We start from the raw sequence: 49265 nt of genomic DNA, 5'->3' as shown, positions 1-49265 counted from the left end.
CCGTAAATCCTGGGTCGGTCGTGGTCTCCGCTCTTGCTTAGCGCAGTTGTCCAAGTACAATCTGATGTAGAGCACTGATTTGATTTCGCCCCTTTGTCGAAATTATACGATAACACCTGTTTATAGGAAGCCAACGGTCAATGGCCAAGACCATTTGGGCTTCAGAAGCCGTCGTTGAACGCATCGCAAACGAAGCCTGGGCCGAGGTTCAACTTACCTGTCCGGAAACGGCAGCAATTGAGGATGTCGTAACGGCCGCGATCAAGTTCTTTCGGTCGCCACAGGCCATAAAGGACAGCTGCCAGATTGCTTCAAGCCTCGGGTATCGCCCGTATGGCATCGAATATTCCCGGGCGTCCGATCGCCCCGATGACATGGAGACCTTCTCGGTAACTGCGGCCTCATCGACGCACATCTTCGATGATCCGATGGCCAACGATCTCAATCGCGCCTGTGCCGGGGCGTTTGCGCAGCTCGAGCGGGTTGCAGAAACCTTGATTGTATCGCTCGCCCGCCACGTTACCCAACGGTCCTTCGAGCAGGTTCTGACCGGTGGCCTGCACCGGTGGTCGACGCTGCAGATCAACTACTCCCGCCCAAGCGAGGTCCGGTCCTCATTCATCAATGAAGAGCATGAAGACGGCCATTTCCTCACGCTCGGCTACGCGACCGCGTCCGGCTTGGAGGTTCGGTTGCCGAGCGGCGATTATCTCGCCGTGGCGCCAGCGCGCGACTGCGCAATAGCGATGCTGGGGAGCGCAGCCGCGTTGATGACAGACGGCAGGTTGCGGCCGCTGTTCCACCAGGTCCGACCACCCACAGACTGTCAAGAACGGGTTAGCGTGCTGTTTTTCGCCGACCTCGCGCCTGATCTCTGCCGCGCGTGGATTGTCGGTGACACCAATCGCCATGTCGATATCGGAGGATATGTCAGAGCAAATCCGGTCCGGTTCGGATTGGAAGGATAAGGACCCGAGTATCATGTCCGAATGGGTCCTTGGCCTCGGTGGTTCCGACCACGACTTCTCTGCGGCATTAATGCGCGACGGCGATATCCGTGTTGCCATCGAACAGGAGCGGCTTTCGCGACGGAAGTACGGGATGACGCATTGGTTCGAAAGTCCCGTACAGCTGGCAATCGAGTATTGTTTGGCCGCTGAGGGGATCGCGTTGTCCGACGTGGCGGCGATCGTTTCGAGCGATACTTTGCCGACCAAGGTGCGTACGGAGTTTCGGGGCAGGAACCTTCGGCTTTTCCCCCACCATCTGTGTCATGCAGCTTCGGCCTACATGATGCTACCCCCCGGTTCAAAGGCCGGAGTACTGGTCTATGACGGTTTTGGATCGATCGTTGGTCCGATCGAAGACCAGGTCCGCGCTAAGCGTGAAACCTTCTCGTTCTTTCTCTTTGGTTCGGAGGGGCACCAAACTCTTGGTCAGACATCGGGGAGCGCGACCGTCGAAGGTGACGATTTCCCGATCGTCGTCACGGATTCCATCGGGCTGCTGTACGAACTCGTGACCGCCGAATTGGGGTATGACTCGCTCGAGGCGGGCAAAACCATGGGGCTTGCGTCCTACGGCGAGCCGCGTCATACCGGGATCCTCAATCAGTTCATTCGGTATCGGGACGATCCCGACGATTTCTTTCGCTGCGCTCTCGACAATCCTGATTTGCCGCGGGCAATTGAGACTCTGCTCCTGCAGTCGCCCAATCTGTTCGGCGCGAAGGCAGATCTTGCGGCCAGCGTTCAAGCGGTCATCAACGAGACGGCGCTTCGTTCACTCACGTTTTTTAGCAATAGGGCCGTCGATTACCTCTGCATCGCGGGCGGCTGTGCGCTCAACACCGTGACGAATTCACATCTGATCGAGAACACGACGATGGACGTTCCGTTCTCGATCGCGCCGCACAGCGGAGATGCCGGATTGGGCTTCGGCGCCCTCTGGCTCCATGAATTCGAAAAAGGAAAACGGCCGCCGCAGTTGACGTTCCGCAGCAGAAAAGTCGATCCTCTTCTCGCGCGGCCGGGACGGACCTATGCAGCAACGGAACGGGCGGCGGCAGTTCAGCAGTTCTACCCCCGGCTGAGCCTCGATCCATCGGTTCGAACCGCTCAAGATCTTGCGCGAATCCTCGCCGCTGGCGACGTGATCGGCCTGTTCAATGGAGGCTCCGAAATCGGACCGCGGGCCCTGGGTGGTCGAAGTATCATTGCGGATCCTCTGCGAATTTCGACCAAAGAACGGATCAATCGCATGATCAAGAAGCGGGAGCCGTTTCGGCCCCTGGCTCCGATCATTCTCGAGGATCGCTACGATGACTACTTCTTCGACCGACGATGCGCCGACCCGTACATGCTTAGGGTGGCACGCGTGCGCGAGCGTTGTCTCAACGAAGCGCCGGCGGTGGTTCACGTTGACCGTACAGCGAGGGTTCAGCTAATCGGGCCCGAAAGCGATGCGCTGCTCGCCAATCTACTCCGAGAATTCGACGCGCTGACCGGGCGTGCGGTCTTGTTGAACACGTCGTTCAACCGCCGCGGCGAACCCATTGTTGAGACTCCCCTTGACGCAATCGATGCGTTTCTCGGCATGGGTCTCGACGGTCTGTATCTCGACGGTGAATTCTATCGTGCCGCCAGCAGCCCGAGCCTGTAAAGCACCGCCCGCACCCCCTCGTCGAGCGATCTGGCCTGCAGCAACTCCATCGTGCACTCAATCAGGAGGCTGAGTCCTCCCGAACGCGAGAGCAGGAAATGACCAATGCGAGCCCATTCCTCTTCGTTGATCTGTCGACGTCCAATGTGCGCATCCTGCCGGATCTTGATCTCGATCAGATCTTCCTCGCTGACGGCCGCGCCACTGCTCCGCAGAAAGGAAAGCGTCTCAGCTGGATGCCGATTGAAGGATTCCGCGAGAACCCGCACCACCGCCCGTCGAATCCGGGGATCCGGGTGCCCGATGACGCTGCGCAGCGCTAACAGGCCCTCGGTCGGCCACGGCACTATGACTCCGGCGAGCGCCTGCAGCAACTGGATAGCTTCCTCGATCCTCCCCGCGGCGAGAAAAGTCTCCAAGTACTGCGTGTAAAGCGGCAGCGGACTTTCGGTTTCGGAGCGCATCTCGCGCAGATAGTCACCGTAGAGATGCCTTTGCCGCCGCAACGAAGGTAACAACACCCCGTAGGGATAGATCACACCAAATCCATCTTCGAAGATTCGATCGAATAGATCCTGAAAGCCGCGTCGCTCGCCACGTTCAAGTCCCGGCCTGAAGAGCAGCACATCAGGCCAATCTTTCAGGATCCTCGCTTCGTATTCGGCGAACACGTCGATGTCGTAAGGTGTGTTGTGCAAAACGTGCAAATACACCAGCGCTGCATGCAGGAAATCAATCTCGATCGGCGACGAAGCCCGCGAGATTGCGGACAGTCGAGATTTGACCAAATCAAGCGTGAGACGGAAGTCGTTGAAGCTCGATATCGCGAGAAGCAAATGGCAGAGATGATACTCAATCTCGGTATTGAGGGTCTGGGTATATGGCTGAAGTCCGTCGAATTGTTCTGCGGTAAGGACCTCGCCTGCACCCAGTCGCGCCAGGATAGCGGTAAACTCGGTGCGATCCTGGCGAGCGAAGAACTGCTCCAGCGCCTCGAGCGGAGCGTTAAAGATCAGCCGGTCGCAGTATTTCCGGATATGATCGGCAATGGCATCAGCGTCGGCTCCGGTCCACGCTTGATCTTTGAGCAGCATATCAAGCGACACATCGAGCGAGCGCAAGGTTCCAGCATACTCTTTGGGATGAGTGTTGTCGGGGCCAAGATGGGCAGCAAAGCCCAGTAGCCGTCCGAGCCGCTGCCAGCCTGGACACCTTTCGTCTGCGAAGAATGCAGCGTAGGGTTCGTCCTTAGTCAGTAGTGCGGGTGGACAGCCGGCCTCAAGGTACAATTTGACAAGCCGGTCGGTTGCGTAGATGTTGGCCTCTATGGCGACTGGCGAGGAAACACCGTCCGATATATTGGTAAGAACTTGGATCGCATCTGATACGGCCAATCCCGCGCCAAACTGCACCGCCGTTCGAAGCAGACTAGGTCCAATGCTGCCTTGGCCGGCGGCGCTGGACAGATCCAAGAGATATTGAAGCGCGACGGGATCCGCCTGCTCAGCCATATCTGAAAGTACTTCGCGACCGAAGCCAAACAGCATTTCGCGGTCGGCAAGCCCGTACTGACCAACCCGTTCATCAAGCGAGCGAAGGATCTTATCGATCGTTGCAAACCGCTTCTGCGGCAGCAGCTCGAAATATAGCCGCGCCGCCGCGATCGGCTTTGCCTGGGTCCGGAACGACTTCAGGTAGCGCAGGAGGTCGTCCACCGTCTCAAGGCTCGGACCACGCCCCGATCCGAGACCGAGCGCAAGGAAGAATTCCAGAGTCCGATCGTGGTCGAACTGCAGGTAGCCGTCGCCGGCATCGACGAGAACGTGGAGGTCTTTCATCAAACGAATGATCTCGCCCCGCAAGGTCGGAGGCTCGATGTCAATTTCACGAAACCTGTCCTGCTGTCGCGTCAACGTGCCGAGAGCGAGGCTGGCGAGTACGTCCTTGAGCGTTGCCGTGTCGATCAGCGAGCCGCGCCGGACCAGCTTCTCGTCGAGCGCCTGTTGATAGATGCGAGCGCCCGGTATTGCCGACATGCCGCGGTGGGAAGCGTCGGCGACGGCCCCAAACAGATAGGGATCATGAAGCTGACTGAAAACCGTTGGCGACAACTGCTCGGTATCGACCGTCGCGTAGCCGCGATCGTGCAACCGAGCCACGGCATCCCGGAGCTCATCATCAGTGAACTCACCGCAGGCAATGGTGCCGACGCCCTGATCCGCGGCTGTTTCAGTCCAGAGCGCTTTCTGCAGCTGCAGCAGGTCGATGTGCGACAACATCGCGTTCCACGTCTCCTGCCGGATTGTCGCGATCACACGGATCGCGCTGTCGGTCTCCGGAAGAAAATAGCAAAACCGCAATATGTTGCGAAACAGCTGTACGCATTTCGTCAAATCAGGACTGAACTCGTTGATGCCGTCGATGTAGAGAACCAGCCGCTGCTGACTTTCGGCGAGCCATCTTTCGAAGCGGAACAACGAGAACGGTCCGCGCGATCCAAGGCCTCCCAGCTGCTCGGCGACATATTGCTCAATGTCGCCGATGCCTTGGAGTGCGCGCGCCCGGATGAGCAACAATCGGCTCGCTGGATCGCCGTCCCATGAGGAGTGCAGCCGTATCCCGAGCGTCGTCTTTCCGAATCCCGACGGTCCCGATACTAGCGTCAGGACGCGATTTGACCGCAGAAACAAGCGAATCTGGTCCTCAGCCCGCGGGCGTCGTGCAAAAGCTTCGACAAGGGAGGTGCCGTCGCGCACGCCGTAGGCCTGAAGATATTCCCGATTGCAGTAATCGAGGCGCCACTCGAAAAGGCAGCGAAGATAGGTGGGCTCGATCATTTGCAGGGATGGCCGCTCAAGAACCGGACGAGCAATCTCCATCATCAGATCGTCGAACTTTCCGCACACTTGACGGATGCGCGACCCGAGCAGCTTGACCAAGGGCGACTCCGGCGCCGGACGAGTTGGACCGCACCAGAATATCCGGTTGCTGGTGCCGCTGACGGCGTCGGCAATGATCTCGGCGAGTGCCGGATCGTTGCCGCCATACCCGACGAAGACAAGGTCGTGCGTGCGCAAGATCTCGCCAAGCAGCTCGAGCACTGACGGATCGTAGGGCGGCGCCTGGATCTCCTCCGTTGTAAGAAACATCAGTGATCGCGACGCAATGTCGCCGTGCAGTTTGAGGTAGGGCTTTCGAGGCGGCTGGAAGCGCTCGTTGGCAAGCAGGTATGGCCGAGCGATGCCCGGGGCGTAGATCTGGAACAGGTCCCGTCCGAGCTCTTGCTGAGCCTTCTCAAGCATCCCGTCAAAGTTCGTCGTGACGAAGGCGTCGATGCCGCCACTTTCGGCCAACAAGACAAGCAGCTTGTAGGCGTCGGACGGTTGGAGTGGCTGCATCCGATGGAACAACCAGTCGATCAGAAGAGCCTTGTCGTCCGGTGCTTGCTGGGCGAACAGGGCCTCGAACTCAGCTTCGATATCCGTCGATGGGGTGACATCGAATAGCCGCCTTTTGCCGAACTCTACCAGCGCTTGTCGCTTCAGCTCCCAGAACGTAAGTCCGCCGGAGCTCAGGTCGGCCCCCGCACCAAGGAACACGCAGATCCGCGCGAGATGCCGCGCCGGGTTTGTTGCACGGTCGGCGATCAATCGCCCGAGCAGCGCGAGAGCTTCAGGAGTTTCGGATTGGCGGGTCATGACCAGCTATTTGGCTCGCTGATCCAGCCGTGCCTCGTGCACATAAACAGGTGTTATCGTATAATTTCGACAAAGGGGCGAAATCAAATCAGTGCTCTACATCAGATTGTACTTGGACAACTGCGCTAAGCAAGAGCGGAGACCACGACCGACCCAGGATTTACGGTTTTTTATGACTTTCAGCCCTCAGTTTTGCGCTTGGTTCCTCCAGTGGGCAAAGCTCGGCGATTGGCGGAAGGGCGTAGAGGGGGGCAGCCGCGATTAGCGATTGACCGCGGATCGGACCTGCACGATGAGAGCGGGTAGCGTCTCCGGAACGCCGAGACTCCCTTTGGCGACTGCTTATGCGCGCGTCGCTATTCACACATACGACTCGAGCTCGCCAAGTTGGATGCTGCATCTCTTGAGCCGCATCAGAGCAGGGGTCTGAAGCTCCGACACGCCGCTCTTCCAGAGCCTCTCAACAAATTCGTAGTCACCATCTAGCAGCTCGCTTCGTGCCTCATAACAGCGGTTGATCAGATTGCGAACGCTGATACCACCGATGTCACTGTGGGACGTAACGCTATCGCGAATTTCAAATAGCTTCTCCGCCTGTCGCGTGGTCAGGCGAAAGTCGCGTAAGGCGAGTAGCACGTCAGCCCGCCGACCACTGAACTTCAGGTCTTTGCGTTCCTTGGGCTTGAGTGCGATGACTTTTGCCGACTGGTCGGCAAGGTCACGCAAAAATATCAATTCCCATTCGCTGAAGATGCTTTCAGCGACCTTGGCCATGGCTAGCAAACTAACTGCAAGATTGCGGACCTTGACCGGATCGCTGCTGACCGCATGGATTTCGCGAGCGGAAGCCATTGGAAAGACCTGTGGATAGTCTGTGCATGGCAGGTGCAGAACTCGACGCGCAGATTCTGCGCTAAGTGATTTGCGGGCGTTCATCAAGAAACGGGACTGGCTATCACCAGAAATCTGCCCAGCTCGTTGGCTTTCCAGGAGGAGCTTTGAAGCGTCGAGGCGGCCTCCCAATGCAGCTGGCTCTGATTGCATTGCGACTTATATACAGAGCATAAAGCATCATGTGATCGATTTATGGATCATTCTCTTGACTTTTGCTTATTGATGATTTATAAATAGACCACGAAGCTTCCCCTGACCCGTTTATGGACCGCATGCCCAAGGTTACGCATCCCCATTCCGCCTACGCCACCGAAGCGGCAACCCGGCTCGGTCAGCTGATCCGCGAAGGGCGCATCGAGCGTCACATGACCGTTGCCACATTGGCGGAACGGGCAGGGGTCTCGCGCGGCCTGGTGCAGAGGATCGAAGCCGGCGACCCGGGATGTGCAATCGGTTCGGTATTTGAGGCCGCGGTGATCGTCGGTGTGCAGCTGTTCGACGCCGGGCCGGCCACGATGTCCCGCGAGGTTGAAACCCACCGCCAAAAATTGGCCTTGCTGCCCAAGGCGATCCGCAGCCACCGGACCGAGCCCAATGATGACTTCTGAGCAAACGCCCACCCAGGCCTATGTGTGGGTCTGGCTGCCGGACAGCACGCAGCCCGTCGTTGCGGGGCTCCTGCAGGCCAGCGGCAATCAACTCGTCTACAACTACGGACAGAGCTACCTGCGCCGCAACAACGCCATTCCGCTCTACGAGCCCGAACTCCCGCTGCGCAGCGGTGTCCTCCCGCTCTTGAACGGTCTCAACATGCCCAGTTGCATCCGTGATGCCGCGCCCGACGCGTGGGGCCGCCGCATCATCATCAATCGCAAGTTCGGCGCAGGCGGGAAAGACGTCGATCCCGGCAGCCTCGACGAACTGACCTATCTTCTGGAGTCTGGCTCGGACCGCATCGGAGCGCTTGATTTTCAGGCGTCGGCGTCAAGCTACGTGCCGCGTGAGGGTACGGAAGCATCTCTTGATGAACTCCTGAATGCCGCCGCGTTTGTCGAAAAGGGCTTGCCACTTTCGCTCGAACTCGACCGCGCGTTGCTTCATGGCAGCTCCATCGGCGGTGCGCGGCCGAAAGCCATGATTACCTCCGGGACCAAGAAATTCGTGGCAAAGTTTTCGTCCCAGAATGACCTGTACGGTGTGGTGAAGGCGGAATTCGTCGCCATGCGCCTCGCTGCCATGATCGGTCTCACCGCAGCTCCAGTTGCCTTGAAGCGCGCGGCCGGAAAAGACGTTCTGCTCATCGAGCGCTTCGACCGCGAGAAAGTCGCAGACGGGTGGCGCCGAAAGGCGATGGTTTCCGCGCTCACGCTGCTCGAGCTCGACGAAATGATGGCGCGCTATGCGAGCTACGAACAGCTCGCCACTGTGATCCGTCACCGCTTCACCTCGCCCAAGGAGACCCTGAAGGAGCTGTTCGGCAGACTTGTGTTCAACATCCTGTCCGGCAACACCGACGATCACGCGAGGAACCATGCTGCATTCTGGAACGGGACGGCGCTTACGCTGACACCCGCCTACGACATCTGTCCGCAGAACCGGACTGGTGGCGAGGCATCACAGTCCATGCTGATCATTGGGCAGGAGCGTTCTAGTCAGATCGCGCTTTGCCTAAAAGCTGCCCCCGTATTCTTGCTCAACGAGGAGGACGCGATCCATATCGCGACCGCGCAAATCAAGACTATCAAGCAGCGATGGAAGCAGGTGTGCGACGAGGCTACGCTGAGCGAAGTCGACCGCCATTTTTTGTGGCGCCGGCAATTCCTCAATCCCTACGCATTTGTCGACGCGCCCGAAGCCCTCGCAAGCATGGTCGGTTAAACGGGATGCCTTAAACCCAGCGCAGAACAGGCTCCGAGAGGATCATTGAGATCACCGCGGAAGGTGCGTTGCGGTCAGATTGCGATCCCAAGTCGAATGCGGTAGGTTCAGCATCATTGTATAGCCGTGGTCGAACCGCGGGCATTTTCAGGCAATGAGATATTCGATGCGCGCGACCGTTTTGTTTGCCATGTTCGTTGCGATCCCCTGCGCGCCGGCGTTCGCTTGGTGGGACGAGGGGCACATGCAAATCGCCTATCTGGCCTATAAGCAACTCGATCCCGTGGTGAAGGAGCGGGCCGATGCACTGCTCAAGCTGAACCCCGATTATGCGGTCTGGACGGCCGGTGCGCCGGCGGGAGCAGAGAAGGAGTACGCGTTCGTTCACGCGGCGACCTGGGCGGACGATATCAAGACCAAGGAAGATTATTATGACGACCAGGTGACGGATACCACGGCTAAGCAGATCACTCCGTATGGTCATCTCAAGCACAGCTATTGGCACTACAAGGACACGCTGTATTCACCCGACGGAACGACACTTCCCGCACCCGATCCGGTGGATGCGGTGACTCAACTCAAGACGATGATCGCCAAGCTCCCAGCGAGCGCGAATGCCTCGGAGATCATGCGTTCGTATTGTCTGAGCTGGACGCTGCATCTTGTCGGCGACCTGCATCAGCCGTTACACGCGGTCGCACGTTATACCGCGCAGATTCCGGACAACGGCGGGGACCGCGGTGGCAATCTGGAGATGGTCATTCCGGCGACGGGCCAGACGGTGTTGCTCCATGCCTACTGGGACGGCATATTCGGCGGCTACGCGTCAGTGGCTGGCGCTATCACCGATGCAGACGACAAGTTTAACGGGTTAAAGAACGTCACGCCCGACGCCGCAAAGGTGTCAAACCTCGATCCCGATACATGGGCGCAGGAGAGCTTCGAGCTCGCAAAGCAGGCTGCCTACGCAGCGCCGATCCGGAACGATAAAACGCCGGTTCAGCTGACGCGGGACTACGAGACCAATGCGCGCAATGTTGCCAGGAGCCAGGCGGCACTCGCGGCGGCGCGGCTCGCAAACCTGCTTAACGGCACACTCAAGTAGATCGGAAGGCCGGTCGCCAGCTGGCAGGATTGGCCGGTGCGCGCTCAAGCGGCCTGGAACAATCCGGGCTCAACTAGCAAGCAATCACTATCGCGCGCCGGTCCGCTTTTGGCGCAGATCCGCAGTTGCGTGGACGAGATAGTTCGAGTAGCTTGACGCAACCTTAAAATGTATATTCCAGCCGTTTGGCACAGCAATTTTGAGGTCTACCATGTCGAGCGACGACTTACTGCGTTCCTTTGTCGAACAGCATAAGGGCGAGGCGCATCAAGTGGCCTCCTTGGTCACCAAATCTGAAAGTGATCTGTACGCTCTCTTGGCATCTCGCGTGTCGACGCCGGCTGCCGGAATTGGCGACCCCGACGATCGATTTCGCACCGAATCCGACCCCGACGATCTCGAGCGCGGAGCTGCCGTCGAACTCGGGAAGCGGATTTTCTTCCGATGCTCACAGGCCGCACACGATTTCTGCTGCTCGCCCGGCGACCAGGATCGCAAATTGAGAGATGAGATGTTGAGCGCGATCTTCTCGAAGGAGGGCGGCGGCATCGCACTGTTGGCGGGCGCGCTGGTGACCGCGTTTGGCCTGTCACCAGCGGTCGCGGCTGTGGTCGCTGCCCTCCTGGTCAAGATCATTGTCGCACCAACGATTGCAGAAGTGTGTTCCGCTTGGGGGAATGCACTGAAGGCTAAACCTTAAATCCGAGGCTACTGTTGAAAGTATTGTTCGTGGCGTCCAACCCGTCCGACGGAGTGACGCTCAATCTTGAACGAGAGGTGACAGAGTTGCAGCGGCGCTTCGCGGAAGCGCCTGGGGACCCTGTGTCTTTTACTTTCCTCCCCGGTCTGCCTGCTGAGGATTTGCCGGCGGAATTGGCGAAGCACCGGCCGGACATCCTGCATATTTCCGCTCACGGGTCGGCCGAGCAGCTATCGCTCAGCAACGAGGTCGGCAAGAAGGTGGCATTGAGTGCTGACGCGCTCATTGCTTTCCTGCCGCCAGGAGCTCCACCCAGATTGATCTACTTGAATGCCTGCGACTCCAAAACGATTGCTCAGCAACTGACGCGCAGCGTCGGGATGGCGATCGGCACCACCGCGCCCATCACCAACCGCGCGGCCCGCGGCGGTGCTGTCGCGTTCTATGAGCGGCTTCTCTCTGGTTCTTCGGTCGGGGAGGCGTTTCGGGTCGTGAAATACATGGTCGAAACGTTGCAGGATCAGCAATCGAGCTCGGAAATTCACGCGCGTGCGGGCGTTAATCCCGACAACGAGGTGTTGCATCGTGTGCCGCGCCTGATCGCGGACTTCCTCGAGGGCGATCCCAGTTCGAAGCGAGGAGAATTTTCGATCAGCTTTGGCATGATGGGATGCCCTGCAAATACAATGCAGGTGATCTTTTTCACCGATGACGAGAGGTTTGTCGACGAGAAGGCCAACCTGGAAGGCGATCTGTGTATCGTCGCACGCAGGACCCCTGTTCGAGGCGTCATGTGGGCCGACCAAAGCAAGGCGTGGTCGGTCGTAGGAGATTTCCGGATATTTGCGGTTGGGGCAACCACTGATGGTCGTACCTTTTCGGTTGCGTCGACGCTGTGTGAGGCAATAGAGACACGCTATATTTGGGGGCCGGACAAATGCGTTCCTCCGGATGTTGCGGCCGCAATCGTTGAACTGCGGAACGAGGATCGCGGGCAGCTCGACTATCTCGCCGGCCGTCAGATTCGCTTGCGCAGAGAGGCGGAGCGGGGCCCGGTTGTCGCGTCTGAGCAGCGCAAGCTGGAAGACGACGGCTCGAGCTCACCCGATACGCGTTCGGCATAGATCAAGGAAGCCAGAAGATGGTCGATATTTCAGCGGATTCCAGGAAATCAGGACTTTGGCTTCAACTCGATCAAGATGGCGAAGCCCTCATGGCTGCTCACTCGTCGTCCGATCGGGTCGAGGAATATGGTCAGATAACGGTCATGTGGACGGGCCACCCGAAGCAAAAGTCTCTTGCGTCCTTCTGCGAGAAGGTCGCCGAACAGCTCGACGTTCACGGGGAAGGGACGATGCTCCTGGTTGGACGTGAATTCAGCAAGGGGATCAAAACCGAGTTTGAGGGGCCCGCATGGCTCGATGCGGGTGCCAAGTTGGAGGCGCAATTGCTGAGGTTCGAGTGTTTCGCTACACAGCGGCCGAACCTTCCGACGTCACCGAGCGCAACCGAGCGCGTTATCGTGTGGGGCGCGTACCAGAAGCAGCTGCCGCTACCGGCCACCACGGAAGACAAACCCGATGAAGACGAGAACGTGGGCGTCAACTTGCCCTTGTCCCGCCTACTGCCGCTCGAGGCCGATCTGTCGACGCTTATTGCTCGAACACACCGGTATCAAACTGACGTAGGCACAATCCGGGCAGCTCTGCGTTCGCTTCACGAATATCTTTTGCCGCGACCGCAAGCCAAAATCATGGCCGCATAGTGAGGTTGAGATGAGTGCCCAGGAACAGTACGGAAAGCTCCTCGTGAAATCGTTCGTTGCGGATGCAAGCGGCAACGAAATCTCTAACATTCTCGTCGGATCAAATTCAGGTTCGTCCCGCCACGTTGTGGAGGTGGAAAACTGGAGCACGGTACCCTACGACGTCGAGGTCGAGGTCATCTTGCCTCAGGGGCAGCGCCGACTGTCGTTCGATGGTTCGACAGACAATTGGCGGGCCGAGATTGATTCGCTGGCGGGGGGTGAGAACGACCAGGGCGAAAAGGGCATCGAGGCGAACGGGGGCTCCACAGGCAAGGAGCGCGTTCATTGCTCGGCGGTGAAGTGGAAGAAAGCCGGGCATCATCGCTGGACGTTGGCCACGCAACATCTGCCCCTGAGCCTGGTCGTCAGCGTTGATTGAGGGCAGCCTCAGCGAGCCTGCTGAAGCGACGAAACCAGGTGCGCGGCAGCTGGAAGGTACAACGGGGCACGAGCGGGCTGGTAGGCCCAGCGACTTGACCGCTTTCGAGACTTGGAGCACCCCACAAGAGCTGGGCGGTCCAACGCCGGCGCGATGACGACGACAGCTAGCGTCAATCTCCTCAACGTCCTGGCGACGGTCTTCGTATCGCACTCCCACGGAAGTAAAGATCGCGCACATCCTACCGCTGGAAGTTACGCCGATCGGATATTCAGCTTCCGGCTCGGTGCGATTGCTCGTGCCCTGGCTGGTCGTTTCACTTCGTTATCTCCGGCGTGTCGAATAGATCTGGGCGTAGCTGATAGAGCTGATCTGCCGATGTGCCACCGCTATGCTTTGCCACATTGGCCGCCAGACGCAGCGCGGCGAGGTTTGCTTCATCGGGCGAAAATCCCTTATTTTTGAGAAACTCAAAAACATCCTCGTCCTTGTAATCTTTCTTCGGCATCATATTGAGCAGCTCCCGCTCCCAGAGGTGGTAGAGCGAGATCAAGAAGGCTTGGCGGTAAATGCGTTGGACACCGTCCATCTTAGGAAAAGCCTCCCCCGGCCCGCTCACCCCAGTCGATAACCAGGTTGCCGTCCTCGTCTTCTTCTATCAGTTGCGCGGTTCCTGCATCGACACGGTTCTCGAGTCCTTCCATTTGTTTCTCAAGTTCCTTGAGCTCAGGGTCCGAAGCCTCTCGCGCCGCCCGGTGGGCGCGACGGAGTCCGCCGAGTCGGTAGTTGAATAAACAGCCCCACATGTCGGTCTCGTAGGATTGAGAGGGATGAGTTCATCGGTTACGTCCAACGAATAGATGTTGTGGCAGAGGCCAGTGCAGACGACGCTTCATCAGACGGAAAATGCCGCCTGCCCGCGATGAGAGGTCGTGGGCCCACACTTCGCAACAAGGCGGGGGCGGCCTTTAGGCCTCAGCCCGCGCTTGCCGAAGCAATGAATGCCTTGATGTCCTCCGTCAGCCGAAACCATTCACGATTGGCGCGAGACGCCGCAAAGCGGGTGTGAAGCTCGCGCTCGAGGGATTGAGTGCCGGCAATAGTCAACCGAATGGTCGGCTCGACATGCGATGCCGTCCGGAGTGACCTCAGGCGGTGCTCCAGACACTTGGTAAATCCGATCTTCACAAATTCCGGATTGTCCGTACTGATCAGGTAGACAACCGCAGCTGATGATTTCACCGGATGGCTGTAGATCTCGTTGATGACACGGACGCATTGGCGGCGGACATCTTGATCGAAGCAATCCGTCCGCTCAGGTCGTTCCCGTGGATAGCCATAAGCCACGCGCGCCGCGACCGTCTTCTCGTGAGCCGCCGGTTGCGTGACGCCGCTCGCAAGCTTGGCGAAGGCGTCTCGCGAGGACATGACGGTGGATACGGCATCATCGATCGACGTGATCGCGCGTTGCTTCAATTGCCCGTCGTCAAATACCTGGCTCTCGTCACTGCACCCGGACTCTTCGGACAGCTCCTGATCCATTTCGCTAGGATCGAAGCGCCCAGCCAACCATCGGCGCGCGGTTTCCTTTTTCGCCTTACCCAGCAACTGCTTTGCCTTTGACCGCGACATGTGCCGCAGATCGTCGTTGTCGCAGAGGATGACCCAGTCTTCCGGCAACGAGAAAGGCGCGCCAAGATGCTCCAGTGTATCGGCCAGTGCTTGAACCGCTTCCGTCACTTCCGGCATCGTGCAGCTCCATGCGGGCGACAGACCCATTCGCCGCCGACAGCGGAATCTAGTGAGCGGTCCGCCGGATGCCAGTGCGTAAGCCGCTTTTGAGGCCCTTGGCTGGGGATAACCGACGAAAGACCGAGAGCACCATCCACGGTGCAGACCAGATCAGGTCATCGCCGCGATGGCGCGCGCGGCGTTCGGTTCGGTGAGGGCGGCCAGACTGAGCTATGGAGTTGGCGGCAATCCGTCAGGATGAATCACGACGTCATGTTCCGTTCAACCGGTGCGGGAGATCAGAAAGCATCGCGAAAGGCGATGAAAATCCGTCCAACGAAACGTCCAACATTTTGTGCAACAAAACGTCCAACACAATTTCCGTGACGGTATTTAAGTGTATGAAAAATTTGGTGTATTCGAGGTTCCGGGAGCGGGTGAAGCGCTCCACTTTGACCTCTTCACCCGCTCCAAAACTCTTTCCTCATTAGAAACAGGCGCTTGCATCCGCCGATTTTCCGGCGGGTCGGAAAGCATCAGCTTGCCACGGCGGGCAAGCCGACGATGGGATCATCGCTCAACGGCGCGATGGTTTCCAGCGTCATGTAGCGTGCCCGTTGGACAGCCCATTCGTCATTCTGCTCGAGCAGGATCGCGCCAACCAGGCGAACGATGGCGTCTTCATTGGGGAAGAGGCCGACCACCTCGGTTCGCCGCTTGATCTCGCCGTTGAGGCGCTCGATCGGATTGATTGAGTGCAGCTTGGCGCGGTGCTGAGCCGGGAAGCTCATATAGGCGAGCACGTCGGCCTCGGCCTCATCCATATGAAGACGGCAAGCTTGGGCAATTTGGGACGGAGCTGGTCGGGGAAATTCGAAGGCTTATGACCTGAAGGTCATAGGTTCAAATCCTATCCACGATTTGAACCTACTCGCGGATCATTTCCCGCCGGCGAGGAATTGTGTAAGAATGTTGGTTTCTGGCGGACTATAGAGATCCGACGTTCCGAGTTAGGCTGCTCTCCGGTATGAAAACAGGGGTTCCGAAATAGTGGGTATCGCGATGTAGCGGACCCCCGCTACCATGCGGCACGATTTTCCACCCTAAACTGCGATTTTCTACGATGCCGTGCCCTCGATGATAGCGAAGTCGAGCTTCGTGGGCTGTTCGTTCCACCGTCGCCGATCTCCCTTTCGCTCGGCAGACTTCGCCAACCTTGCAGCAAGTAGGTTTAAATCGCCTCCCCGTAATCAAGTCGGTCAGAAGCCCCAGCAATCTCAAAGATTTGCTGGGCTTCCTTTTTTTCGGGAAGTTGGGCGCAATAGTATCAATGACTTGGCTTGCAGGTTTAAATCACCCCGCAACCGGTGACGAATTGCTGAACTTGCTCGAGTGCGGGGGCACTCATCGGGGTGTAGCGTGTCTGGAGCATCGCCCCCGACGATCGCCCTTGCACGAGAGATTCGACAGTTGGCCAGCAGTTCTCATCCAGCCGACAACACGAGCGCGCCGGCCATGACCTGTGACCTCTAGAGACAAGCCGCGGGTTTCGAAACCTGCCGACCTTCAGGACTCAATAACATCGTCGCGGACCTTGCCTGCGCAGTTGCTGGTTCGAATTTGATTCAGATCAAGCACAACGCGCTTCCATGTTCTGTCTTTCGTGCGAGATCCCGGATCAAATGGGGAGCGCCGTGGAAGCCAAGACGCACGCCTTGAGAGCCCTCAGCGCGCTTTTTTCTGGTGCCCGCGTAAAGAGCCGGAATGCCCCGCATTGCTGTCTGGATCTGCTCGGATCGACGATGCGACGTCACGGTGATCGCTCGATGACGGCTACCGCACTCGTCTCGAACATCGCGGTCGCATTGTTCGCGCCGAACGGTCTCGCGATGGAATTTTCCCGTGTCCCTGGCTGTTTCGGAGATGTCTTGAAGCTCACCGGAGATATTCGGGATGGGGATTTTGTCCGATTTCGCGGTTATCTGTCCGCAAAGCGCCGGATCGTTGGCCTCGATCTCGATTCCGGAGGTGGTTCTCTCGACGAGGGTTTCCGGATCGCCGTGCTTGCGCGCCAGAAGCGGATCGCCGCTTACGTTTCGGGGGAATGCGACTCGGCGTGCGCCTTTATATTTCTGGCGAGCAGGAAACGTTACGTGGCGCCAAATGCCAAGATCGGTGTCCATTCGGTTTCCAACATTCATGGGAACGAAGACAATGGAACGCTTCGCGACACGATCAAGCTTGCGAGGTTATCGGCCAAGCTCCGCATCCCTCCAGCGGCGATTGGCATCGATCGCATCACCCGCACGGCGACTGCGGAATCAAAGAGCTCCATCTGCGGCACGGAGCCCTCGAAGAGCGCGTCGGAAGGGGAACGTCCGACGCCGAATACCGCAGGCTCGAAGGGAAGCTAGACCAGGATTTTCGCCAGGCAAGATGCGGAGCCCGGCCTACGCGGGTGCGCGCCACGAATATGTTGATTGTCTGCTCGGGCGGTTGCGGCGAGGCCGCTCTTATAGCCCAGTTGGGTCAGCCAGCGTGCCGCATGTGAACCGGATTGTTTGGCACAAGTTGCACTGGTCCCGCGGTTCCACCGTAATCTATACTGACAAGCATGGGGCACGGCAGCGACAAGTCTTGGCGGTTGCGTGGAGCAGGCCAGCAGGCCAGCGCTCGCAATTGGCTGCGTCATTGGCTTGAAGTGGTCGACGGCGATGTCGGCTTCAGGATCGTGGTCATGTCCGCAGGGATGCTGTCGAGTGTGGCGATCGCCTTTGGATTGCTGTCGTCCTGATCACCCTCCTGTCTGAAGTTGAAGCAGCTATCTTGGTCCTCTAGCGTCGGAGGAATTGCGCACGCGCGAGAGCGCGGCCTTCGAAAGACCAGTAGTGCTTCGCCTCACAAGCTGCGCGTAATCCGCGTGATGCTGAAATCCGTCGTATTCAGGTGCTTCGGCCGCGAAGCTCTGGCAATATGAGCACCATTTCAACACGACACGGATACTCCCGGCGGCAATGAATGCGTTTCAGATCAGCTGCAAATTCGAACGGGCGTCGAGACCGTCCGATGGCAAGTCCAGGTGTCGGGGCCTTCGCCATGATCGTCCTGATTGGCTGCGCGCAACAGACGGTCGCACAGCCGCTGACGCCGTTCCGGTATGAAGCCCAGGCTCAGCGGCATTGTCCCGGCGATACCGTGGTCTGGCTCGATTTCCGCCGCGGACGCTACTACCTCAAGGGCCAGAGCCGCTATGCCAGGGGCTTCGATGGCAGCTACGCGTGCAGCAATGAGGCGCGCGAGAGCGGCTATCGGCGTTCGTTGTTCGGGCTGCGGTGACGTCACCGAAGGCCGGTATGAGATGGCCTACCAGCCGTAATAGCGCGGTTGGTAGTAGCCGTAGCCTCCGCCGGGCGGGCAATAGCCGTATCCGGCGCCATAGCCGTAACCATATCCGGCGCCGTAATAGGGATACCCGCCATAGTAAGCCGAGCTCGCGATGGCTCCGCCGACGATCGCACCGGGAGCGGCGGCACCCCATCCGCGATAACCCCATCCGCGATAGCCTCCCCAACCGCCGTAGCCTCTCCAGCCGCGATAACCCCAACCGCCGCCGCGCCAGCCGCCCCAGCGCACCTGAACGGCGGCATTGTCGACCGCGCCTTTCATGGCAGCGAGGTTGGTCGGCAGCGGGGCCGCCTGGCCCGCGCCGAAGCCGGTCGCGCTCGCCAGCAGGATCAGCGCCAGCAAAGTCTTGGTGTTCTTCATAGCGTCCTCTGCAGTCGTCTGACACAGGCCTGATCATCGAACGGCACCCGGATCGAGGCTGCTTCCGGATCGTGCGCAGCCGAGCCTGTCGACCCGCAGCCGGCTGAAGCTTGATTTGAATCAAAGTGCGGACGCGTCACGCTTGATCTGAATCAGACGATTGGCAGGTGGACGGCACCGCTTCCCACTCGCCTGATGACACTCAATCGGAAGCACATTCTTGAAAACCTTGCGCCAGCTCGTGACCGGAGACGAGTTCATCCAGCTCGCAATTCGCCTCGCATTACTGGCGCTGCTGATCACCTGGTCGTTCGTCCTGATTCGGCCGTTCGTGCCGATCCTGGCCTGGAGCGTGGTGCTCGCGGTCGCGCTCTATCCCGTCTTCACCTGGCTCGCAAAGATGCTCGGCGGCCACACCGGCATCGCGGCCCTCGTGCTGACCTTGATCGCGCTGGGCGTTGTGATCGGGCCGGCGACCTGGCTCGGGATTGGAGCGGTGGAGGGGGTGAGGGAGCTCGCCGGACAATTGAGCGCCGGGCACGTTGTCGTGCCGTCGCCGATGCCCGAGGTCAAGGATTGGCCACTGATCGGCGGTCCACTCTATGATCTCTGGGATCGGGCGTCGACCAATCTACGCGTCGTGCTTCGTGAGGTCGTGCCGCATCTGAAGCCGTTGGCCGGGACCTTGTTTGCGTTTGCGAGCAATGCCGGGGTCGGGATGCTGAAGTTTCTACTGGCGGTCGTCATCGCAGGGTTTCTGTTTCCGCATGGCGCGCAGCTTGCGGCGGCGTGCCGGAGCTTCCTGTCCCGCATCGTGCCCGAGCAGAGCGAGCATTTCCTCGACCTTGCGGGCGCGACCATTCGGGCAGTCTCCCGGGGGATCATTGGCGTCGCCGTCCTGCAGTCACTGCTGGCCGGCATTGGCTTCAAGCTGGCCGGAATTCCGAGTGCGGGGCTGCTGGCGTTTGTCGTGATGCTGCTGGCGATCGTGCAGATCGGGGCGGCGATCGTGCTGATTCCGGTTATCATCTGGCTCTGGTCGGCCAAGGACTTGACGACGGCGCTCGCTTTGACGTTCTTCTTCCTGGTCGTCGGCGTCCTCGACAACGTGCTGAAGCCGCTGGTCATGGGGCGGGGCCTGACCACGCCGGCGCTCGTCATCCTGATCGGCGTGATCGGCGGGACGCTTGCCCACGGCATCGTGGGCCTGTTCATCGGCCCGATCATTCTGGCGGTTGCCTGGGAGTTGATCACGGCATGGATCCGGGACGACCGCGCCCGGCTGGCGGGAGAGCGATGATGTTGTTTCAGCTCCTCGTGGGATCGGCGGTCAGCGCGATCAACATCGTGATCCATTCGCTGTGGACCGTTGCAGCCATCGGGTGGCTTCGCAACGTCGCCTTGACCGCGTCCGGCCGGGCGTGGCTACAGCTCAGCGGCGTGATGGTCGCAACTGCGCTTGCGCTGATGCTGGCTCACACGCTTGAGATCGTGGTGTGGACTGTGGCCTATTGGGTCCTCGGCGCAGCCCCCGATGGCAGCAACCTGCTGTATTTCGCCTTTGTGAACTACACCACACTCGGCTATGGCGACGTCATCCCGGTCAAGCAGTGGCAGCTGGTCGGACCGATGGCCGCCATGAACGGCATTCTCATGTTCGGCTGGTCGACCGCGGTCCTGTTCGAGGTGCTGCAAAAGACCATTGAGCGCCAGGCGGCGTTCGGCAAATCCCCATAATGCCGGTTAGTTATCCAGCCTGGACAGCTGGTCGCGGTCGACCAGCATGATTTCGCGCTGATTTGAGGCAAGAAAATCAAGTGCTCCGTAGGCGTGCAGCTTGGACAGCGCACGCGATACGGTCTCGAGTGTGAGCCCAAGATAGTCGGCGATATCGCGCCGGCACATCGGCAAAGCGACGACGCCGACCCCGGTCAGCCGGCGATCCATTTCGAGCAGAAACGCGGCGACCCGCTCCAATGCGGTCTTGCGACCGAGCAGCAGCATGTGATCTTCGGCGTGTCGCAGGTTACTGGTGGTCATGATCAGCAGGTTGCGAGCCAAGGCGAAATCGGAATCAGCCACCCGTTCAAGGCTTGTCCGCCTGATCAGGCGCACATTGGTGTCGACGATGGCTTCGGCGGTGAAACGGTGGGTGTCGGCATTCTCCAGGCCGAAAATGTCTCCGACGAGATGAAAGGCGCCAATCTGGCGCCGTCCGTCGCAGAGGAGCTTGTAGCTGCGGACTGCTCCCGAAACGACCTGGTAGACGTACTCCGCCGGCTCCTTTTCCCCGTAGATCTCGGTGCCCTTCCTGTAGTGGAATTCGCTGGTGATGCAGTTGGCGTGCTGGGCGGTCAGCCCGCCGAGGATGCTCGGTATATTGGCCGGTCTGACATTGACGCGAGCGAACATGGACCAACTCTCTTGGGTAACGACTGTTGCAGCGTCGGCGGCGGCTCGAAATGCTTGTCCGCGCGCAATGTCTACGACAGGGCCCGGCCAGTCTCTATTGGCCCTGAGGTCATTGTCCCAAAGGACAGGGTGCGCGAAATGCGGCAATTTGTTCGCAATTGGTGTGCACAGTCTTAGATTACTTTTCAATTTTCACGACGATAACCGGGTGCTAGGCTTTCAACCCATTGATCTCCGGCTCCGAACGCCATGGGCAGTGCAATTCGGCTCTCTGGACTGATCATCCTGCTGGCTATGTTATTCGCACCGGCTGGGCTCCGGGCGCAACAGATGCGCCCACATTCCATGCTGGTGCTGGACCAGTCCGACCGGCGTGGGCCCTTCTATTACCAGGTGTTCGTTGGCCTGAGGGACGCGGTGAGCGCCCACGGCCACGCGCCGACCACCGTCTACACGGAAAGCGTGGATCTCAATCGCTTCGGTGGTGAGGCCTATCAGGAGGATTTCCGACAGTTTCTCCAGGCGAAATATCGCGATCGGCCGATTGGCGTGGTCGTTGCTGTCGGCGCGGCCGCGCTTGAACTGGCACTGCGCTGGCGCCCGCAGCTTTGGCCTGACACGCCGATCGTGTTTTCGCTGGTCGAAGAGGCTGATTTCAAGCGAATGCGACCGCCGGCCTATGTCACCGGCGGCATCGTGAGCTCGAAGCTCTCGGATGCCGTCACGGCCGCCCGCGCCGTGGTGCCGGACCTCAAGACTGTCGTTCTCGTTGGCGCCGACTGGGAGCGGCAAGTTCTGTTTCGCAATTGGAAAGATCAAGCAGCGGCCGGCATTCCGGGCCTCGACATTATCGAGATCATTGGACGTCCGATGCCGGAGATCGTTGAGCGGGTCGCGGCGCTCCCCGACCATAGCGCAATCATCTACACGGGCCTCTATAGCGACGGCAAGGGCAACTACTATCCGCCCTCGGATGCCCTCGCATTTGTCGCGGCAAGAGCCAGTCGCCCGATTGTCATCGCGGCAGAGACTTTCCTCGAAGCCGGCGGCATCGGCGGATTCGCCATTGTCCCGTCCCTGATCGGCGCCGACGCAGCACGAAGGGCGCTGCGGATATTGGACGGCGAGGCGCCGGAAAGCCTGCCACCGTCGGTCATCGATGCCGTAAAGCCGATCTTCAACTGGCGGCAGATGCAGCATTGGAACGTCAGCGAAGCCAACCTGCCAAAAGGCAGCGAAATCCGCTTCCGTGAGCCGACCATCCTGGAAAGATATCGCTGGCGGGCGGTCGCCCTGGTCACGGCACTCCTGGTTCAAACCACGCTGATTGCATTCCTGCTGCACGAGCGGTTCATGCGGCGCAAGGCCGAGGTCGAATCCGGCAATCGCCTGTCTGACCTCGCCCATATCAATCGGCAGGCGACTGCCGGAGAACTCTCGTCCTCGATCGCCCATGAGCTCAACCAGCCCCTGGGCTCGATCCTCACCAATGCCGAGACCGCGGAACTGATCCTCGGCTCGCCGAGACCTGATCTTCAGGAGGTGCGGGAAATCATTTCCGACATCAAGCGCGATGATTTGCGTGCAAGCGAGGTCATCCGCAGGATGCGCAGCTTGCTGAAGCGTGCGCCGTTCGAGAAAAAGGACATCGATCTCAACCAGACCATGCGGGAAGCGTTTGACTTCCTCAAGCTGCAGGCCTCTGCGCGCAACGTCGCAATCTATCTGCAGACCTCACCGCAGACCCTGCGGGTGAAAGGTGACCCGGTGCAGCTGCAGCAGGTGATCCTCAACCTTGTGGTCAATAGCATGGATGCGATGGCCAAAATGCCCTACGGACGCACGATCATCGGCCGGACCGAGCTCAACGGAGATGCGTCGGCGGTGATTTCGATCTGCGATTCCGGTCCTGGAATTCCCCAGGACAGCCTGAACGATATTTTCGATCCGTTCTTCACCACGAAGGAGCAGGGCATGGGCGTCGGCCTGTCCATTGCACGGACGATCGTTCTGGCGCATAGCGGCCAGCTCTGGGCTGAGAACCAGTCCGGCGGAGGGGCGGTATTTCACCTTTCGCTGCCGCTGGCGGCATAGTGCGTATGGGTCTTGTTTGAGCAGGCGCAAGGTTCGATTTAGACCAACGCGGTATAGTTAGATCGCCGTAGATGATCATGCTATGAAGAGCGGCGGCGATTGGAGTGAGCGGCAATGCACGCTTACGTGCACATAGTCGACGACGATCCCTCGTTTCGCAAAGCGCTCGAGCGCCGGCTCAAGCTCGCGGGCTATCGTGTTGGCACGTACGCATCCGCCAGGGAGCTGCTCGATCAATTGCCTGACGACGGAGAGGCCGGCTGTATCCTGCTCGACGTGCGCATTCCCGGAATGAGTGGTCCGGAGCTGCAACGCCGTCTCAACGAGCTCGAGTCGACGCTTCCGATCGTATTCCTGACCGGGCACGCCGACACAGCGACCACCGTCCAGGCTATCAAGGCGGGTGCCGAGGATTTCCTGACCAAGCCGATCGCATCGGAGCAGCTGATCGAGGCAATCACTCGCGCCGTCGCGCGGCACGAACTGGTCCGGGACCAGAGAACCCGGCTTGACTCGCTCCGCGCGCTGCTCGCGAAGTTGACCCCCCGCGAGCGGCAGGTATTCGACCTGATCGTGTGCGGTCGGATCAACAAGCAGATTGCTCACGAGCTTGGGACGACCGAGCGCACGATCAAGGCGCATCGGCACCAGGTCATGGAAAAGATGCAGGTGCAGTCCCTCGCCGAGCTGGTTTCGATCGCCGAACGGCTCGGTGCGCGCGCGTCCGGTGGCGAAGTCAAGGCTTGATCCACCGGCAGCGCTGCCGTTCTTGTCCCATGGTACAATATGAAAGCTGTGTGACGGGGCTTATCTCGGCTATTGGCCGCGACAAGGTTGCGTGCCGATAGCCGCTTGACGTGTTCTTCATCCAAAGGCGGGTGAAGGTAGTTCAGCAACAACGTGGAGGCTTCCGGATTTGCCGACCGCGAAATTCGTTTTCGTTGTGGACGATAATCCCTCCATGCTCCGTGGAATCGGACGGCTGCTACGGGAGTACGGATTTGCATCCAGGCTGTTCGAGACTGGAAGCGCGTTGCTGAGGCATGGCAGCTTTGAAGGCGCCATTTGTCTGATCTTGGACATCAATCTCAGCGATGGCTCCGGGATCGAACTGCGGCACCGCCTGGCCGATCAGGGCATCGAGGTCCCGGTCATCTACATCACCGGAAACGACAACCCGGCGACACGCATGGCAGCGATGGCATCGGGATGCGTTGCCTATCTGACCAAGCCGTTTACCGCCAATTCGTTGATCCAACCGATCGAGCAGCTCCTGGCCGGCGTCGCCTAGCGATCGCAGGCGCCAATCATTCGTCGATGGCCTGATCGAGAGTCAGCGCGGGTGCGCCTTTGCGGACGGTCGCAAAGCGGTCAAGCGGCACCGATGTCGTCACCGTCAGAATGCTGGTGTCGACGACGTCAATCGAAAGCGCCGTTCCGCCGTCCATTTCCTCGAGAAGCTTGGGATCGGCAACATCCGCCGCGATGCACATGTTAGTCACGCACCACGTATAGGGCAGGCGATAGGCCCCCTTCTGGTCGACCGATAGCTTGACACCGGCCTGCAGATACATGCCGACCGGCAGGAACAGCTGGACGCGCTCGCTGCCGTCCTCGCGCTCGATCAGGTCGACGCGAACAGCGGTCTGGCCGGTTGCGAAGGTGCCGGTGATGGTCGTTCGGCACAATGTCTTGGCGCCGGCGGCGTTGAAGCAGAGCTTTCGCCACTCGCCATATTTGATGTCTCGTGCCGCGCGCGCTCCCCGCGGGGCCACTTCGCCACCTTCCTTGGTCGCGGCCGGCGGTGAAGATGTCTGCTGGCCGTTGGCGGCACTGATGCCGGCTGCGAGCAGCAACAACTTTGCCAAGATGCCGTATCGGACCATGGAAGCTCCTCCAGCGCGGTCGGCCGCCTAGCGAACCCCGACCAGAAAGCGCTCGACGAATGGCGACCAGATGGGAATGGAATCGGGAGAGCCGATCAGGAAATGCCCCTCGTCGCCGAATGGCGGCAGCAGATGATACTCGGCACGGCCGCCGGCGCCGTGAAGGCTTCGTACATCCGCTTGGACAGGGCCGGCCCGAAGAACGTGTCGTTCTCGATGTAGAACCACAGCATCGGTATCCGTGAAGTGTGGCCAAACGCGCCTGTCGCTTCGACCAGTTTGTCGGGAGCGCAATTGTTGTTGGGCTTGCCGTCGACACGGCCGCCGCGGCCCGCCGCGAAGGTGATGATGGCCTTGACTTGCGGTGGATTGAGGCTCGACAGCGCGATCGCCGCCCAGCCGCCGGCCGATTGTCCGACCACGATGGCGTCGTTCGGCACGATGCGCTTCTCGGCGGCCATGTAGTCGATGATCCAGAGATCGACCTGCGCAACGGCGAGGCCCGCATCGAGGAAATTCGGATTGGTGCATTTGCCGATCTTGGAGAAGAACGGGCCATAAAGACCGCGTTCGGGAATATCGATGGCCGCTGCGCCATAGCCGGTGCCGACCGGCGCCACGACGAGAAAGCCGCGCCGCGCGAACCACATCGCGGCGTCGCGAAATTCGACCAGCGGGAAGAAGCTGCGATCCCTCGCATTCAGCGAGACGCCATGGTTCATGATGACCAGCGGGAACGCGCCGTCGCCGACCGGACGGACCAGATAGGCGAACATGGGGAGCGGGAGCGGCAATACCCAGATCTCTTCCTGGATGGGCCGGGATGAGCCTTGATCGCCGGCGCGTGCCACAGCGATCAGCCCAAGCAACAGAAGCGCTGCCGTTGCGAGGGTCCGTAAGCGGTGCTGACGCATGCCATGCCCTCCAACGGTCATCGAGCTGAGCAGGATAGGAGCCACCTCGCCGACCGCGAGGCCTTGACCTGAATCAACGTGTATCCGCTTGGTCGGCGCAACCACATGCAGTCACTGCGGCTTCATACGGCGGGCTTGATGTCGATCCACGGGAATGTGAGTGGGGCGAACTGGCCCGCTGACTAACGTGCATCCTGGCTCGTCCCGATCCGGCTGCGGCTTGACTTGGATCAAAGGGAACGCCGGGCGCGCTTTCTACGATTGGACAGAGCCAGCGCCAAGATCGGGAGACTCTCATGGCAAGCGAGGCGAAGCCGGCACAGCAGCGCATCGACCAGTTCTTCTCTGGACCCGGCGGACGCGCCGACAATTGGCGCGATCTGGTCGAGGCGGCAAAGGTGTGGAGCAGGAGCGGCGACCGTACGGCGTATGACGCGGCGCTGTCGGCGCTCGCGGTCACGGAGGAATTTCACGGCTATCCGGGCCTGCATCTGATGGCGGCATTGAAGGAAGCCGCCGCCTCGTCTGGCGATGCTGCCACGTCGCTGGCGCTGTCGACCCGGATTGCCCAGGCCCTGCAGACCCGCTCGTTCCGCCAGCACGCCGGCGACTGGAGCTCCGAGGGCGAAGGCGACAACGGCGTTCCCGATCTGCTGCCGCCGACATTCGGCAGTCTGGCGGCGCGCCGGCCGTATTTCGAAACCTTGATCGTCACAGGCGTCGCGGCCCAGAGCTGGCCAGGCCTTTGCGCCGAGTGGCGGAAGCTGCGGCGGCAGGTTGACGCCTTCATCTATGAACCCGTGATCGTCGGCAGCCTCGAGGACGCATTCTGTGCGGCGATGTTGAACCCCAACATCGCGGCGGTGGTGATCAATGAAGGCTTTGGTCTGCACTCGCGCCACGATGCGCCCGTGCTCCGAGCCATGATGTCAGCAATAGGCATCAACAATGAAGCCGACGCGTCTGCGCTAGGGCTGGCCCACATCCTGAAGCGGGTTCGCCCGGAGCTCGACATCTACCTGATGTCGAACCGCGATGTGGAAGCGATCGCCGGCAACCCCGAGGCCGACGTGGTCCGCCGGGTGTTCTACTCGGTCGAGGATATCCTCGAATTGCACCTTTCAATTCTGGAGGGCGTGCAGGATCGCTTCGACACGCCGTTCTTCGACAATCTGAAGAAATATGCGCAGCGGCCAATCGGTACCTTCCACGCGCTGCCGATCGCGCGCGGCAAGTCCGTCTTCAAGTCGGACTGGATCCGCGACATGGGCGAATTCTACGGGTTGAACCTGTTCCTTGCCGAGAGCAGCGCAACCACCGGCGGCCTCGACAGCATGCTGGAGCCGACCGGCAACATCAAGAAGGCGCAAGAGAAAGCCGCGCGTGCGCTGGGCGCCGACCGTGTCTACTTCGTGACCAACGGCACCTCCACGTCCAACAAGATGGCGGTGCAGGCGCTGCTCGGCCCCGGCGACATCGCGATCGTCGATCGCAACTGCCACAAGTCGCACCACTACGGGATGGTGCTGGCCGGCGCGCAACCGCTCTACGTCGAAGCATTCCCGATGACCGAATATTCGATGTACGGCGCGGTGCCGCTGAAGACGATCAAGCAGGCGCTGCTGAACGCGAAGGCGGATGGCCGTCTTGACCGGGTCAAGATGATCGACCTCACCAACTGCACCTTCGACGGCCACATCTACAACACGCGGCGGGTGATGGAGGAATGCCTCGCGATCAAGCCCGACTTGATCTTCCTCTGGGACGAAGCCTGGTTCGGCTTCGCGCGCTTCTCGCCGTTCCTGCGACGGCGAACCGCGATGGGCGCGGCGAACGAGATCGAAGCCTGGATGCGCGATCCCAAGTCGGTTGCCGCTTACGAGAAGCAGCAGGCCGAGCTCGGCAAGAACCCCTCGGACGAGGTGCTGCTCGAGACCAGGCTGATTCCCGATCCGCGCCAGATCCGGTTGCGCGTTTACCAGACCAACTCGACCCACAAGTCGATGTCGGCGATCCGGCAGGGCTCGATGCTGGCGGTCAAGGACATCGAATTTCACACCGTCGAGGCGCAGTTCAAGGAGGCGGTATTCACGCACGCCTCGACCAGTCCGAACCAGCAGCTGATCGCAAGCCTCGACGTCTCGCGCCGCCAGATGGAGCTCGAGGGTTATGGACTGGTGGCCAATGCGATGGAGATCGCGTTCGCCATCCGCCATGCGGTCAACACCAATCCGCTAATCTCAAGGTATTTCCGCGTTCTGGGCGCGGATGCCATGGTACCGAAAGAATATCGCCAGAGTGGCTTCACCGACTATCTGGCGGCCGGTACCAATTGGGCGAGTGCCCTGAAGAGCCTGAACGACGACGAGTTCTGTCTCGATCCGACCCGCATGACGCTGGTCTGCGGCACGGCCGGGTACGACGGAACACAGTTCAAGGGTTTGCTCGCCAGCCGCTACAACATCCAGGTCAACAAGACCTCGCGCAACTCGGTCCTGATCCAGTCCAACATCAACAACACGCGGAGCGATGTTGCGCATCTCGTCCGGGTGCTGGCTGAAATTGCCGGTGAGATCGATCGTGGGCTCGCCAAGGGCGGAGCGACCGCCAGGGTCGATTTCGACATGCGGGTCAACAGCCTGATGAAGGATGTTCCCGACCTGCCGAACTTCTCGCATTTCCACGCCGCCTATCGCGGCGATGCCGGTACGAAGACGAACGAGGGCGACATTCGCGGCGGGTTCTACTCGGCCTACGATGCCGCGGGGTGCCAATACATTCGCCTGAACGATCCCGAGATCGACCGGCGTCTGAAGAGCGGACCGGATCTCGTCTCCGCGAATTTCGTGATCCCTTATCCGCCGGGCTTCCCGATCATGGTCCCCGGCCAGGTGATCACGCAGGAGACCATCGATTTCATGCGCAAATTGGACGTGAAGGAGATCCATGGCTACGACGCGGCCGAAGGCCTGAAGCTCGTGACGGCCGAGGCGCTGGCCAGGATGGGCAAGCCGCGGGCGGCCTCGCCGAAGCTCAAGGCTGCATCATAGGGAGAAGCGATCACGCAAGGCACCGTCACATTCCAGCGGCGGTGATCCTTGCGCGACAGGTTCGTAACGCAACCGGTTTCTGGAGGGAAGACATGAGGAAAGTGGGTTTGATCGGAGCTGTTGCTGCGCTGGTGATGGGATTGGCTGGTTTCAGCACGCCATCGCTGGCCGAGACCGGCTCAGTCGCCGTCATCTTCACCAAGGGTGGTTTCATCGTTGGTGTCGGAGGCGGCGAGGGCGTGTTGACGCTGCGCGGCAAGCACTATCCGTTCACGGTGTCGGGCATGAGCGTCGGCTTCACGATCGGGGCCTCGACCACCAAGTTTGTCGGGCGCGCCATCAACCTCAGGGGGCCCGCCTCGCTCGAAGGCTCCTACAGCGTCGCAGGCGCCGGCGGTGCGATTGCAGCGGGCGCCGGCGGCGTGCAATTGCAGAACGCCAATGGCGTGATCCTGCAACTCAGTGGTCCGAAGGTCGGCGCCGAGGTCTCGGCCGCCGTGGGCGGCGTTTCGATCCGCCTGAAATAGTCTGAAGAACGAGGCCGCGCGGCAGGCGCGGCCCCACCTTCAGTAACGTTCCTCGACGAACTTCATTCCGCGCAGACCGGCCTGATCGTTGTAGCGGCCTTTGGTTGAGCGCCTGGGCAGCTTGACCTTGTCGCGCTTGATCCGGCCGTGAGGAATTGTCTTCAGCAGGAATGAGATGCAGTTCAGCCGCGCCCGCCGCTTGTCGTCGGACCGGATCACGTTCCATGGCGCGTGCTTCGAACTCGTCGCCTTGAACATCAGGTCGCGTGCGCGGGAGTAGTCGTACCAGCGCCGGTAGGACTCCGTGTCCATCGGGCTGAGCTTCCACTGGCGCAGCGGATCGTCGATCCGAGCCCTGAAGCGGCGTTCCTGCTCATCCATCCCGACCTCGAGCCACAGCTTGATCAGGATGATGCCGCCCTCGATGATGTATTGCTCCATCTGCGGGCAAAGCGAGAGAAACCGTTTGTGCTCCGCTGCCGTGCAGAACCCCATCACATATTCCACGCCCGCGCGGTTGTACCAGCTGCGATCGAAGATGACGATTTCCCCGGCCGCCGGAAACTGTTGCATATAACGCTGGATGAAGAGCTGGGACTTCTCGCGATCGGACGGCGCGGGCAGGGCGACGACGCGAAACACGCGCGGGCTGACCTTCTCGGTGAGGGCCTTGATCGTTCCGCCCTTGCCGGCGGCGTCGCGTCCCTCGAACAGGATGATGACCCTGAGCTTGTTCGCCTGCACCCAATCCTGCAGACGGCAGAGCTGGACCTGGAGCTTCTGCAGTTCCTCTTCATAGTCCTTGCGCTTCATCTTCTCAGCGGACTTGTCTTTCGCCATGGATATCCCGTCCATCGTTTGAGCTAGTCGCCCCAGGCAATGACGATGCCGATGTCGCCAGGCATGCCGCCGGGGTAATCGACGACCTGGTAGCGGATGCGGTAGCCGCGCGGCTGGAGGTAGTCCGCCCAGAGCTGGTAGATCTCCTTGGGAATTCCTGTCAGCGTCTTCTCCCAGCCGGCCTCCATCTGATTGATGGCCCGCCCCTTGTCGGTGCACAGCGAGTTCGGGAAACGATAGACCTGAACTTCGCTCAGGCCGTTGCGCACCGCGCGCTGAATCACCGTCGATGCCAGCTTGACCTTCTCGTCCTCGGTGAGCCCGGAGGGCTTGCTCAGCCGCTCGATCAAGGCGAGCTTTTCGGCTTCGATGGCGGCTGCGCGCTTTGCGTGCTCCTCGGCCTTTTCGGCGTCCTTGGACGCGGCCTGCTTCTGGATCTCGTGCGCGTTCGGGATCAGGTCATCGATTTTGTCTCGCATGGCTGGGGACTCCTAAGCCCGCTCATCCACCTTGCCCCGAAAACGGTAGGGACGAGCCGATCGGCTTCCTTGATCCAGATCAAGCAAGCGCGACAGGATCGTCAGCATCGTCGATCAAGATTCACCTGCGGCTATATTGCGACCGGAGACTTGGCTTGGGAGACTTGGCTTGAGCGAACAGATGCATCCGCTGGCTCCGCATCATTTGCCGTTTTTTATTCCCGGCGCCGACGGGTCGGACACCCTGACGGTTGTGATGGGCATTTTTCTTGTAGCTACAGTCTTATGGGTTGGCACCCTTTACTGGAAGCTGCACAGCCTGCCGGAGCGCATGGCGCACAAGTCTCAGAAGCTTCAGTTCGAGATCGTCGCCGTCCTCGGCCTGATCTCGCTCTTCACCCACATGCACATCTTCTGGATCGCTGGCCTGCTTCTGGCACTCATCGACTTGCCGGATTTCGGCACGCCGATCCGCAGCATTGCCGATTCCGTCGAGCGTATCGCCGATGCCACGCCGAGCACGCCTGCTGACGAGTCCGAAGTACCCGGCGGCGGTCCCGACGTTCGGGCACCGGCGAAGCAAGTGGTGCACAACCATGCTTGAGCTCATGATCTGCTCGTTGGTGACGATCCTGCCGGATTATCTCTACCGCCGCTATCGGCAAGGCAAGCGGTTCGGCAAAGAGATTACGTTCTTCTCCGTCTGGTACGAGCTGAGGTGGGGTATCACCGGCTGCCTGATGCTCACGGTTTCGCTGATCACAATGATCTTCTACTTCCATCCCTCGACTACCTCCGCGGCGCTTTACTTCAGGACCGTGCCGATCCTGCCTGAAGGGTCCGGCCGCGTTGTCGAGGTCAATGTCGACTTCACCGCGGCGGTGAAGAAGGGGGACGTTCTGTTCCGGCTTGATAGTTCGAAGCAGGAGGCTGCACTCGAGACCGCCAAGCGAAAGATCGCCGAGGTGGATGCGTCGTTAACCGCGGCTCAGGTCGACGTCGTGAAGGCGGACGCTCAGATTGGGGAGGCGAAAGCCTCCTTGCAGCAGGCCAAGGATGAGCTTGAGGTGAAGAGCGAATTGCAGCGCCGCAATCCCGGCATTGTGCCGCAACGTGACATCGAGAAGCTGCAGGTTCTGGTTGATCAGCGGCAGTCCGGCGTCGATGCAGCCAGTGCCGCTAAGGAGTCGGCGACGTTGCGCGTCTCCACGCTTCTGCCGGCCGAGAAGGCGAGCGCCGAGGCCGCGCGCGCACAGGCGCAGGTTGATCTTGACAAGACCTTCGTCCGAGCAGGCGTTAACGGCCGCGTCGAGCAATTCCTCGTTCGCCCCGGAGATCTCGTCGCCCAGATCATGCGGCCGGCCGGAGTCATGATACCCGAAGAAGCAGGCCGGAACCGGCTGCAGGCGGGGTTCGGGCAGATCGAGGCCCAGGTGATGAAGCCCGGCATGGTCGCGGAAGCCACTTGCATGTCGAAGCCCTGGGTTATCATTCCGCTGGTTGTCACCAGCGTGCAGGATTTCATCGCCGCCGGCCAGTTTCGGGCCAGCGAGCTGTTGATCGACCCGCAGAACCTGCAACAGCCAGGTTCAATCCTCGTGTTCCTCGAGCCGCTCTACAAAAACGGCCTTGACGGCGTGACGCCGGGCAGCACTTGCATCGTCAATGCCTACACGAGCAACCATGACGAGATTGCCGATCCGAAAACCAGCGCGTTGAAGGGCTTCGCCCTGCACGCCGTCGATGCGACTGCCCTCGTTCATGCATTGCTGCTTCGGATCCAGGCTCTGCTACTGCCGATCAAAACGCTGGTGCTCAGTGGCCATTGACGGGCGCGAACAGGGAGGCAGCAGATGAATCTGGATGGCAAGTTTCGCGCAATCGTGGTGACGGGTATGATCTTCGCGCTACCGGATCATGCGCTCGCCTTCGATCTCACAGGCGCCTGGGCGACAAGTGCCGAGCAATGCCGAAAAGTGTTCGTGCACAAAGGCAGAGCGAACCAGCTGACCTTCTCGAACTTCTCGGGCGTCTATGGCGGTGGATTTATCGCCGAGCCCGATCGCCTCCGCGGCAAGTTCGAGAACTGCAAGATCAAATCGCGCAAGGACGATGGCCTGAATATCAACATCATCGTCGGTTGTGCGTCTGGAATCATGGTGTCGAATGTGCAGTTCTTCCTGAAGGCCGTCGACGACGATACGATTACGCGCCAGTTCCCGGGCATCGAGGGGATGGAGGTCAACTATCATCGGTGCAAGATCTAGCCTCTGGCTCCCGCACCGGCTCAGGCCTGTAAGACCGTTGTTGGCTGATGCCGAACCGATTGGGTGACGCGACGTGGATCCGAGCAGGTTGCCGAGGTCATTGCGCATCGCCCTTGTGGTTGGGCTTGTCCTTTTGGCAGGCGGCGCCAGCCTGTTGGGCTACCGCTGGTATGAGCGGCCGACCACCTTGACGATCGCAGTGGGTTCGCTGGATGGCGAAGCCGGCAGGCTGGTGTCGGCGATCGCCGCAAAGTTCGTACAGTCGAAAGCGCCGGTCCGCCTCAGCCTGGTCCAGACCCCGGGACCGCTCGAGTCCGCGACGGCCTTCGCGTCCGGAAAGGTCGACCTTGCCGTCGTCCGTGGCGATGTCGGTGATCTCTCGCAGGCCCAGGCCGTCATCGTATTGGCCCACGCCACCGTGCTGATGGTTGCGCCGCCCGGCACGTCGATATCCGATGTTGCGGAGCTGAAGCGCACCACGATCGGTGTGATCGGCGCCGAGGCCAATCAGAAGCTGATCAAGGTGCTGACCGACGAATACGATCTGACGCGCGCAGGGGTGACGTTCAAGCCGCTTGCCCCCGCGGACGCGCGCCGGGCGCTCGAGGCCAAGGACGTGCGGGCGATCCTGCTCGCGATGCCCCTGACCGAGAAATATCTTGCGCTGCTGCGCAATGTCTTCCCGCACACTACGCGGGCCGGCCCGGTGATGATCGCCATCGAGTCCGCCGGCGCGATCGCCGAAAAGGAGCGCGCCTATGAAAGCTTCGATGTACCGAAGGGAACCTTGCGTGGCTCGCCGCCGATTCCTTCTGACGATCTGACCACGTTGCAGACGTCGTTCTATCTGGTAGCGCAGAAGAAGCTCGGGAATGATCTGATCGGAGACCTGACGCAGTCGATCATGAATGCGCGGCGGGATTTGCTTGCCGAACTGCCGGCGCTCTCGCAGATCGCAACGCCCGATACCGACGCGGGCGCCTACATCCCCGTGCATCCCGGCGCGGCGGCGGTCTATGAGGGAACCAGGGAGAGTTTTCTCGACCAATGGGGCAATGCGATCTTCCTGACGCCGATGATTGCAGGCGCCCTTGCGTCTGTGCTCGCGGCGGCGTGGAAATTCCTCCGGTCTGCTGAGGCACCGAGCCGCAAGGAGGCGCTCGATACGCTCTATGCGCTGGGGCCTCGCATTCGGGCGGCCGGGCATGAGGCGGAACTGGAAGAGATCGAACACGAAATCGACCAGTTGCTGCGTACGCAGCGCGAGCAGCCGGTCGCGGACGACAAGGCCGAGCGCGCGGTGACGGCAGTCAACGTTGCCGCTCATCGGCTCGAGAACCTGATCCATGATCGCCGCATCCATCTCGCGTCGCAGCAGCCGGGCCAGATCGGAAGCTGAGTGGACGGACATTTTCCTTGATCTCGATCAAAGAGGGGGCATGGCCGTAGCCGATGCTGTCGGCCGTTGGTGTCGATGGAGGTCGCGATGGTCCGTTGGGGCAAGACGCTGCTCGCGGTCGTGCTGGTGTCGATGACGTCGGTCGCCGCATTCGCGCAGACGGCTGACAAGCCGCCAGCCCAAACCAGTCAGCCCGCTCAGGCCAGTCAGCCGGCCGCGGCGGCGACACAACCGGCCGATCAACTGCTGAAGCCCGAACAGCTGGAAGCGCTGGTTGCACCCATCGCGCTCTATCCGGACTCGCTGCTGGCCAACGTGCTGGCGGCATCGACCTATCCGCTTGAGGTGGTGCAGGCCGATCGATGGCTGAAGGAGCGCAAGAGCCTGAAAGGAGACGCGTTGAAGACCGAGGTCGACAAGCAGGCCTGGGATGACAGCGTCAAGGCACTCGCAAGCACCGCTGACGTGCTCGCGATGATGAGCGACAAGATCGATTGGACGAAGAATCTAGGCGATGCCGTGCTGGCCCAGCAGCCCGATGTCATGGATGCGATCCAGCGGCTGCGCAGCAAGGCGCAGGCCAACAACAAGCTGGTGACGACCAAGCAGCAGAAGGTCAGCGTCCAGACCCAGGAGAACAAGCAGGTCATCGTCATCGAGCAGACCGATCCGAACACGGTCTATGTACCCTATTACGATCCGGCCACGGTCTACGGTGCGTGGCCCTATGCTGCCTACCCGCCGTACTATTTCGGCTATCCCTCCTATATCGGTGCCGGTGTCGTCGCGGCAGGCCTTGCTTTCGGCGCGGGATGGGCAATCGGACGCTGGGGCAATTACTGGGGCGGCGGCTTCAACTGGGGCAATCGCAACGTCTATGTCAATCACCGGACCACCAACATCGCAAACGGCTGGCAGCATAATTCGGCGCATCGCCAGGGCGTTCGCTACAACAACAGCAACGTCCAGCAGCGCTTCGGCGGCAACAACAACCGAGCCGGTGTCAGCGACCGGATGAATTATCGCGGCCGCGACGGTCAGCAGGTCCTCAATCCCGGCGGCGATCGCCAGGGCGCAGATCGCGCAGGGGACCGGGGCGGCGATCGTGCAGGTGATCGCGCCGGAGATCGTGGAGGCGACCGCGCTGGCGATCGTGGCAGAGGTGGCGACCGTGCCGGTGCGGGCGATCGCGCCAAGGGTGGCGATCGCGCAGGCGCCGGCAACCGGGCCAAGGGCGGAGGCGATCGCGCCAAGGCCGCCAACCGCGGCAGTGCCGGTAACCGCGCAGCTGCGGCGAATCGTGGCGGCGGCAATCGCGGCGGCGCCATGAACGTGTCTTCTGGACGGGCAGCTGCGGCGGCGTCGGCGCGCGGGCGATCAAGTATGGCCAGCATGCCGCGCGGCGGCGGCGCAAGTTTCGCCGGCCGTGGCGGCGGAGGCGGCTTCCGCGGTGGTGGCGGAGGTGGTGGCTTCCGTGGCGGCGGCGGTGGCCGACGTTCCGACATTGCGCTCAAGCACGATATCGAGCTGCTTGGGTATGTCGCCAACGGCCTTGGCTACTACCGCTTCAGCTATCTCGGCAGCAGCAAGGCCTATGTCGGCGTGATGGCGCAGGAGGTCGAGCAGGTCATGCCAACGGCGGTGACGCGCGGCACCGACGGCTATCTCAGGGTCTATTACGACAAGCTCGGGATCAAGTTCCGCAGCTACCACGACTGGCTTGCCGCCGGCGCAAGGATTCCATTTCCGTCGGAGGCATCACGATGACAGGCTCTTCGTACTCGCCGTTGAATCGTATTGCTTCCGTCAGCATGGCTGCGGCAACGGCGCTCGCCATGCTGCTGTCTCCGGCTCGTGCCCAGCAGGGCTTCCCCAACCCTGAAGACGCGGCGTCGGCCCTGGCAACTGCCGTCAAGACCGGCACGAGCCGGGCCATGCTGAAGGTGTTGGGCCGCGATGCCACCGACATCATCGAGTCCGGCGACGATGTCGCCGACGCCAATGCGCGACAGAGCTTTCTTTCAGCCTACGACGCCAGGCATTCGATCAAGGCCGACGGCAACAAGAAGGCCATCCTGATTCTGGGGACGGACGATTTCCCGTTCCCGATCCCGCTCGTCAACAACGCCGACGGCTGGAGCTTCGATGCATCCGCGGGCCGGCGCGAAATCCTCTACCGCCGGATCGGCCGCAACGAGCTGGCTGCTATCCAGACCTGTCTGGCCTATGTCGACGCCCAGAACGAGTACGCCGAGAAGGATCGCGGCGAGGGCGTCGGCACCTATGCCCAGCGCATCGTCAGCAGGCCGGGCAAGACCGACGGATTGTTCTGGCGTGACGACAAGGATCCGAGCCCGCTCGGTGAACTCGCGGCCCAGGCCGCGGCGGAAGGCTACAAGGTCGGCGAGCAGGCCGAGCCGTACCACGGATACTACTATCGCATCCTGAAGGCGCAGGGCTCCGACGCTCCCGGGGGCGCGCTGAACTATGTCGTGAAGGGCAAGATGATCGGCGGCTTCGCGCTGGTCGCCTATCCAGCGGAGTACGGCAATTCCGGCGTCATGACCTTCCTGGTCAACCACGCAGGCACTGTCTACCAGAAGGATCTCGGCTCACGCACCGATTTCCTCGCCAAGCGCATGATCGTGTTCGATCCGGATCACACCTGGAAGAAGGTGGATCCTACGAATCCGTGAGAGGGGCTGCAATGATGCGAGGCATTCGTCCCGTTATACTGGCGCTTGTCGCGATGGTCCTGCTGATCGCACCGTGCTTCGCGCAGGCGACGGGCCACGTCCAGGTCAAGTTCGTGAAGGCGGCCCTCATCGTGGGTGGCGGCGGCGGGACCGGCACGCTGATCTACCGCGGTCGGCACTATCCGTTCATCGCGTCAGGCTTCAGTCTCGGCGTATCCGCCGGCACCTCGGTGAGCTGGCTGGAAGGGACCGCTTCGGGCATCCGGGAGGTCAACGATTTCGCGGGCAGCTACGCGCTGGTCGGAGCAGGCGGTGCATGGGCCGCTGGCGCTGGCGGGGTAAGCCTGCGAAATGAACATGGCGTGGTGCTGGTGCTCAAGGGACCGAAAGCAGGATTGGAATTTGCCGCCAATCTGGGCGGACTTACGATTTCGCTGAGGTGAACTCGGGCTCCGCTTGCTTCAATTCCCGAATCTACTTCGGAAGACATTCCACATTGTAGGCAATGATGATCTGCGCCGGATCGGCCTTGCCGATGCTTTTCAAGTCTTCCATGCCGCTTCTTAGCCTGGCTCCAGCCTCCTTCAGACTGCCCTCGAGTGTAGCCTTGGCGGTGCGGCATCGCTCCTCACTTGTGAACTCCTGAAAGACCACGGTTGGCAGGAGCCTCCATTCGGCCTTGTCGCTCGTGGCAGCCGGGTTAACCGAATAGGAGAACACATACATCAGCACCCACATCTGCATGCGCCCGCTCTGATGCGAGACCGGAATGGCTCGCGAACCTTCGTCATCGAAATCTCGCTACGAAACTCCCGCGTGGACCATGATCTAGATCAAGCGTGCGAGCCGATCTGCATGATTTGGCGATCGGAGTTGCTTTGGCTTCACGTCGATTGGGGGGTATCCGGCGGCCGCGCGCCGGGCAATCGATTGATCTATCTCAAGACCAGATCCGAAGCGGAAGCTCAGCCTACATTTGGTGGACAGCGATAAGTCATCCAGACAATCGGGAGGTCAAGGCATGTACCGGCACATTCTCATTCCGACAGACGGGTCGGAGCTGGCGGAACATGGGCTCAGGCATGGGCTGGCGCTGGCAAAATCCCTCGGCGCCAAAGCATCGGTCATCTTCGTTGTGGAACCGCTCTCCGAGATAGGAGGGCAGTACCGTGAATTGCTCGCGAGATACACCCAGATTCGCAAAGAAGAGGCCACGGGCGCGCTGGATCGCGCCGCACAAGCGGCCAAAGAGGCCGGCGTTGCCTGCGAGACGAGCCTGGTGGAGAGCGGGCGACCTGATCAAGCCATCATCGCAGCAGCCAAGGACAAGGGCTGCGACCTCATTGCCATGTCGTCGCACGGACGTAGCGGGCTCTCCGCCCTTCTCGTCGGCAGCGTGACCAACAAGGTGCTGACGCAAGCAAAGACCCCCGTGCTTGTCTGTCAGTGAGCGTGCAGGTTGCCCGGAAGCAAACACGTCCGGCGCGATTCATGACATCGCTCCGACCGGCAAGGCCATTCGCGCGCGTATGGAGGTACGCCAGATCCGGGCGGCGGAAACCGTCGCCCGGGCATCGAAGCGGCATACCGGGGCCAGCCTGACGGCAAAGGGCGGACATGCACCGTCAGCGCTTCGCGGCTCCACCCTTCGCTGCTTCGTAAACGTCACGATAGCCCCTGGCGATCGTCCGAACACCTCGCCCGATATCGTCATAGACATCGTCAGGCAGGTTCGCGAGCGACACGCGAAGTGACCATTCGGGCGCGTCGAAGCCGCCTCCGTTCAACAGAACGATCCCGTGGGCTTCGGCCAGCCTGAATGCGAGGTCCAGCGGGTGGACATTCTTCTTCAGATGTTCGACGGCATCGTCGCCGATGTTCTTTCGGGCCCAGAACTCGAAATCGATCAGGCCGTAGTAGGCATCATAGTTCGGATTCGGGGTCAGCTTGTCGGCCAGTCCGAGGCCGTCGAGCAGCGACCAGAGGCGCTTGTTGACGATTTCCATGCAGGCGGCCTGGTAGGCCTTCTTCACGTCCATCATCTCGGCGAGCGAGAACAGGCTCATCATGACCTGCTGCGGCAACGACAATCCCGCGGTGTGATTGAGCGCCACGTCGCGGCTGTCGGCGACGATGCGGTCGATCAGCTTGAGCTTGCGCGGTTCGAGCGTGAGCGGCCCGTAGCGCTTGTCGAGCGCCTTCACGGCCTCGTCCGGAAGATTGGCGATCTTCTTGTCGAAGATGTTGTCTTCGTGAATGGCGATGGCGCCGAGACGCCATCCCGTGCAGCCGAAATACTTCGAATAGGAGTAGACGCCGATGGTGTTGTGCGGAAGCTCGCCCAATAGCGAACGGAAGCCATGCACGAAAGTTCCGTAGACGTCGTCGGTGAGGATCATCAGGTCGGGGCGCTTGGTCTTGACCAGATTGGCCAACTTGCCAACCGTCTCCTTGCTTAGCGCCATCCCCGGCGGGTTCGACGGATTGACGACGAAGAACGCCTTGATTTTCGGGTCCTCCAGCTTCCTGATTTCCTCGTCGGTGAACTGGAATTTGTTTTCCTGCGGAGCCCTGATCTGAACGACCTTCAGGTCGTAGTCCTCAAGGTGTGTCATCTCGATGTAGGGCGTGAAAATCGGCGTCGCCAGCGCAATCGTATCGCCGGGAACCAGCAGCCGATTGGCCTTCAGCGACTTGAAGAGGTAGCACATCGCCGCCGTGCCGCCCTCGACCGCATAGATGTCGAACTTCCCGGCCGGCCGCGGCTCGCCGCAAACCGCCCACATCAGATATTCGTGCACGATCTTCTCGTTGTGCACCAGCATGCGGTCCGGCACCGGGTAGTTGTCGCCGATGATCGAATCGACCAGTTCGTGGACGAAGGCGTCGGGCTCGAAGCCGAATTTCTGCACCGTAAAGGGCAGCATCTCGGTCAGGAAACCAGCGCCGGGCATGTCCTTGTGCTGTTTGAGCCAGGCCTCGAACCGTCCGGCAATACCGTTTGCCTGCGGCATGCCGCCGATGCCCGCCGGGTGTTCCATCACCCGCTTGCTCTCGGTGATGGCGAACTGTCCCAGTAGGAAAAAGCCTTCGCGCGGCGTCGTGGCAACCCAGTTCGGATTGCCTCGCCCGGCGTTCAGGAAGGGCATCTGACTCCGCTTCGAATTGGTCTTCGCGAGATTGATCAGCTCGTCCTTGATCTCGAAGGGGCTCAACGCCTCGAATTTCTTTAAGGTCAGAAGATCGGCCATTTTTACACTCCCGGGGGCGACGCAAGCTGTTGGGATGGAAGCGACAGGCTCTGTGCCTGCGCGATCGCGCGCAGCATGATCGGCAGCCGGTGACGACCCTTGATCTATGTCAACGGTCTCGTACACGCGCCCCCTGAGAGATCGTCGCGTCGCGATGCAACGTGCGAGAACCCGCACGCGGCAAGACGATGAAGCTGCAAGGCGATCGCGGTTGCGATTGACATAGATCAACATCCGTCTCGCCCACCATTGCCTGATGCGCACCGACACGATGTTTCGCCCTGCTTCGGCGCAACCTGCGCAAGATCGAAGTGGCGCAGGCCGAAGCTCCGGGACAGCACGAACAGGTGACATCATGATCGATTGGTTCTTCCAGACGCTCCGCACCTATCCCGAAATCGCGATCTTCCTCTCGCTGGCGCTGGGCTACTATTTCGGATCCTTCACCTACAAGGGTCTCGGTCTGGGCGCGGTCACAGCGACGCTGATCGCCGCCGTCATCATCGGCCAGATCGGGATCACCATTTCGGGCCCGCTGAAGCCTTTCTTCTTTCTGATGTTCCTGTTCGCCATCGGCTATGGCGTCGGGCCGCAATTCGTGCGCGGCATCGCGCAGGACGGCATTCCGCAGGCGATTTTCGCGGCCGTCGTGTGCGTCTTCTGCCTGCTGTCTGCCTATCTCGGCGCAAAGGTTGCCGGCTACGACGTCGGATCGGCGGTCGGGCTCTATGCCGGTTCGCAGACGATCTCCGCATCGATGGGGCTCGCAACCGACGCCATCAATCGCCTCGGTCTGCCCGCGGACGAAGCCAAGAAGCTGCTCGATGCCATGCCGGTCGCCTATGCCGTGACCTATATTTTCGGCACGGTCGGCTCGGCGATCGTCTTGGCCCTGCTCGGACCCGCGCTGCTCGGGATCGATCTCGAGACCGCATGCAAGAAATATGAGGAAGAGCACGGCGGCAAGAAGCAGCTGGGTGGCCCGGGAACGGCCTGGCACCAGTTCGATGTGCGCGCCTATCGCGTTCATGAGCGCGGACCCGTCGCCGGCAAGACAGTCGGGCAGGCGGAGGCACTGCTTCCCGATCATCGCATCTTCGTCCTCCGGCTCCGGCAAGCCGGCAAGATCGTTGAGGCAACTTCGGACACCGTGATTCATGCCGGCGACATCGTCGCCGTTGCAGGCCGCCGCGATGTGCTCGTCCAGCTGATCGGCGAGCAGGCCGAGGAAGTCGACGATCGCGAGCTGCTGGCGGTGCCGATCGAGGGCGTCGATGTCTACGTGACGAGCAAGGACGTCGATGGCAAGACGCTGGAGGAGCTGGCGAAAGAACCGGGCGCTCGCGGCGTGTTCCTGCGCAAGATCGCCCGCGGCGCGATCGCGGTGGAGATTCCGATCCTGCCGAACACCAGGATCAATCGCGGCGACATAGTCACCCTGGTCGGCCGCACTCCCGACGTCGCCGCCGCGACAAGAATGCTGGGCCGGCCGGACCGTGCGACCGACGTTGCCGACGTTGCCTTCATCGGGGCCGCCATTGCGATTGGTGCCCTTGTCGGCGCCTTCGTCTACAAGATCGGAAGCGTGCCGCTCACGCTGTCCACCTCCGGCGGCGCGCTGATCTCCGGCCTGTTCTTCGGCTGGCTGCGGTCCGTGCACCCGACTTTCGGCCGCATCCCGTCACCCACCGTGTGGTTCATGAACTCGGTCGGCCTGAACGTCTTCATCGCCATCGTCGGCATCTCCTCGGGTCCGGGATTTGTCGCCGGCCTGCAGAAGCTCGGCTTCAGCCTGTTCCTCTGGGGCGTCGTCGTGACCACGGTGCCGTTGATCCTGGCGATGTTCGTCGGCAAGTACCTATTCAGATTCCACGACGCGATCCTGCTCGGATGCTGCTCCGGCGCGCGGACGACGACCGCTTCGCTCGGCATGATCAACGACCGGGCGAAGAGCCAGATTCCGGGCCTCGGCTATACCGTCACCTACGCGGTCGGGAACACGCTGCTCACGATCTGGGGTATGGTGCTGGTCATGATGATGACATAGCCGCAGCCCGACGATGTTGACCTGGCTGCAGCAGTTTCTCGTCCGTTATCCCGAGCTCGCGCTGTTCCTGGTGATCGCTGCGGGCTATTGGATCGGAAGCTTCAGGATCGGCGCTTTCAGCCTTGGCCCGGTGACGGGGTCGCTGTTCGCGGGGCTCGCGGTCGGCGATTTCGCGCAGGTCCCCGTTTCCAGTATGACCAAATCCTTTCTGTTTCTGCTGTTTCTGTTCGGCGTAGGCTATTCGGTCGGTCCGCAATTCGTGCTGGCGATGAAGCGGGACGGGCTGAAGCCGGTGCTGATGGCCATCGTCGTCAGCGTCAGCGGCCTTGCGGCGGCGATCGTCGTGGCACGCGTACTGCGGCTTGACGCCGGCTTTGCGGCCGGGCTCCTGTCGGGTGCGCTCAGCCAGAGTGCCGCGATGGGTACGGCGACCGATGCGGTCAATGGCCTCGCCGTGCCCGAAGCACAGCGCGCGTTGCTTGTCTCGCATATCGCGGTGGCGGATGCGGTCTGCTACATCTTCGGCTATGCCGGCGTGATCACATTCTGCACGATTGTCGTTCCAGCACTTCTGAAGATCGACCTGAAGACGGAAGCGCTCAAGCTGGAGCAGGCCTTGGGCATCACGCGCGCCAAGCCCGGCCTCGCGTCCGCGTGGCGCAAATTCGAGCTGCGCGCCTACCGGCTGGATCATGACGCGGCGATCGCCGGACAGACGGTTACTGCTGCCGAAGCACGGATGCTCGAGCAACGCGTGTTCATCCACCGCATTCGCCGCGGCGAGCGCATCCTCGAGGCGGAGCCCGGAACGATGCTCGCGGCCGGCGACGTCATCGCGCTGTCGGCGCCGCGTCAGACCATCGTCGAACTGATCGGACAGCGAGGCGAGGAAGTGGAGGACCAGGAGCTGCTCGATATCCCCGTGGTCTCGACCGACGTTTTCCTGATCAACGCGAAGCTCGCAGGCAGCAGCCTCCAGCAGGTGTCGGAACAGGACTGGACGCGTGGCCTTTATTTGCGCTCGGTGAGCCGGGGCGGTGAAGCTCTCCCCATCGCGGCCGGAGTGGTCCTTGAGCGCGGCGACTTGCTTCGCATCGTTGGACCCGAAACCGTCGTGCAGAATGCGGCCAAGAACATCGGCGTCATTGTCGCACCGAGCACCAGCATCGATTTCGTGGTATTGGGGCTCGCGATTTTCTTCGGCGGCCTCGTTGGCGTTCTCGTGAGCTTCTCGGTTGGTGGTGTGACGATCTCGCTGAGCACCAGCGTCGGCACGCTGCTCGCCGGATTGCTGGTCGGCTATCTCCGCACACGCCTCCCGTATTTCGGCCGGATCCCCGACGGCGCCATCAGCCTGATGACGGCGCTCGGGCTCGCTGCCTTCGTCGGCCTGACCGGGATCCATGCCGGACCGATCTTCCTTTCCGCTATACGCGAGTCGGGCATCGGCCTGCTGCTGGGCGGCATGGTGGTGACCCTGCTGCCTCAGATCGTCGGCTTCTGCTTCGGCCATTTCGTATTGCGCATGAACGCGATCCTGCTACTCGGCGCGTTGACGGGTGCACAGACGGTAACGGCAGCGATGGCCGCCATTCAGGAGCGCTCCGGCAGCTCCGTCGTGGTGCTCGGCTATACGCCCGCTTACCCGGTCTCGAACATCCTGCTGACGACCTGGGGATCAGTCATGGTCGTCGTCTTCGCTGGATGAATCGCTGGGGATGACCGGCGGTACCCTTGCCATTGCTTGTAATCGCAGCGAAGGCGGCCGCCCCGCAAGCCATCGGTGAGGAACACGCTGCATCACGCCTGCGGTTCGCCGATCACATGCACTCTGCAGGCCAGCCGCCTCCCGACCGACGACCTCTTGAGATTCCGCACCTAGTCCTCGCAATCGTCCCATTCTACCTTGTTGATTTCCAAATAGCCGGAAACCGCCGAGCCGATCGTCGGGAAGAAGTAGGCTTCGCCGAGCTGCGCGAACAGTCCAAATCGCTTCAGCTTGTCCTTTACCGGGTCCTTGAGTTCAGCAAAGCAAAGTTCGATCCCTCTCTCGTGCAGCGCTTCGTCCAGTTCGGCAACGGTATCGCAGGCCGTGACGTCGACGCTGGTGACTGGCTCTGCCGCGACGACCAGCCAGCGAACCGGCGTGGGTGACGTAGCCACCGCGTCCAGGGCGCGTTCCTTGAAGAACTCGGCATTGGCAAAGAACAGCGGCGCGTCCCACCGGAATAGGACCAGCCCCGGGATCCGGCGCGCATCGGGGTATCGCGTGATGTCGTGATAGCCCTTGACGCCGTGCGCACGGCCCAGCACCGCGGAGTGCGGTCGCCATCCGTCCCACAGGAACTCCGCGATAGCCACGGCGATCGCGAGACCAATTCCGGGAATCGCGCCGAACACAGCCACGCCGACGAAGCACAGCACGATCAGCCAGAACTCCCATCTCTGAATGCGATAAATCCGCTTGAGGTCGGCGATCTCGAACAAGCCGATCGCCGCGGCGATGACGACGGCGGCCAATGCGGCATTAGGCAGATGCTGCAGGAGGTTTGGCGCCACGACGAGAAGGAACGCGATGGCGAGCGCGCCGACGACGCTGGTCAATTGGGTGCGGGCACCGGCAGCCTCCGCCACCGGAGTGCGCGAAGAGCTGCTGCTGATCGGGAAGCCCTGAAAAAAGCCGGTTGCCAGGTTGGCGGCGCCGAGCCCAACCATCTCCTGGTTTGGATCAACCTTGTCACCCAGTCGCGCGGCGTAGGTTCGTGACAGCACGCTGGTGTCGGCAAATGAGACGAGCGCGACGGCGCTTCCGCCGATCAGCACCGGAACCAGATCGGCATAGCTGATCCAGGGAACGGCAAGAGCCGGCAGACCTTGAGGAAGCGGACCCAGGACTTTCACGCCGTAGCCGGCCCCGAGATCAAGCGCGCCGACGACGAGGGTTGCCCCGACAACGGCAATCAGAATACCCGGCAGCCGCTTGTTGTCCTTGAGCAGCAGGATGACGATCAGCGTTGCGAGCCCAACCGCGAAAGCGACCCAGTTCGTCTTACCGTCGAGGACTGCGTTGCCGATTCTCCACAGGTCCCGCAATGGTCCTTCGCTCTTGATCGAGAATCCGAGCAGCTTTGGCAGTTGGCTGATCAATACGGTCAGCGCAATTCCGTTCATGTAGCCGTAGCGGATCGGCTTGGAAAGAAGCTCGGTCACGAAACCGAGCCTCGCGAAGCCCGTCAGCATGAGCACCGTTCCCGAAACGAGGGCCATCATGGCGCCGAGCGTTGCCGCGCGAAGGGGATCGCCACCGGACAGTGGGGCGACCACACCGAGAATGACAGCTGCAAGGGCCGAGTCCGGTCCGAGCACGATAATGCGGCTTGGGCCGAACACCGCGTAGGCCAGGAGCGGGATGATGGTCGCGTAGAGACCGTGGATGCCCGGCAGGCCCGATGCCGCCGCATAGGCGATACCGACCGGGACCAGCATTGTCGCAAGGACCAGGCCGGCAAAGATGTCGTGCGGCAGCCACGCCGCCTCGTATCGGCGGAGGGTGCCGACGCCGGGCATCCAGCGTATCCAACCACTCATTTGGCGAGCACTCCCGGGCTCGGTCGAGCGCATGGCAAATACTCCCAGGCCGGACAGGGTAGCCGCGCTGTTAGGCGATCGGCCGGCGAATTGACCGGAAAGCCAATCTGCACCAGCGTTTGCCAGCCCTGAGGGCGAGGCGTTGATCTATCTCAAGTCGGCCCGCAACGCCGACCGGCTCCCGAGTGGCGCTTCGTCAGCATGGAACGGATGGGCTCTGTTCAACCGAAGCTCGTGTGCCGGAACGAGGCGCGCAGCGGCGGCTATCGCAGGTCCCTTCGCTGATCGCGACGCCAGGAGCGCCTGCCGCGCGCCCCCGCAGGCCGGGGACACGTGCTTTGTCCCGTTCAGGAAAGCTTCAAGGTCAAGTGTCTGACTTGCGGGTCGCCGCCGGCGCTCGAACGGAACCCGAAGCGATTGAATATGCTGAGCATTGCCACGTTCTCGGGCAGGACTTCCGCGGTTAGTTCTTTCAGCCCTGCATCGCGCGCGATCACCAGCAAATGGCGCATCAGCGCCGTGCCGATGCCCTTGCCCTGATAGGCATCTATCACGACGAAGGCCAACTCAGCCCGGCCAGACTGCGCGACGATGTAGCGGCCGCCGCCTGCGATGACCGGCCGGCCGTCTTCGTCGATTTGCGCAACCAGCGCTACATGATCGGCGAAATCGATATTCATGAAGAACGAGATCTCCTTGTCGGAGAAGCTGCGCTTCGGGGCGAAAAAGCGGCGCTGTCGCGATTGGATGCTGGTGCGGTCGACCGCAGTGAGCATGTCTACCTGGTCGTCCGGCCGTAACGCCCGAACTTCGATCCTGCCGCCGTCACGCAAATGCTCGATCGCAGAATAATCAGCTGCACTTGGCATCGTTGTCCTCGCAAAGATCGTTGCCGGCGACACACCCTTGCGAACTTAGGGGGAGTGGTCGTCCTCGCCGACAGGCTGCATTCCGACAGAGAAGGAAGCGATTGTGGCGTCAATGTTGGCTTTCGACCCATTTGTCGGAATGACCACTGATTTTCGAGAGAATGAAGAGAATGATACGTCTCTTATTCGCGAGCCTTGACTGGGCGCCTTCGGGACGCGGGGATGCCCACGCTCAGACCGCAACTCGAACCAAATGTCAGCATCGGTAGTTGCGCCTCCAGGATTTGAGCCTACTCGGGAACCATCCAAGTCGGGCGATGATTGCACGCAAACGGTGGCTGTTGACGAAACTCCAAAGGACCCCTGTCCTGAGTTAGGCTACCCTCCGATAGGAAAACAGGGCTTCGGAAATAATGGGTCTTGCGCTGTAGCGGTCCCCCGCTACCAGAAAATATATATAAATCAGTCGGTTCCCGACATCGCTGCGCGCGCTTGGATGTAACCGTAGCGGATCGGTCGGGCTTTCATCGGCACGCGACGGTCATTTGATCCTCGAATTTTGTGCGGCATTCGAATCCTTGGCCGCTTGCTCGTTCGGATTCGCAACCCTCAGTCAAACAGCCGGTTTATTGCGATGGGTGGATCCTAGCCCAGGGGGCGGAAACGCGACCTGGCAGCAAAAGCGATCCTTCTTGTCGCATTCGCCGCCAGTCCACACGTTAAGGCAAATTCTATCGGCCCTTACTCGGGGGTGTTTCTGATGAATTCCTGGACGCGCGGCAAAACATTGTCGATGTCGCTCATTTCCATTTCGTGCGTCAGTCCATCGATCGTGCACAGTAACACCTTGGAATTCGGCAAAGCGGATCCGATGCTCCGGGCATTTTCCAGCGCAACTGAATTTTTCCCGCCCAAGATCCAAAGCGTTGGACAGAGCAGTTGCGCTGGGACGATTTCGCGCCAGTCGAGTATGGCGGTAAGCCAAGGAACTTCGTGCTGCGCACGGGAGCTCTGAAGATAAGCGCGCTCAGGATCCGTAAGCGACTCCAAATCGAGTGTCGCCTCACTTTGCGCGCGCAGGATCGGTATCCAGCGATCCCGAACACCCATCACCATGCGGCGGAAGTCGCCGGAGGCGCCAGGACCGAACGGCACACCGACCATGACGAACCGAGCTACACGCTCGGATTCGGCAGCAAGATAGCGGCCAGTATTTGCTCCAAAAGAATACCCCCAAAGCGAGAATCGTCCGATGCCCGCGTGATCGACAACGGACAAGATGTCTTGGCAGTGGCGCTCAATGCCGTATGCCTCCACGCTTGTGGGCTTGTCGCTGTCACCGTGACCGCGAAGGTCCATGGTCAGGACGGTGAAGTTCGAGCTCAACCTGTCCAGATAGCCAGCAGCTCGCCACGTTTGGCGTGACTGAGCCCCACCGTGCAGAAGCACGATAGCTGGACCTGAGCCAGTGATTTCATAGGCAATGCGAGTTCCGTCGTTTGACGTAGCGAAATCTGCGAACATGTTTTCTTGTTTCTTTGAGATGTGGTCGAAACTGGGGGAGTGCGTAGGCGTCTCAAGGCGCATCGCCCTGCAGACGTATCGCTCTGGTCAAAGATTGCGTGCTGTTGGCGTGCGGCCAATCGGCAAGCGACCACGGGTCGCCGCCAGGCGAGCCGAGCAAAGGCTCCGCCACGCGGGGGTGCCATAGCTTGCGAAAAGATCGTTCCCCGTCTCCTTCCAGAGCGGTGACGCGGGATCCATCCCTAGCATTCGAACGAAATTAGCATCGCCGACGACGATCTGCTTTGCGAACGGAAACAGAAACCGCTCACCACCTTGGCGACAGAACGAGCGGGCGTCAGCATAGGTTGCGAACCAACTGTTGAGCAGGAATTGACAACGAAGATCGTACCAAAGGCCGCCCAAATCATCGGACGGTTGGGCTCGCCCCTCCAAGACGCGGCGAAGGTGCTCCCAATCCTGAAATCCAAGTTCTGTGGAAACGATATTGAGGGCCTGCGCAAGCTTCCAGGATGCTGGCAAAGCCCAACGTCGTTTCCTTGAGATCCAGCGTGCGTAGAAGATCGCATCTGGCACCTGGTTGGACAGGTCATTCAGGCGAATTCGGGCACGAATCTTGACTTCGCGCAGGAGCTCGCTGGCGGCGACATGTGTCGACGCAAGCTCGATTTCATTTGATGGAGATAAAGGCACAACAACCCTCCGTTGGGATTTCGGCATTCCCGCTCTGCCGAACAAAGGGTCGAGTGAGTCGTCGTAACCCCGATGCCTTTCGAAGCATGTATCGCAACGGGGAAAGCGAAC

At 60.8% G+C, this 49265-nt stretch carries 43 protein-coding genes and 2 pseudogenes; 28 read left to right on the top strand and 17 right to left on the bottom strand.

Annotation, left to right across the window (positions count from 1 at the left end; genetic code table 11):
• Positions 1 to 140: 140 nt before the first annotated feature.
• Together AC628_RS01840 and AC628_RS01835 are read left to right on the top strand one after the other, a co-directional pair.
• A complete protein-coding gene (locus AC628_RS01840; RefSeq protein WP_074125062.1) occupies positions 141 to 968 on the top strand; it encodes a 2OG-Fe(II) oxygenase family protein in 828 nt (275 codons plus the stop codon).
• Between the two features lie 13 nt (positions 969 to 981).
• Positions 982 to 2661 (top strand): carbamoyltransferase C-terminal domain-containing protein, encoded by a 1680-nt coding sequence (locus AC628_RS01835; RefSeq protein ID WP_074125061.1) that lies wholly within the window; start codon positions 982 to 984, stop codon positions 2659 to 2661.
• Here the strand turns inward: AC628_RS01835 and AC628_RS01830 are convergent.
• Positions 2631 to 6359 (bottom strand): SIR2 family protein, encoded by a 3729-nt coding sequence (locus AC628_RS01830; protein ID WP_074125060.1) that lies wholly within the window; start codon positions 6357 to 6359, stop codon positions 2631 to 2633. The genes AC628_RS01835 and AC628_RS01830 overlap by 31 nt on opposite strands.
• A gap of 360 nt (positions 6360 to 6719) precedes the next feature.
• Positions 6720 to 7403, bottom strand: coding sequence for a hypothetical protein (locus tag AC628_RS01825; protein WP_143201394.1), 684 nt, complete (start codon positions 7401 to 7403; stop codon positions 6720 to 6722).
• A 113-nt stretch (positions 7404 to 7516) separates the two neighbouring features.
• Here AC628_RS01825 and AC628_RS01820 point away from each other — a divergent pair, with 113 nt between their 5' ends.
• The 7 genes from AC628_RS01820 (at position 7517) to AC628_RS01790 (ending at position 13122) form a co-directional block, all read left to right on the top strand.
• Positions 7517 to 7861: a helix-turn-helix transcriptional regulator gene (locus tag AC628_RS01820; protein WP_349510098.1), complete on the top strand. Its 345-nt coding sequence runs from the start codon at positions 7517 to 7519 to the stop codon at positions 7859 to 7861.
• Positions 7851 to 9131 carry a type II toxin-antitoxin system HipA family toxin gene (locus AC628_RS01815; protein ID WP_074125071.1) on the top strand — a complete coding sequence of 427 codons (1281 nt, stop codon included), beginning with the start codon at positions 7851 to 7853 and terminating at the stop codon, positions 9129 to 9131. Before AC628_RS01820 ends, AC628_RS01815 begins: the two co-directional genes overlap by 11 nt.
• A gap of 166 nt (positions 9132 to 9297) precedes the next feature.
• Positions 9298 to 10236 (top strand): S1/P1 nuclease, encoded by a 939-nt coding sequence (locus AC628_RS01810; protein ID WP_074125069.1) that lies wholly within the window; start codon positions 9298 to 9300, stop codon positions 10234 to 10236.
• A gap of 211 nt (positions 10237 to 10447) precedes the next feature.
• Positions 10448 to 10936, top strand: coding sequence for a hypothetical protein (locus tag AC628_RS01805; protein ID WP_074125058.1), 489 nt, complete (start codon positions 10448 to 10450; stop codon positions 10934 to 10936).
• A gap of 14 nt (positions 10937 to 10950) precedes the next feature.
• Complete coding sequence (locus tag AC628_RS01800) at positions 10951 to 12060, top strand: CHAT domain-containing protein (RefSeq protein WP_074125057.1); 1110 nt, start codon at positions 10951 to 10953, stop codon at positions 12058 to 12060.
• A 17-nt stretch (positions 12061 to 12077) separates the two neighbouring features.
• A complete protein-coding gene (locus AC628_RS01795; RefSeq protein ID WP_143201393.1) occupies positions 12078 to 12701 on the top strand; it encodes a hypothetical protein in 624 nt (207 codons plus the stop codon).
• A gap of 10 nt (positions 12702 to 12711) precedes the next feature.
• A complete protein-coding gene (locus AC628_RS01790) occupies positions 12712 to 13122 on the top strand; it encodes a hypothetical protein (RefSeq protein ID WP_074125055.1) in 411 nt (136 codons plus the stop codon).
• A gap of 316 nt (positions 13123 to 13438) precedes the next feature.
• Here the strand turns inward: AC628_RS01790 and AC628_RS01785 are convergent, their stop codons facing one another.
• From AC628_RS01785 to AC628_RS01765, 3 genes and pseudogenes are all read right to left on the bottom strand, one after another.
• Entirely contained in the window at positions 13439 to 13711 is a 273-nt protein-coding gene (locus AC628_RS01785; RefSeq protein ID WP_074125054.1) for a hypothetical protein, read from the bottom strand.
• A 386-nt stretch (positions 13712 to 14097) separates the two neighbouring features.
• Entirely contained in the window at positions 14098 to 14871 is a 774-nt protein-coding gene (locus AC628_RS01775; protein WP_168193285.1) for a GIY-YIG nuclease family protein, read from the bottom strand.
• A 518-nt stretch (positions 14872 to 15389) separates the two neighbouring features.
• Positions 15390 to 15718 (bottom strand): annotated as a pseudogene (locus AC628_RS01765) (transposase); the annotation flags it as partial.
• Between the two features lie 829 nt (positions 15719 to 16547).
• On the opposite strand from AC628_RS01765, the gene AC628_RS01760 reads away from it, so the two are divergent.
• Together AC628_RS01760 and AC628_RS01755 are read left to right on the top strand one after the other, a co-directional pair.
• Positions 16548 to 17267, top strand: a complete 720-nt coding sequence (locus AC628_RS01760; protein WP_143201392.1) for a hypothetical protein — start codon at positions 16548 to 16550, stop codon at positions 17265 to 17267.
• Between the two features lie 682 nt (positions 17268 to 17949).
• Positions 17950 to 18189 (top strand): hypothetical protein, encoded by a 240-nt coding sequence (locus AC628_RS01755; RefSeq protein ID WP_502689526.1) that lies wholly within the window; start codon positions 17950 to 17952, stop codon positions 18187 to 18189.
• Between the two features lie 27 nt (positions 18190 to 18216).
• Here the strand turns inward: AC628_RS01755 and AC628_RS01750 are convergent, their stop codons facing one another.
• Positions 18217 to 18618 carry a hypothetical protein gene (locus AC628_RS01750; RefSeq protein ID WP_074125048.1) on the bottom strand — a complete coding sequence of 134 codons (402 nt, stop codon included), beginning with the start codon at positions 18616 to 18618 and terminating at the stop codon, positions 18217 to 18219.
• A gap of 220 nt (positions 18619 to 18838) precedes the next feature.
• Here AC628_RS01750 and AC628_RS01745 point away from each other — a divergent pair, with 220 nt between their 5' ends.
• Positions 18839 to 19918 carry an AI-2E family transporter gene (locus AC628_RS01745; RefSeq protein WP_074125047.1) on the top strand — a complete coding sequence of 360 codons (1080 nt, stop codon included), beginning with the start codon at positions 18839 to 18841 and terminating at the stop codon, positions 19916 to 19918.
• On the top strand, positions 19918 to 20355 hold the full coding sequence (locus tag AC628_RS01740) for a potassium channel family protein (RefSeq protein ID WP_074125068.1): 438 nt from the start codon (positions 19918 to 19920) through the stop codon (positions 20353 to 20355). Before AC628_RS01745 ends, AC628_RS01740 begins: the two co-directional genes overlap by 1 nt.
• Before the next feature lie 6 nt (positions 20356 to 20361).
• On the opposite strand, the gene AC628_RS01735 is transcribed toward AC628_RS01740, so the two are convergent.
• Positions 20362 to 21030 (bottom strand): helix-turn-helix domain-containing protein, encoded by a 669-nt coding sequence (locus AC628_RS01735; RefSeq protein WP_074125046.1) that lies wholly within the window; start codon positions 21028 to 21030, stop codon positions 20362 to 20364.
• A 330-nt stretch (positions 21031 to 21360) separates the two neighbouring features.
• Between AC628_RS01735 and AC628_RS01730 the strand changes: the two genes are divergently transcribed.
• The 3 genes from AC628_RS01730 to AC628_RS01720 all read left to right on the top strand — a co-directional run bounded on the left by AC628_RS01730 (position 21361) and on the right by AC628_RS01720 (position 24415).
• On the top strand, positions 21361 to 23124 hold the full coding sequence (locus AC628_RS01730) for a sensor histidine kinase (protein ID WP_168193284.1): 1764 nt from the start codon (positions 21361 to 21363) through the stop codon (positions 23122 to 23124).
• Positions 23125 to 23238: 114 nt separating this feature from the next.
• Positions 23239 to 23871, top strand: a complete 633-nt coding sequence (locus AC628_RS01725) for a response regulator transcription factor (RefSeq protein ID WP_074125044.1) — start codon at positions 23239 to 23241, stop codon at positions 23869 to 23871.
• A gap of 169 nt (positions 23872 to 24040) precedes the next feature.
• Complete coding sequence (locus tag AC628_RS01720; protein ID WP_074125043.1) at positions 24041 to 24415, top strand: response regulator transcription factor; 375 nt, start codon at positions 24041 to 24043, stop codon at positions 24413 to 24415.
• 16 nt (positions 24416 to 24431) lie between these two features.
• Here AC628_RS01720 and AC628_RS42510 read toward each other — a convergent pair whose 3' ends face one another.
• Both AC628_RS42510 and AC628_RS42505 read right to left on the bottom strand, forming a co-directional pair.
• Positions 24432 to 24992 carry an invasion associated locus B family protein gene (locus AC628_RS42510; protein WP_245320982.1) on the bottom strand — a complete coding sequence of 187 codons (561 nt, stop codon included), beginning with the start codon at positions 24990 to 24992 and terminating at the stop codon, positions 24432 to 24434.
• A gap of 45 nt (positions 24993 to 25037) precedes the next feature.
• Positions 25038 to 25945 (bottom strand): annotated as a pseudogene (locus AC628_RS42505) (alpha/beta hydrolase family protein).
• A 275-nt stretch (positions 25946 to 26220) separates the two neighbouring features.
• Between AC628_RS42505 and AC628_RS01705 the strand changes: the two are divergent.
• Together AC628_RS01705 and AC628_RS01700 are read left to right on the top strand one after the other, a co-directional pair.
• Entirely contained in the window at positions 26221 to 28974 is a 2754-nt protein-coding gene (locus AC628_RS01705) for a decarboxylase (protein ID WP_074125041.1), read from the top strand.
• A gap of 92 nt (positions 28975 to 29066) precedes the next feature.
• On the top strand, positions 29067 to 29501 hold the full coding sequence (locus AC628_RS01700) for a hypothetical protein (RefSeq protein ID WP_074125040.1): 435 nt from the start codon (positions 29067 to 29069) through the stop codon (positions 29499 to 29501).
• Positions 29502 to 29540: 39 nt separating this feature from the next.
• Here AC628_RS01700 and ppk2 read toward each other — a convergent pair whose 3' ends face one another.
• Positions 29541 to 30341: a polyphosphate kinase 2 gene (gene ppk2, locus AC628_RS01695; RefSeq protein WP_074125067.1), complete on the bottom strand. Its 801-nt coding sequence runs from the start codon at positions 30339 to 30341 to the stop codon at positions 29541 to 29543.
• Between the two features lie 23 nt (positions 30342 to 30364).
• Positions 30365 to 30820, bottom strand: coding sequence for a hypothetical protein (locus AC628_RS01690; protein ID WP_074125039.1), 456 nt, complete (start codon positions 30818 to 30820; stop codon positions 30365 to 30367).
• Between the two features lie 169 nt (positions 30821 to 30989).
• Here AC628_RS01690 and AC628_RS01685 point away from each other — a divergent pair, with 169 nt between their 5' ends.
• From AC628_RS01685 to AC628_RS01655, 7 genes are all read left to right on the top strand, one after another.
• Positions 30990 to 31424, top strand: coding sequence for a hypothetical protein (locus AC628_RS01685; RefSeq protein WP_143201390.1), 435 nt, complete (start codon positions 30990 to 30992; stop codon positions 31422 to 31424).
• Positions 31417 to 32649, top strand: a complete 1233-nt coding sequence (locus AC628_RS01680) for an HlyD family secretion protein (protein WP_074125038.1) — start codon at positions 31417 to 31419, stop codon at positions 32647 to 32649. The genes AC628_RS01685 and AC628_RS01680 overlap by 8 nt, the downstream gene beginning before the upstream one ends.
• A gap of 24 nt (positions 32650 to 32673) precedes the next feature.
• Positions 32674 to 33087: a hypothetical protein gene (locus AC628_RS01675; RefSeq protein WP_245320981.1), complete on the top strand. Its 414-nt coding sequence runs from the start codon at positions 32674 to 32676 to the stop codon at positions 33085 to 33087.
• 88 nt (positions 33088 to 33175) lie between these two features.
• The gene (locus AC628_RS01670) at positions 33176 to 34486 is read left to right on the top strand and encodes a TAXI family TRAP transporter solute-binding subunit (protein ID WP_245320980.1); all 1311 of its coding nucleotides are present in this window, start codon (positions 33176 to 33178) and stop codon (positions 34484 to 34486) included.
• Positions 34487 to 34573: 87 nt separating this feature from the next.
• The gene (locus AC628_RS01665; protein WP_074125064.1) at positions 34574 to 36253 is read left to right on the top strand and encodes a DUF3300 domain-containing protein; all 1680 of its coding nucleotides are present in this window, start codon (positions 34574 to 34576) and stop codon (positions 36251 to 36253) included.
• Positions 36254 to 36297: 44 nt separating this feature from the next.
• Positions 36298 to 37182: a DUF2950 domain-containing protein gene (locus AC628_RS01660; RefSeq protein WP_143201395.1), complete on the top strand. Its 885-nt coding sequence runs from the start codon at positions 36298 to 36300 to the stop codon at positions 37180 to 37182.
• 53 nt (positions 37183 to 37235) lie between these two features.
• On the top strand, positions 37236 to 37625 hold the full coding sequence (locus AC628_RS01655; RefSeq protein ID WP_083632523.1) for a hypothetical protein: 390 nt from the start codon (positions 37236 to 37238) through the stop codon (positions 37623 to 37625).
• Between the two features lie 31 nt (positions 37626 to 37656).
• On the opposite strand, the gene AC628_RS01650 is transcribed toward AC628_RS01655, so the two are convergent.
• Positions 37657 to 37926 (bottom strand): hypothetical protein, encoded by a 270-nt coding sequence (locus AC628_RS01650; RefSeq protein ID WP_245320979.1) that lies wholly within the window; start codon positions 37924 to 37926, stop codon positions 37657 to 37659.
• Positions 37927 to 38203: 277 nt separating this feature from the next.
• Here AC628_RS01650 and AC628_RS01645 point away from each other — a divergent pair, with 277 nt between their 5' ends.
• On the top strand, positions 38204 to 38632 hold the full coding sequence (locus tag AC628_RS01645) for a universal stress protein (protein ID WP_074125034.1): 429 nt from the start codon (positions 38204 to 38206) through the stop codon (positions 38630 to 38632).
• A 175-nt stretch (positions 38633 to 38807) separates the two neighbouring features.
• Here AC628_RS01645 and aspD read toward each other — a convergent pair whose 3' ends face one another.
• Positions 38808 to 40433 (bottom strand): aspartate 4-decarboxylase, encoded by a 1626-nt coding sequence (gene aspD / locus AC628_RS01640; protein WP_074125033.1) that lies wholly within the window; start codon positions 40431 to 40433, stop codon positions 38808 to 38810.
• A 355-nt stretch (positions 40434 to 40788) separates the two neighbouring features.
• On the opposite strand from aspD, the gene aspT (AC628_RS01635) reads away from it, so the two are divergent.
• Positions 40789 to 42480, top strand: coding sequence for an aspartate-alanine antiporter (gene aspT / locus AC628_RS01635; RefSeq protein ID WP_074125032.1), 1692 nt, complete (start codon positions 40789 to 40791; stop codon positions 42478 to 42480).
• 13 nt (positions 42481 to 42493) lie between these two features.
• Complete coding sequence (aspT, locus tag AC628_RS01630; protein ID WP_074125031.1) at positions 42494 to 44188, top strand: aspartate-alanine antiporter; 1695 nt, start codon at positions 42494 to 42496, stop codon at positions 44186 to 44188.
• A gap of 170 nt (positions 44189 to 44358) precedes the next feature.
• Here the strand turns inward: aspT (AC628_RS01630) and AC628_RS01625 are convergent, their stop codons facing one another.
• The 4 genes from AC628_RS01625 to AC628_RS42500 all read right to left on the bottom strand — a co-directional run.
• Positions 44359 to 46068: a SulP family inorganic anion transporter gene (locus tag AC628_RS01625; RefSeq protein ID WP_074125030.1), complete on the bottom strand. Its 1710-nt coding sequence runs from the start codon at positions 46066 to 46068 to the stop codon at positions 44359 to 44361.
• A 347-nt stretch (positions 46069 to 46415) separates the two neighbouring features.
• The gene (locus tag AC628_RS01620; protein ID WP_349510097.1) at positions 46416 to 46901 is read right to left on the bottom strand and encodes a GNAT family N-acetyltransferase; all 486 of its coding nucleotides are present in this window, start codon (positions 46899 to 46901) and stop codon (positions 46416 to 46418) included.
• 777 nt (positions 46902 to 47678) lie between these two features.
• Positions 47679 to 48461, bottom strand: coding sequence for an alpha/beta fold hydrolase (locus AC628_RS01615; RefSeq protein ID WP_168193283.1), 783 nt, complete (start codon positions 48459 to 48461; stop codon positions 47679 to 47681).
• A gap of 87 nt (positions 48462 to 48548) precedes the next feature.
• A partial coding sequence (locus AC628_RS42500) for a hypothetical protein (protein WP_210190145.1) occupies positions 48549 to 49265 on the bottom strand: 717 nt, incomplete at its 5' end.

The organism is Bradyrhizobium sp. NAS96.2, from assembly GCF_001908235.1.
In the GTDB taxonomy this organism is placed as follows: Bacteria; Pseudomonadota; Alphaproteobacteria; order Rhizobiales; family Xanthobacteraceae; genus Bradyrhizobium.
This window is presented reverse-complemented; position numbering and strand designations above follow the sequence as displayed.

Bases quoted from the DNA above. Each gene is read 5' to 3' on its own strand.
- AC628_RS01840 (WP_074125062.1), top strand. From the start codon at position 141: ATGGCCAAGACCATTTGGGCTTCAGAAGCCGTCGTTGAACGCATCGCA.
- AC628_RS01835 (WP_074125061.1), top strand. From the start codon at position 982: ATGTCCGAATGGGTCCTTGGCCTCGGTGGTTCCGACCACGACTTCTCT.
- AC628_RS01830 (WP_074125060.1), bottom strand. From the start codon at position 6,359: ATGACCCGCCAATCCGAAACTCCTGAAGCTCTCGCGCTGCTCGGGCGA.
- AC628_RS01825 (WP_143201394.1), bottom strand. From the start codon at position 7,403: ATGCAATCAGAGCCAGCTGCATTGGGAGGCCGCCTCGACGCTTCAAAG.
- AC628_RS01820 (WP_349510098.1), top strand. From the start codon at position 7,517: ATGGACCGCATGCCCAAGGTTACGCATCCCCATTCCGCCTACGCCACC.
- AC628_RS01815 (WP_074125071.1), top strand. From the start codon at position 7,851: ATGACTTCTGAGCAAACGCCCACCCAGGCCTATGTGTGGGTCTGGCTG.
- AC628_RS01810 (WP_074125069.1), top strand. From the start codon at position 9,298: ATGCGCGCGACCGTTTTGTTTGCCATGTTCGTTGCGATCCCCTGCGCG.
- AC628_RS01805 (WP_074125058.1), top strand. From the start codon at position 10,448: ATGTCGAGCGACGACTTACTGCGTTCCTTTGTCGAACAGCATAAGGGC.
- AC628_RS01795 (WP_143201393.1), top strand. From the start codon at position 12,078: ATGGTCGATATTTCAGCGGATTCCAGGAAATCAGGACTTTGGCTTCAA.
- AC628_RS01790 (WP_074125055.1), top strand. From the start codon at position 12,712: ATGAGTGCCCAGGAACAGTACGGAAAGCTCCTCGTGAAATCGTTCGTT.
- AC628_RS01785 (WP_074125054.1), bottom strand. From the start codon at position 13,711: ATGGACGGTGTCCAACGCATTTACCGCCAAGCCTTCTTGATCTCGCTC.
- AC628_RS01775 (WP_168193285.1), bottom strand. From the start codon at position 14,871: ATGCCGGAAGTGACGGAAGCGGTTCAAGCACTGGCCGATACACTGGAG.
- AC628_RS01755 (WP_502689526.1), top strand. From the start codon at position 17,950: ATGATCGTCCTGATTGGCTGCGCGCAACAGACGGTCGCACAGCCGCTG.
- AC628_RS01750 (WP_074125048.1), bottom strand. From the start codon at position 18,618: ATGAAGAACACCAAGACTTTGCTGGCGCTGATCCTGCTGGCGAGCGCG.
- AC628_RS01740 (WP_074125068.1), top strand. From the start codon at position 19,918: ATGTTGTTTCAGCTCCTCGTGGGATCGGCGGTCAGCGCGATCAACATC.
- AC628_RS01735 (WP_074125046.1), bottom strand. From the start codon at position 21,030: ATGTTCGCTCGCGTCAATGTCAGACCGGCCAATATACCGAGCATCCTC.
- AC628_RS01730 (WP_168193284.1), top strand. From the start codon at position 21,361: ATGCGCCCACATTCCATGCTGGTGCTGGACCAGTCCGACCGGCGTGGG.
- AC628_RS01725 (WP_074125044.1), top strand. From the start codon at position 23,239: ATGCACGCTTACGTGCACATAGTCGACGACGATCCCTCGTTTCGCAAA.
- AC628_RS01705 (WP_074125041.1), top strand. From the start codon at position 26,221: ATGGCAAGCGAGGCGAAGCCGGCACAGCAGCGCATCGACCAGTTCTTC.
- AC628_RS01700 (WP_074125040.1), top strand. From the start codon at position 29,067: ATGAGGAAAGTGGGTTTGATCGGAGCTGTTGCTGCGCTGGTGATGGGA.
- ppk2 (WP_074125067.1), bottom strand. From the start codon at position 30,341: ATGGCGAAAGACAAGTCCGCTGAGAAGATGAAGCGCAAGGACTATGAA.
- AC628_RS01690 (WP_074125039.1), bottom strand. From the start codon at position 30,820: ATGCGAGACAAAATCGATGACCTGATCCCGAACGCGCACGAGATCCAG.
- AC628_RS01680 (WP_074125038.1), top strand. From the start codon at position 31,417: ATGCTTGAGCTCATGATCTGCTCGTTGGTGACGATCCTGCCGGATTAT.
- AC628_RS01675 (WP_245320981.1), top strand. From the start codon at position 32,674: ATGAATCTGGATGGCAAGTTTCGCGCAATCGTGGTGACGGGTATGATC.
- AC628_RS01665 (WP_074125064.1), top strand. From the start codon at position 34,574: ATGGTCCGTTGGGGCAAGACGCTGCTCGCGGTCGTGCTGGTGTCGATG.
- AC628_RS01660 (WP_143201395.1), top strand. From the start codon at position 36,298: ATGGCTGCGGCAACGGCGCTCGCCATGCTGCTGTCTCCGGCTCGTGCC.
- AC628_RS01655 (WP_083632523.1), top strand. From the start codon at position 37,236: ATGGTCCTGCTGATCGCACCGTGCTTCGCGCAGGCGACGGGCCACGTC.
- AC628_RS01650 (WP_245320979.1), bottom strand. From the start codon at position 37,926: ATGCAGATGTGGGTGCTGATGTATGTGTTCTCCTATTCGGTTAACCCG.
- AC628_RS01645 (WP_074125034.1), top strand. From the start codon at position 38,204: ATGTACCGGCACATTCTCATTCCGACAGACGGGTCGGAGCTGGCGGAA.
- aspD (WP_074125033.1), bottom strand. From the start codon at position 40,433: ATGGCCGATCTTCTGACCTTAAAGAAATTCGAGGCGTTGAGCCCCTTC.
- aspT (WP_074125032.1), top strand. From the start codon at position 40,789: ATGATCGATTGGTTCTTCCAGACGCTCCGCACCTATCCCGAAATCGCG.
- aspT (WP_074125031.1), top strand. From the start codon at position 42,494: ATGTTGACCTGGCTGCAGCAGTTTCTCGTCCGTTATCCCGAGCTCGCG.
- AC628_RS01625 (WP_074125030.1), bottom strand. From the start codon at position 46,068: ATGAGTGGTTGGATACGCTGGATGCCCGGCGTCGGCACCCTCCGCCGA.
- AC628_RS01615 (WP_168193283.1), bottom strand. From the start codon at position 48,461: ATGTTCGCAGATTTCGCTACGTCAAACGACGGAACTCGCATTGCCTAT.